39 protein-coding genes, 2 pseudogenes and 1 riboswitch are annotated in these 43,676 nt (G+C 60.7%); of the genes and pseudogenes, 11 read left to right on the forward strand and 30 right to left on the reverse strand.

Features of this window, described 5'->3' with window-relative positions; translation table 11 throughout:
• From FJV77_RS29980 to FJV77_RS30040, 14 genes are all read right to left on the reverse strand, one after another.
• Nucleotides 1–137 (reverse strand): formate--tetrahydrofolate ligase (locus tag FJV77_RS29980; RefSeq protein ID WP_142869986.1); only part of this gene is annotated, 137 nt, incomplete at its 3' end.
• 235 nt (nt 138–372) lie between these two features.
• A complete protein-coding gene (locus tag FJV77_RS29985) occupies nt 373–555 on the reverse strand; it encodes a hypothetical protein (protein ID WP_142869987.1) in 183 nt (60 codons plus the stop codon).
• A 299-nt stretch (nt 556–854) separates the two neighbouring features.
• Complete coding sequence (gene gcvT, locus FJV77_RS29990) at nt 855–1,961, reverse strand: glycine cleavage system aminomethyltransferase GcvT (protein WP_142869988.1); 1,107 nt, start codon at nt 1,959–1,961, stop codon at nt 855–857.
• Between the two features lie 646 nt (nt 1,962–2,607).
• Complete coding sequence (locus FJV77_RS29995; protein WP_142869989.1) at nt 2,608–3,663, reverse strand: GlxA family transcriptional regulator; 1,056 nt, start codon at nt 3,661–3,663, stop codon at nt 2,608–2,610.
• A 636-nt stretch (nt 3,664–4,299) separates the two neighbouring features.
• Nucleotides 4,300–5,601: a DUF4147 domain-containing protein gene (locus FJV77_RS30000; RefSeq protein ID WP_142869990.1), complete on the reverse strand. Its 1,302-nt coding sequence runs from the start codon at nt 5,599–5,601 to the stop codon at nt 4,300–4,302.
• A 2-nt stretch (nt 5,602–5,603) separates the two neighbouring features.
• Nucleotides 5,604–6,572 (reverse strand): D-glycerate dehydrogenase, encoded by a 969-nt coding sequence (locus FJV77_RS30005; protein WP_142870018.1) that lies wholly within the window; start codon nt 6,570–6,572, stop codon nt 5,604–5,606.
• A gap of 67 nt (nt 6,573–6,639) precedes the next feature.
• A complete protein-coding gene (gene sucD, locus FJV77_RS30010) occupies nt 6,640–7,539 on the reverse strand; it encodes a succinate--CoA ligase subunit alpha (RefSeq protein WP_142869991.1) in 900 nt (299 codons plus the stop codon).
• Nucleotides 7,540–7,551: 12 nt separating this feature from the next.
• Entirely contained in the window at nt 7,552–8,736 is a 1,185-nt protein-coding gene (locus FJV77_RS30015) for a malate--CoA ligase subunit beta (protein ID WP_142869992.1), read from the reverse strand.
• A 13-nt stretch (nt 8,737–8,749) separates the two neighbouring features.
• Nucleotides 8,750–9,715 carry a CoA ester lyase gene (locus FJV77_RS30020; RefSeq protein WP_142869993.1) on the reverse strand — a complete coding sequence of 322 codons (966 nt, stop codon included), beginning with the start codon at nt 9,713–9,715 and terminating at the stop codon, nt 8,750–8,752.
• A 25-nt stretch (nt 9,716–9,740) separates the two neighbouring features.
• Complete coding sequence (locus FJV77_RS30025; RefSeq protein ID WP_142869994.1) at nt 9,741–10,931, reverse strand: aminotransferase class V-fold PLP-dependent enzyme; 1,191 nt, start codon at nt 10,929–10,931, stop codon at nt 9,741–9,743.
• A 195-nt stretch (nt 10,932–11,126) separates the two neighbouring features.
• Complete coding sequence (locus tag FJV77_RS32575; RefSeq protein WP_142880213.1) at nt 11,127–11,393, reverse strand: hypothetical protein; 267 nt, start codon at nt 11,391–11,393, stop codon at nt 11,127–11,129.
• 130 nt (nt 11,394–11,523) lie between these two features.
• Complete coding sequence (locus FJV77_RS30030) at nt 11,524–11,907, reverse strand: hypothetical protein (protein WP_142869995.1); 384 nt, start codon at nt 11,905–11,907, stop codon at nt 11,524–11,526.
• 155 nt (nt 11,908–12,062) lie between these two features.
• Nucleotides 12,063–13,367, reverse strand: coding sequence for a serine hydroxymethyltransferase (gene glyA / locus FJV77_RS30035; RefSeq protein WP_142869996.1), 1,305 nt, complete (start codon nt 13,365–13,367; stop codon nt 12,063–12,065).
• A 42-nt stretch (nt 13,368–13,409) separates the two neighbouring features.
• A complete protein-coding gene (locus tag FJV77_RS30040) occupies nt 13,410–16,163 on the reverse strand; it encodes a phosphoenolpyruvate carboxylase (protein WP_246691425.1) in 2,754 nt (917 codons plus the stop codon).
• A 464-nt stretch (nt 16,164–16,627) separates the two neighbouring features.
• On the opposite strand from FJV77_RS30040, the pseudogene FJV77_RS30045 reads away from it, so the two are divergent.
• Nucleotides 16,628–16,839, forward strand: a pseudogene (locus FJV77_RS30045) (phosphomethylpyrimidine synthase ThiC); the annotation flags it as partial.
• Between the two features lie 318 nt (nt 16,840–17,157).
• Here FJV77_RS30045 and FJV77_RS30050 read toward each other — a convergent pair.
• From FJV77_RS30050 to FJV77_RS30060, 3 genes are all read right to left on the reverse strand, one after another.
• On the reverse strand, nt 17,158–18,018 hold the full coding sequence (locus FJV77_RS30050) for a 3-hydroxybutyryl-CoA dehydrogenase (protein ID WP_281408610.1): 861 nt from the start codon (nt 18,016–18,018) through the stop codon (nt 17,158–17,160).
• Between the two features lie 97 nt (nt 18,019–18,115).
• The gene (gltA, locus tag FJV77_RS30055) at nt 18,116–19,387 is read right to left on the reverse strand and encodes a citrate synthase (RefSeq protein WP_246691428.1); all 1,272 of its coding nucleotides are present in this window, start codon (nt 19,385–19,387) and stop codon (nt 18,116–18,118) included.
• Between the two features lie 156 nt (nt 19,388–19,543).
• Nucleotides 19,544–21,136 carry an isocitrate lyase gene (locus FJV77_RS30060; protein WP_142869999.1) on the reverse strand — a complete coding sequence of 531 codons (1,593 nt, stop codon included), beginning with the start codon at nt 21,134–21,136 and terminating at the stop codon, nt 19,544–19,546.
• A gap of 411 nt (nt 21,137–21,547) precedes the next feature.
• Here FJV77_RS30060 and FJV77_RS30065 point away from each other — a divergent pair, with 411 nt between their 5' ends.
• From FJV77_RS30065 to FJV77_RS30100, 8 genes are all read left to right on the forward strand, one after another.
• Nucleotides 21,548–22,948, forward strand: coding sequence for a helix-turn-helix transcriptional regulator (locus tag FJV77_RS30065; RefSeq protein ID WP_142870000.1), 1,401 nt, complete (start codon nt 21,548–21,550; stop codon nt 22,946–22,948).
• Nucleotides 22,949–23,145: 197 nt separating this feature from the next.
• Nucleotides 23,146–23,925 (forward strand): aldehyde dehydrogenase family protein, encoded by a 780-nt coding sequence (locus FJV77_RS33350; protein WP_142870001.1) that lies wholly within the window; start codon nt 23,146–23,148, stop codon nt 23,923–23,925.
• 474 nt (nt 23,926–24,399) lie between these two features.
• Nucleotides 24,400–24,516, forward strand: a riboswitch (TPP riboswitch).
• 106 nt (nt 24,517–24,622) lie between these two features.
• The gene (gene thiC, locus FJV77_RS30075) at nt 24,623–26,458 is read left to right on the forward strand and encodes a phosphomethylpyrimidine synthase ThiC (RefSeq protein WP_142870002.1); all 1,836 of its coding nucleotides are present in this window, start codon (nt 24,623–24,625) and stop codon (nt 26,456–26,458) included.
• Nucleotides 26,455–27,423 carry a glycine oxidase ThiO gene (thiO, locus tag FJV77_RS30080; protein WP_142870003.1) on the forward strand — a complete coding sequence of 323 codons (969 nt, stop codon included), beginning with the start codon at nt 26,455–26,457 and terminating at the stop codon, nt 27,421–27,423. The genes thiC and thiO overlap by 4 nt, the downstream gene beginning before the upstream one ends.
• Entirely contained in the window at nt 27,423–27,620 is a 198-nt protein-coding gene (gene thiS / locus FJV77_RS30085; RefSeq protein ID WP_142870004.1) for a sulfur carrier protein ThiS, read from the forward strand. The genes thiO and thiS overlap by 1 nt, the downstream gene beginning before the upstream one ends.
• Nucleotides 27,621–27,622: 2 nt before the next feature.
• A complete protein-coding gene (locus FJV77_RS30090) occupies nt 27,623–28,396 on the forward strand; it encodes a thiazole synthase (protein ID WP_142870005.1) in 774 nt (257 codons plus the stop codon).
• A complete protein-coding gene (locus FJV77_RS30095) occupies nt 28,393–28,998 on the forward strand; it encodes a thiamine phosphate synthase (protein ID WP_142870006.1) in 606 nt (201 codons plus the stop codon). The genes FJV77_RS30090 and FJV77_RS30095 overlap by 4 nt, the downstream gene beginning before the upstream one ends.
• Nucleotides 28,989–29,750: a hydroxymethylpyrimidine/phosphomethylpyrimidine kinase gene (locus FJV77_RS30100; protein ID WP_142870020.1), complete on the forward strand. Its 762-nt coding sequence runs from the start codon at nt 28,989–28,991 to the stop codon at nt 29,748–29,750. Before FJV77_RS30095 ends, FJV77_RS30100 begins: the two co-directional genes overlap by 10 nt.
• Nucleotides 29,751–29,843: 93 nt before the next feature.
• Here FJV77_RS30100 and FJV77_RS30105 read toward each other — a convergent pair whose 3' ends face one another.
• The 10 genes and pseudogenes from FJV77_RS30105 to FJV77_RS30150 all read right to left on the reverse strand — a co-directional run bounded on the left by FJV77_RS30105 (nt 29,844) and on the right by FJV77_RS30150 (nt 37,069).
• Nucleotides 29,844–31,583 carry a VirD2 family relaxase/mobilization nuclease gene (locus FJV77_RS30105; RefSeq protein WP_142870007.1) on the reverse strand — a complete coding sequence of 580 codons (1,740 nt, stop codon included), beginning with the start codon at nt 31,581–31,583 and terminating at the stop codon, nt 29,844–29,846.
• A 247-nt stretch (nt 31,584–31,830) separates the two neighbouring features.
• Entirely contained in the window at nt 31,831–32,877 is a 1,047-nt protein-coding gene (locus FJV77_RS30110; protein WP_246691426.1) for a lytic transglycosylase domain-containing protein, read from the reverse strand.
• Between the two features lie 48 nt (nt 32,878–32,925).
• Complete coding sequence (locus tag FJV77_RS30115; protein WP_142870008.1) at nt 32,926–33,252, reverse strand: DUF736 domain-containing protein; 327 nt, start codon at nt 33,250–33,252, stop codon at nt 32,926–32,928.
• A gap of 34 nt (nt 33,253–33,286) precedes the next feature.
• Entirely contained in the window at nt 33,287–33,847 is a 561-nt protein-coding gene (locus FJV77_RS30120; protein ID WP_142870009.1) for a S26 family signal peptidase, read from the reverse strand.
• Complete coding sequence (locus FJV77_RS30125; protein ID WP_142870010.1) at nt 33,844–34,308, reverse strand: DUF2840 domain-containing protein; 465 nt, start codon at nt 34,306–34,308, stop codon at nt 33,844–33,846. Before FJV77_RS30125 ends, FJV77_RS30120 begins: the two co-directional genes overlap by 4 nt.
• 244 nt (nt 34,309–34,552) lie before the next feature.
• Nucleotides 34,553–35,418, reverse strand: a pseudogene (locus FJV77_RS30130) (replication initiator protein A).
• A gap of 24 nt (nt 35,419–35,442) precedes the next feature.
• Nucleotides 35,443–35,724 carry a helix-turn-helix domain-containing protein gene (locus tag FJV77_RS30135; RefSeq protein WP_142870011.1) on the reverse strand — a complete coding sequence of 94 codons (282 nt, stop codon included), beginning with the start codon at nt 35,722–35,724 and terminating at the stop codon, nt 35,443–35,445.
• A 132-nt stretch (nt 35,725–35,856) separates the two neighbouring features.
• Nucleotides 35,857–36,282, reverse strand: coding sequence for a DUF2285 domain-containing protein (locus FJV77_RS30140; RefSeq protein ID WP_185970476.1), 426 nt, complete (start codon nt 36,280–36,282; stop codon nt 35,857–35,859).
• 163 nt (nt 36,283–36,445) lie between these two features.
• The gene (locus tag FJV77_RS30145; protein WP_142870013.1) at nt 36,446–36,655 is read right to left on the reverse strand and encodes a DUF6499 domain-containing protein; all 210 of its coding nucleotides are present in this window, start codon (nt 36,653–36,655) and stop codon (nt 36,446–36,448) included.
• Nucleotides 36,656–36,790: 135 nt separating this feature from the next.
• Nucleotides 36,791–37,069 carry a DUF2285 domain-containing protein gene (locus tag FJV77_RS30150; protein WP_142870014.1) on the reverse strand — a complete coding sequence of 93 codons (279 nt, stop codon included), beginning with the start codon at nt 37,067–37,069 and terminating at the stop codon, nt 36,791–36,793.
• A gap of 111 nt (nt 37,070–37,180) precedes the next feature.
• Here FJV77_RS30150 and FJV77_RS30155 point away from each other — a divergent pair, with 111 nt between their 5' ends.
• Nucleotides 37,181–37,396 (forward strand): helix-turn-helix transcriptional regulator, encoded by a 216-nt coding sequence (locus FJV77_RS30155; RefSeq protein WP_142870015.1) that lies wholly within the window; start codon nt 37,181–37,183, stop codon nt 37,394–37,396.
• 225 nt (nt 37,397–37,621) lie between these two features.
• On the opposite strand, the gene FJV77_RS32590 is transcribed toward FJV77_RS30155, so the two are convergent.
• Nucleotides 37,622–38,833: a DUF932 domain-containing protein gene (locus tag FJV77_RS32590; RefSeq protein WP_185970477.1), complete on the reverse strand. Its 1,212-nt coding sequence runs from the start codon at nt 38,831–38,833 to the stop codon at nt 37,622–37,624.
• 419 nt (nt 38,834–39,252) lie between these two features.
• Between FJV77_RS32590 and FJV77_RS30165 the strand changes: the two genes are divergently transcribed.
• A complete protein-coding gene (locus FJV77_RS30165) occupies nt 39,253–39,786 on the forward strand; it encodes a MucR family transcriptional regulator (RefSeq protein ID WP_142870016.1) in 534 nt (177 codons plus the stop codon).
• 98 nt (nt 39,787–39,884) lie between these two features.
• On the opposite strand, the gene FJV77_RS30170 is transcribed toward FJV77_RS30165, so the two are convergent.
• Nucleotides 39,885–40,196, reverse strand: coding sequence for a DUF736 domain-containing protein (locus FJV77_RS30170; RefSeq protein ID WP_140682099.1), 312 nt, complete (start codon nt 40,194–40,196; stop codon nt 39,885–39,887).
• A gap of 800 nt (nt 40,197–40,996) precedes the next feature.
• Nucleotides 40,997–43,108 carry a ParB/RepB/Spo0J family partition protein gene (locus FJV77_RS30175; protein ID WP_142870017.1) on the reverse strand — a complete coding sequence of 704 codons (2,112 nt, stop codon included), beginning with the start codon at nt 43,106–43,108 and terminating at the stop codon, nt 40,997–40,999.
• Nucleotides 43,109–43,676 lie beyond the last annotated feature (568 nt).

Genomic DNA, 43,676 nt, shown 5'->3' on the forward strand with positions numbered 1-43,676 from the left:
TCTGCCGAGATTTTCGCCTTGTCGTGGCCGTAGGGCAAAAGATGCTCGGTCGGGATGCCGATCTTCTGGCCGATCTCTTGGATCTGCTTTTTCTTGGCGCCGCGCGCGATCTCGATGTCGGACTTTAATTCGGCCATGTTTCCCTCCGGAACGGTGTTAGATCCCGGCAGCGCCGGATCGAGATGGGTTCAAAGACGCGGCGACTGCTGACCTGCCGCGCGGAAGACGGAGGCCACCCTATTCGCCATCAAAAGCGTGGTCGTCATGGGACGCAGCCAGGCACAAGCGTCAGCCAACCGGCTTTTGCCAAGCGATTCGGCCTGCTTTTACGAAGCAAATTTGCGGCCGATATCCCTCGGCTCGCGGTTGAGATCAGGCGAGCCCGGCCGAAATGCCCAGCCCCAAACCGGCCACGGTCCCACCTGTCAGTCTGACAAGCGGCGAGCCGCCAATTGCTGCGATGCCCGCGCCAGGTGCCATCCCTGCGGCGTTGAGCAGTGCCGTCGTCAGCACGAAACTCAACGCGGAGCCGGTGACGTTGCCATCGACGGGCATTTCGGCAATAAAGAATGTGAAAGCAGCCGGCAGGAGCCTGCTGAAACCACCTCCGAACAGATGTCCTACTAGGCCCGCGGCACGATGACCAAGACATAGTCCTAGCCGCCAAACGGATGAGAAAGAACGGGGGCAAAGCCTATCTTCGCGGCCGGTCCCGGGATGAACTTGAACCGCTGCGGTTGCAAGCGAGAATGCAGTCATCAGAAGCGATCTAGTCACAGGGCTTCTCCGGTTTGGTCGAAAACTATGCCGGCTGAAAGCTTCCCCGGCTGACGGGGAAGCTTTCAAAGCCTAGATTAGGCAAAGCTCTTGGTGCGGGTGTCGCCGGGATCATAAAGCGGCATCACTGACAACTTCGCATCCGCTCGTTTGGCATTCCTCAGCACGACTGCAACGTCCAGGCTCGGAACGGCGTGAGCGGGATTTACATAAGCCATAGCGCTTCCGCGCTTTCTGGTCGGCGAGAAGGATCCGCTAGTGACTATTCCGATCTCGCGGTCGCCGACAACTATCTTGTCGCCGGTTTCAGCCACGTCGCCGGACGGGATGTCGAGCCACACCATCCGGCGGGTTACCCCTTCGCGGACAATTCGCTGCAAGGCAGCCTTGCCTATGAAATCCTCTTTTCCAAACTTCACTGCAAAGCCGATGCCGGCTTCGAAGGGATTGGTGCGACGATCATGGTCCTTGCCGACCAAAAGATATCCGGCTTCCTGACGGAGGCTCTCCAGAGCGGCCTGACCACATGGAACAATGTCGTAGGCCTTGCCAGCCTTCATCACCAGGTTCCAAATGGTCGGCCCTTCACTCGACGCGAAATGCAGCTCGAAACCGGCTTCACCCGTGTAGCCCATGCGCGCAATGATGCATTCGATGCCAGAAATCTTTGCCGGCCTGAAGCGGTAGTAGCCTATGGTCGACAGATCGATGTCTATCAGAGGCTGCAGCACGCGATTCGCCTTCGGCCCCTGCACCGCAAGCGTTGTATGCTCGTCGGTCACGTTGGTGGTGGTCACGTCGTACGAGTTCGCCTGCTTGGAAATCCAGGCGTAGTCGTCTTCCGAACCGCTGATAATCATGTACTTGCTTTTGTCCAGGCACCAGATCGTGCAGTCGTCGATCATCTGACCGTCTTCGTCACACATAGCGGTGTATTGCACGGAGCCGATCGTCTTCTTGGAATAGTCGTTCGTCGCGAGCATCTGGATCAACCGAAGCGCATCCGGTCCTTCGATCACGAATTCGCCCATATAATCCAGATCACACAGTGAAACGCTCTCGCGAGTAGCCGAGTGTTCCCGGGAATGTCCTACGCTGTACTCCCAAGGTAGGAAGTAGCCGAATGCCTCGATCATTTTGGCCCCATACTCAAGGCCGCTTTCGTAAAACGGAGTCTTCTTCATCGCTAGCTTCTCCTCGCCAGTGCGCAAAAACAAAAAAAGCCCCCGACGGCGCCATCGCGCCAGTCGGGGGCTTCAAATACCCCAATTCCGATGCAGCTAGCCCGCTGCATCCCCTTTCTTATTTTCTTCTTCCGGTTTGTGTCAAGACTTATTGTGACGCGAGGTGCCCCCCGACAGAACAGCCTTGGTGCGCTATAGCCGCAGCAAATAGATTTCCGCACGCCCGGATGCCATACTGCGAAGGTCGCAGGAACTCCAAGGGGTGGCTATGCGCGATTCACCATTTATCGGGTTCGGATCCCGACGTCAGTGACACGCCCTCCTGGCAATCTTAGCAATCGAAAGGCACGCGCGAAAATGAGCTGCGGACACCTCGGCATCCTCGTCTTTCAACACAGCACCTATCTCATGGCAGTTAATCAGGATCTTCCTCAATTTGTATGGTTATCGAGGACATGAGTCGTCAGCAAGGAGATCAGCGCCGGCTCGTCTGTACATGATCGTTTGAGGGCCGTGAGGCGGGTGATCTGCCCTCCATTAAGCCATTCCCGCGTCGTCTCAAATGAGACGCTCGACTGGCAGACGTTGCCGTTCGCGGGCATCGATCCGGCTTAGCCTTGCCCATAAGGCTTCGCTGCGATGGGTGCTACATTTTTCGTAACCGGCTCGGGGGCAACTTGAAATGATCGCGAAAGCACTTCGAGAATTGCGACGAGGAGATGAACCCGCAGGCGACCGCTACCTCCACTACAGGCATCGCCGTCAGTTCGATTAGTTGCCGCGCTTTCAATAACCGAAGCGAGAGATAATACCGCCGCGGCGTCGTTGATAGATGCTGAACGAACAGGCGTTCCATTTGGCGACGCGACAGTGACCCGCGTCGCGCGACTTCTTCGAGCGGCATCGGCTCGTCAACATGCGTTTCCATAATATGGATGATGGGCAACAGCTTTTTGCCCGTATTTGCATAACGCAAGCCCGGCGGCGCTGATTGGAAGCTGGCACCGTCACGTGAGCGGTCAGCTATTACATGCTGGCAGATATTGCGCACCAGCTCAGCACCGGACCTCTCTTCGACGATGACCATAGCGAGATCGAAAGCCGAAAGCCCACCGGCACAAGTAACGATATGTCCGTCGCGGACGAACAGCGCGTCGTCGACAGCGAGGCCGTTGAAGGTTTCTGACAAGGCTGCCTTCGTGTCCCAATGAACAGTGCATCTGACTTCGCTCAGCACTCCCGCGTCGGCAAGAAGCCAAGTCGCTGTGCCAAAAGCGTAAATTGGAACGCGGCTGCGAACGCAACGTCGCAAGAACGCGCGTAGGTTATCAGTGTTGTGATGCTTCACTCCCTCACCCGCGAATATCATCAACGTGCGGCGCCGCTCGAGCAACAAGGATTTTTGGCACTCGTCGAAGCTGCCGGCTACTTCAACCGATATGCCGCTGGCGCTTTCGACAGACCTACCGTCAACGCTCACTACCTGCCAACGGAAAAGGGTCCTGTTAGAAAGCGAGTTGGCAAGCCGCAGCGGGTCAATCAGCGACGACAAGCACAGTTGCGAGAAGCCTGGAAACAGCAACACGATAAAGCTGAGCGGTTCGTGCTCTCCAGGGTGCGACGCGAGCCCACCGACGGTAAGGTTCGCCTCGGGACGGCAGCCTCCAACCTTAAAGGTCGCCGGCTTGTCGGGTGCATTCATGTGGCGATCTCCATATCCGATGTCGAAGCCGTTTCAGAGATGATTGCCCGCAGAAATGTTCGGTGGCCAGGCATTTTGCGCCTCTTCCTGGTTGAGCCGCTGCCGGAACGCCGAGATGCTCCATGAGGACTACAGAGTTTTGTGCGGTTGCTCGGTCGAGATGTTGCTAGACGGTCACCTAAGAGTCGATTATCCCGCATCTGAAATAGGCTGGACGACGACGCCTTCACCGCCGCGTCGAGGTCGGTGTCAGAAGATGATCTTGGCCGATTTGCGCCGCGGCCGGAGCAGACGGCGGCGTCGACGTCTTCGTTGCCGGCCTCGGCCGCCAATACGATAATGACAGGCCTGAGCGTCTCGAAGTGACAGTCCGAAAGAGGAGCAACCCGACTCCCGTTGATCAGGGGATCCTGTTTTCCGCTCGCCGACACGTCGTTCATTTTGTTCCGATGCCGTCAGCCCCCGCGAGAGCTGGCTTTCGTCCAAGGTTTAAGCGCAGAAATCGAAGCGTGAACATCTTGGATTGCTCAACGGTTTGCCCCGTATGTGGTGGCGCAGCCGCCAAAACCTGATCCATCTTGCCTTCTTAGAGTCGGTAGAAAATGGTGCACCATCAAAACCTCGGATAAGCTTAGCCTATCGCATCAGCACGATTTGTATGTCGGCAACATTCGTGCCGGTGGCGCCAGTGATCAGCAGATCGCCCGAACAGGCGAGTGCGTGGTAAGAATCGTTGTTCTCAAGGCTGCAGACCGGATCATGGCCCAGTTGTCGCATCCGGTCCGGTGAACCCGCGTTGACGATGCCGCCTGCAGCGTCGGTTGGACCGTCGAGACCGTCGGTTCCAGCGCTGAGGAACACCCACTGTCTGTCGATAGGTTTAAGTTCGTTCAGCAGGGCAAAGCACAAGGCCAGTTCCTGGTTACGCCCGCCCTTGCCGTTGCCTTTCACCTTGACCGTCGTTTCGCCGCCACATACCACGGCAACAGGCCCATCGCATTCTGCAGCCGCGCGCGCGATGCGATGAAGCTCCGCAGCGGCATCGCGAACATCACCCCCAAGCCAATCGCTTGCGTGGACAACCGAACCGAATTTGGTTTCAGCCTTGCCGACCACCGTTCGCAGACTGATCGCATTGCTTCCAATGACGATGTTTTCGACATTGTCGAAGTCCGTCGTCGTCGTATTGGTCACGGCGTTCATCTGCCCAAGCCGGCACTTGAGTGCGGCCGGCAGGTTCTGCCAGAGTCCGTATTTGTCGAGCACCTCACGCGCCCTCCGCGCGGAACTGCGCGGCCTTGCAGTCGGGCCGCTGGCGATCGTAGCGATATCGTCGCCGGGGACATCGGACAGGATGAGCGACAGCACCCGGGCATTCCCGGCCAGACGCGCCATTTGGCCGCCCTTGAGACGGGAGAAAATCGGCCTGACGGCGTTGATCTCGCTGATATCCGCGCCGGAGCGGATAAGGGCATCATTGAGGACTACCTTGTCGGCGAGTTCGACGCCCGACGCCGGCGCGCATAGCAGAGCCGAGCCGCCGCCGCTCACCAAAACGAGGACCAGATCGCCGTCTTGCGCGCGCGAAACCGCGCGTTCGATCGCGGCCGCACCTGCAATACTGCCTTGGTCGGGGGTCGGGTGCCCACCGGCAATCACCTCGACACCATCGACTGGTTCGACATTCTCGTGGTTGGTCAGCGCGATAGCTGTGAGCAGCCTGCCCCGGACAAAAGGCATGGCGGCCCGTGCCATCGGACAAGCCGCCTTGCCGAACGCGACCAGAACGATCCGCGACGCTTGGTCGATCATCGCCCTGCGTTTGACAAGTGCAGCCGCCACCGCCTGCTCGGGGTTGGCCGCGGCCACGCCCTCGCGAAAAAGCGCCACCGCTTCCTGCCGCAGAGACTCGAGCAGGCTGGCGGATTGGGTGATCATTTTCAGGCCACCTTATCCGGCATAGGACGGCCATCGAAAAAGGCGGTCAGGTTCTCCACCGCCTTCATTCCCATCGCAACGCGTGTCTCTTCGGTCGCCGACCCGAGATGCGGAAGCAGCACCACGTTTTCCAACTGCATCAGCCGTTCGGGAACCAAAGGCTCTTCGGCGAAGACATCCAGTCCCGCGCCTGCAATAACACGGTTTTCGAGTGCGTCGATGAGCGCATCCTGATCGACCACGTCGCCACGCGCGGTATTGATCAGGAACCCGGCGTGCTTCATCGCAGCGATACGCGGGGCGTCAATCAGGTGGCGATTTTCAGCCCCGCCCGGGCAATGTAGCGACACGAAGTCCGATTGCGCCAACACGTCTTCGATGGTTGGCACCTGATTTGCAGCCATCGCGCAGATTTGATCGTCCTCGACCCATGAACGGTTGAAGAAGACGATCTTCATGTCGAAGCCGAAATGGGCGCGTTTGGCCACTGCCTTGCCGATGCGGCCCATGCCGATGATGCCGAGCGTCTTTCCGGAAAGCTTGGTTCCAATCATATGGGTCGGGCACCATCCCGCCCATTCGCCGGCCCGCAATTGCCGCTCGCCCTCGCCCGTGCGTCGGGCGACGGCAAGCAATAGGCTCATGGCAATGTCGGCCGTGCAGTCGGTCAACACGCCCGGCGTGTTGGTCACGGCGATGCCGCGTTGCCGCGAGGCTCCCAAGTCGATGTGGCTGAAGCCAACGCCGAAATTGGCGATCAGCTTGGTGCGCACGTCCCCATCGGGAAAGACCGAGGCGGGAAGCTTGTCGCTGACAGTCGGCAGGATGGCGTCGAAATTCAGGAAAGCGGCCTTGAGTTGCGTTGGTGTCAGCGGGATGTCGCCGGCGTTCAAAGTGGTGTCGAACCGCTCCGCAAGGATTCGCTCGACGACGGCCGGCCAACGCCGGGTCACAATTATGCGCGGCTTCATGAGATTTCCTGCTGATTGAAGGCGGGTCAGCGGCCAGCGCTGACCCTGATTGGGCGGAAGCCGGGGATTACGCCGCTTTCTTGTGTTCGGCGAGCACACCGGCGACCGTCGGTCCGAATGCGGCCGGCGTCGACACGATGACGACGCCGGCGTCGCGCAGGATCTCGACCTTCTCCTGGGCCGACTCGCCAAAGGCAGAGATGATCGCGCCGGCATGGCCCATCCGCTTGCCCTTCGGCGCCGAGAGACCGGCAATGTAGGCAATCAGCGGCTTCTTCATGTTCCACTTGGCCCACTCGGCGGCTTCAGCTTCCTGCGGTCCGCCGATTTCGCCGATCATCACCACTGCATCGGTGTCTTCGTCCCCCTCGAACAGTTCCAGCATGTCCCTGAAGGACGAACCGTTGATCGGATCCCCGCCGATGCCAACACTGGTCGACACGCCGATGCCGAGCGCTTTCATCTGCGAGGCAGCCTCATAGCCAAGCGTGCCAGAACGTCCGACGATGCCGACCCGGCCGGGCAGATATATGTTGCCCGGCATGATGCCCATCAACGCCTGCCCCGGCGTGATGACGCCGGCGCAGTTCGGGCCGACCAGGCGCATGCGGTCTTCGTAGCGGTAGCGCATCATGTAGCGCTTAACGTGCATCATGTCCTGCGAGGGAATGCCGTCGGTAATGCAGACGCAGAACTTGATGCCGGCATCCGCCGCCTCCATGATCGAGTCGGCGGCGAAGGGTGGCGGCACGAAGACGATGCTCGCATCGGCTCCGGTTTCGCGCACCGCGCCCTTCATGGTGTTGAATACCGGGACGTCCAGATGGGTCTGTCCGCCCTTGCCCGGGGTGACGCCTCCGACCACCTTGGTGCCGTAGCGTTTCATATCCTCGGCATGGAAACTGCCGATCTTGCCGGTAAAGCCCTGCACGAGGACGCGGGTGTTCCGATTGAGCAGAATTGCCATATTTTCCTCCCGTCAGCCTGCTTTTTTCATCGTGACCGCTTGCCACGCGGCAACCGCCTTTTCGGCCGCCTCGGCCAGCGTGTCGGCGACGATCACGTCCTCACCGGAATCGGCCAGGATGCGCTTGCCCTCTTCGACATTGGTGCCGGCCAGCCGCACGACGAGCGGAACGTTGACGCCGACCTCGCGGATCGCCTTGATGACGCCTTCGGCCACCCAGTCACAGCGGTTGATGCCGGCGAAGATGTTGACGAGGATGGTCTCGACATTCTTGTCGCCCAAAACCGCGCGGAACGATTTCGCAACCCGCTCGGGCGAGGCGCCGCCGCCGATGTCGAGGAAGTTGGCTGGCTCGCCGCCGGCGATCTTGATCATGTCCATCGTCGCCATGGCCAGCCCAGCGCCATTGATGATGCAGCCGATATTGCCTTCGAGCCCGACATAGGACAGGCCCCGGTCGCTGGCGAAGGTTTCGCGCGGATCTTCCTGCGACTTGTCGCGGAGCTCGGAGATTTCGGGGCGGCGGAACAACGCGTTCTCGTCGAACGACATCTTGGCGTCGAGCGCCATCAGATTGCCGTCACGCGTGACGACCAGCGGATTGATCTCCAGCATCGAGGCATCGTAGTCGCGAAACACGCGGTAGCAGCCAAGCAGCGTTTCGGTCGCCTTACCAATCAGGTTGTTCTCGAGACCAAGGCCGAATGCGATCTCGCGCGCCTGATACCGCTGCATGCCCGCGCCAGGGTCGACAGTCGCGCGAATTATTGAATCGGGCTGCTTTTCGGCGATCTCTTCGATCTCCATGCCGCCAGACGCCGAGGCGACGATCATCACCCGCTCGGCCTTACGGTCGAGGACAAAGGCGAGATAGATTTCCTGGCGAATGTCGACGGTCTCTTCGATATAGAGCCGCGACACCAGCTTGCCGCGCGGCCCGGTCTGGTGCGTCACCAGCTTTCTGCCCAGCATCGCCTCGGCCGCATCGCACACTTCCTGGTCGGACGTACAGATGCGGATACCGCCGGCCTTGCCGCGCGCACCCGAATGGATCTGCGCCTTTACGACCCATTTGCCGCCACCGATCTCGCTGGCACGGTATGTCGCCTGCTCGGGGCTGTAGGCCAGACCGCCGCGGGGAATGTGGACGGAGTGGCGCGAGAGAAGTTCTTTCGCCTGATATTCGTGAATGTCCATGTCGAGTTCCTCTTCAGACGTGTGCGGCAGTGCGCGGCTGAGCCGACCGCTCGATGGCCTCGTGCATAACCAGGACGTTGCGCGCCATGCGCTCCGACGCGGCATCGATCATCTTGCCGTCGAGGGCCGCCGCGCCCTTGCCCTGCGCCTCGGCCTCCTTCAGCACTTCAAGGATGCGCCTGGCGCGCGTGACCTCTTTTTCCGGCGGCGAGAAAACCTCGTTGGCGAGCGCGATCTGCGAGGGATGGATCGCCCATTTGCCTTCGATGCCAAGGGCTGCGGCTCGCCTTGCCGCCGCGGTGTAGCCCTCGGGGTCCGAGAAATCGCCGAACGGCCCGTCAATGGCGCGCAGGCCGTAGGCGCGGCAGGCAACCGTCATCCGCGACAAAGCGAAATGCCACTGGTCGCCGAGATAGTCGGGGTTGAGGCCGCCGATATTGACGGTACGCGCCTTGCAGCTTGCGGCATAGTCGGCGACGCCGAAGTGCATGGCTTCCAGCCGGCCGGGGGTAGCGGCGATGGCCTCGACATTGGCCATGCCGAGCGCTGTCTCGATGAGCGCTTCCAGACCGACGCGGGTCTTATAGCCCTTGGCCATCTCGATCTGGTTGACCATGGCCTCGACCATATAAAGGTCGGCCGGGACGCCGACCTTTGGCACGAGGATCGTATCCAGCCGGTCGCCGGCCTGTTCCATGACATCGACCACGTCGCGATACATGTAGTGAGTGTCGAGGCCGTTGATGCGCACCGAGACGGTCTTGCCCTTGGCGCGCCAGTCGATGTCGTTGAGCGCCTGGATGATGTTCTTGCGGGCGCGTTCCTTGTCGGGCGGGGCGACGGCATCCTCGATGTCGAGGAAGATGAAGTCGGCGGCGCTGCTGGCCGCCTTGTCGATCATTTCAGGGCTCGATCCAGGAACCGCGAGCTCGCTGCGCTGGAGACGCAATTTTCGAAGATGGTTGATGGTGTGGCTCATGATCTTTGTCCTCCCGTTTGACCGATCACGCCGCCTTGGCGAGCGCGGGCTTTTCCGAAAGGCGGAAATGCTCGATCGCCGCGCCGACGCCGGATCCGGGCGCGAGCTTCACGTCGCAGTCACGCAACGCCATTTCGGCAGCCGACAGTGCGCCGCACACCATTACGTCGTTCAGCCAGCCGAGATGGCCGATGCGGAAGACCTTGCCGGCGACCTTGCTGAGGCCGACGCCAAGTGAGGTGTTGTAGGCTTGGTGAGCCCGCCGAACGACTGCAGCGCTGTCGATGCCGTCAGGGACCAGGACAGCGCTGACCGTGTCTGATTGCCACTTCTGCTCCTTCGCGCAGAGGCGGAGTCCCCAAGCATCAACCGCCTTACGCACGCCGCCGGCAAGCCGGTGATGGCGGGCAAAGATATTTTCGAGGCCCTCCTCGGCGATCAGGTCGAGCGAGGCGCGCAGGCCGCGCAGCAACTGGGTTGCCGGCGTGTAAGGGAAGTAGCCGGTGTCGTTTGCCTTGATCATGTCGTCGAAGGAGAAATAACAGCGATGGTGCTTTGCGGTCTTGGCCACCGCAAGCGCCTTCTGGCTAACGGACAGGAAGCCCAGTCCGGCGGGAAGCATGAAGCCTTTCTGCGAGCCGCTGACAGCGCAGTCGACACCCCATTCCTCCTGCCGGAAATCGATCGAGCCGATCGACGAGACGCCATCGACAAACAGCAGTGCGGGGTGACCGGCGGCGTCGAGCGCGGCGCGACAGCCGGCGACATCGCTGGTAACGCCGGTCGCGGTCTCGTTGTGCGTGCAGAATACCGCCTTGATCTGGTGCGTCTTGTCGGCCTGCAGCCGCTCGGCGTATATCTCGACTGGCACGCCGGTTCCCCATTCGCAATCGATGGCGTCAACCTGCATGCCGAAGCGTTCGGCCATGTCGATCCACAGATGCGAGAACTGGCCGAAGCGCGACATCAACACCTTGTCGCCCGGGCTGAGCACGTTGGTCATCGCCGCTTCCCAGCCGCCCGTTCCCGACGAGGGGAAGATGAACACACGGCCCGTCTCGTTCTTGAAGACCTTCTTCATGTCCTCGAACAGCGGCAGAGTGAATGCCGGGAAGCTCGGCGAGCGCATGTCCTCCATTGAGAGGTTCATCGCCTGCCGGACCGATTCCGGAACATTGGTCGGTCCCGGTACGAAAAGGTGACTGTATCCCGCCATGACTTCTTCTCCTCAGTTCGACGCAAGGACCCGGGTCAGACCATTGACTGGTCAGGACCATTGTCTGATTTGCCATGAGGAATACCTTCTCAGAGAGACCGGAAAAACACCTGTCCGGATAGGAAATGTCACCGCTCGGCATCGGAAAAACTCCAGAATGAGGAGGCGGGAAAAGACCGAACGGATAGGCTGGACCTACCCCTCGGAAGGCTTGCGCGCAGGCGTCGCCGATGTCGGCTGTGGCGATTTCAAACCATGACTGTGCTGATTGGAGGCAATTGTGATGCCATCGGCCAAATGCATTAAGGGCGTTGCACCGTATGGATCTCCGGCTACAGCTGATCCCATAGCAACGGCATCGGCTAACATCCCGATCGATGCCAGTGCTGCGTTGCCGTGTCCAATCGGCGCAGCAGCAAGGGGGTGGACTATAAAAAATGCGTCGCGTCCGATGAAATTCATGTCGCGCGCTTTAAGTCTTTGTTTTCATGCATGTCCAATATCGATCAGGACTTTTGTGACATGCATTATGTGTAGCTGGCTATAGATTGTGAGGCGTAGTGGAGGCGGCGCGGTTGTCGGAGGGGTGCTCCTATGTCGCGGCTGCGACCCCGCGGCGTTCGTGGCAGAGCGCAAGCATCAGCCTAGCACCATCGGCAAATGTCGAGCGACCACCTTCAAGCGACACCCTGTCAGCCGGCCGCAGGATGGCGAAAAGCGCGTCGAGCGTTCGCCTTGGGAGGAGGTCGGTACAATCAATCATCCGACAGAAGATGGAGCTGATCATCAAATGCCGCCCATCGACCTGGATCCTGGGTTCGTCCGCGTCGGCGACCCACTCATCACAGAACTCTAAGGCATCTTGAAATGCCAGGTGCAGCCCGATCGGCGCGTGCCCATCGTGAAGCGGAGGCAGAAATTGGGATGCTTCGCAGCGGCCGCCATGCGGAAAACGGCATACATCAATCTTTTCCATGAAAACGATGGCCTCCACCGATCATCACTTTGCTCAGCGCACTCGCAACCGTGACGCCGGCGTGCATGGGACTTTGCCTAGCTCAACGAAAGCGGCAGAGCGGCAGGTGCCGCCTCCAGATATGTCTCGGTCTGATGCTCGGGACACGACCCAAATCACTCGTATATTGGGAATTTGCGCACCAACGCGCCCACCTCATCGCGAACCTCGCGCTCGACAGCAACGTTGCCATCTTCTCCATTGGCCAATAGCCCGTCGATGACCTTCATGGTCAGCTGCCCCACCTGGCGGAATTCCACGGCTCGGAAGCCGCGCGTCGTGCAGGCGGGCGTCCCGAGCCTGACGCCCGATGTGACAGCGGGGCTTTGTGGATCGAAGGGAATGCCGTTCTTGTTGCAGGTAATGTTGGCACGACCAAGGGCTGCCTCCACGGCCTTTCCGGTCAGCTGCTTGCGGCGCAGGTCGACAAGCATCAGATGCGTATCGGTGCCACCCGATACAATGTCGACGCCGCTCGCCTCGATGGTTTCCGCCAGCGTCTTGGCATTGGCGACGACGTTCGCTGCATAGCTTTTGAACGCAGGCGTGAGCGCCTCGCCGAATGCAACCGCCTTGGCAGCGATAACATGCATCAGCGGTCCGCCCTGCAGGCCGGGAAACACCGATGAATTGATCTTCTTGCCAATCTCCTCGTCGTTGGATAGCACCATGCCACCCCGCGGCCCGCGAAGCGTTTTGTGCGTGGTGGTGGTCACGACATGCGCATGCTGCAGCGGATTGGGATGGACGCCGCCGGCGACGAGACCGGCAAAATGCGCCATGTCGACGAACAGCTTGGCGCCAACCTCATCGCAGATGCCGCGAAATACCTGGAAGTCGATGATGCGAGGATAGGCCGAGCCGCCGGCCAGTATGATTTTCGGCCGGTTCTTGAGTGCAAGGTCGCGGACCTCGTCATAGTCGATCCGCTGGTCTTGCGGCCTCACGCCGTAGGAGACGACATTGAACCATTTGCCGGACTGGTTGACCGGAGAGCCATGGGTCAGGTGCCCGCCGGCGGCGAGATTGAGCCCCATGAACGTGTCGCCCGGCTGCATCAGCGCCATGAACACCGACTGGTTCGCCTGGCTGCCGGAATTGGGCTGGACGTTGGCATAGGAACAGTTGAACAGCGCCTTGGCGCGATCGCGTGCCAGGTCTTCGACCTCGTCGACATACTGGCAGCCGCCGTAGTAGCGCCGGCCGGGATAGCCCTCGGCATATTTGTTCGTCAGCACCGAGCCTTGAGCGTCAAGCACGGCCTTCGAGACGATGTTTTCCGAAGCGATCAATTCGATCTCCTCGCGTTGCCTGTGCAACTCGCGATTCATCGCCGCGCTGACAGCCGGATCGGTTTCGGCCGCGCCTGCGTGGAAGAACTGGTCCAGGCTGCCGAGGCCCGGTCTTGCGGGAACGTTCATGAGGACCCTCCTTTTCAGGCGCGACAGCGCCGTCCCTAGTTTCTAGCCGGTCCATCCAAGGCCGGCGGATATGCAGTTGATCGACAGCAGAAGCGCATTGATCGCCCGCTTCGGACTTGGTGCCGCGGGTTCTTGTGTTCGGACCTCGTGCAGCAGCTTGACCTGAAGTCGGTGGATGTCGTCCATCTGCGGACGGATACGGTCGAAATGACGCTTGAACGTCGGGAAGCGGGTAGACAGATCGACTCGCCCGGTGATCTCCCCGATCATCGTGCGCGTCAGCTCATACTCGCCGGCGATCTTCCTATGGATCCGCTCGCCGGTATCGGGTTCGCTGACAAGCCCGGCGTAGAGGCGACCGATCTCCATGTCGGCCTGGTAAAGCGTCTTGTCGACCTCATCGACGACGAGGCGGAAAAAGCGCGAGCGCTCGAACATCTGCTTCAGCAGGTCCACGCCCTGGTCGCCGCGCACTGCAACGAAGGAATTGAGCGCGCTGCCGATCCCATACCATCCGGTCAGCAGATGGCGGTTCTGGCTCCAGGCGAAGACCCATGGGATTGCGCGAAGATCGGCGATGCTGCTGGCGCCGAACCGGCGCGGCGGCCGCGATCCGATTTTCAGCAGTGCAAGTTCCTCGACCGGGCTTGCCTGGTTGAAATAATCGATGAAGCCGGGCTCGTTGATGAGGCTGGCGTAAGACGCCTGCGACATGCCGGTCAGTGCCTCAAGCGCCTCTTCGAACTCCGGAATGTCCTTCAGTTCGGCCTCGTCGGCCGACTTGACGCTGTGGGCAAGCACGCTCGCCGCCAATATCTCGAGTTGATAGAGGCCCGTCCCGCGATTGGCGAATTTCGATGACACCACCTCGCCCTGCTCGGTCACGCGCATGACGCCACCGACCGTTTGCGCCGGCTGTGCTGCGATCGCCCTGCCGGTCGGCGCGCCGCCACGGCTGACCGATCCACCGCGGCCATGGAAAAAGCTGATCTTGATCTTGTTTTTCTGGCCGGTCCGGGTGAGGCGCTTCTGCGCCTTGCTCAGTTCCCAGTTGGAAGCGAGGAACCCGCCATCCTTGTTGGAATCCGAATAGCCGAGCATGATTTCCTGGCGGTTACCAAAATCGCGTATCGAGCGGCGAACGATCGACGTGCCGAGCAACTGGTCCATAATCTCGGGAGCGGCCCGCAAGTCGCCGAGCGTCTCGAAAAGCGGCACTACTTTGAGCCTGATCGTGCCCGATCCGTCGAGCGCGGTTGCCAGACCGCAATACTGGGCGACGAGATAGACGGCCAGGATGTCCTCGGGCGACTGGGTCATCGACAGGATGAAGGCGCCAATCGACATGCTGCCGGTGCCCACCGCGGCATCGCGAATGACGTCGAACACATCGAGGAGCTCGCGGGCCTCCTCGGTAAGCTGGTTACGCTTTATCTCGAGCCGCTCGCCGGCATGAAGGCCTTCGCGGATGCGCGCCGACCATTGCGGGGTTCCCGGGCGGGGTGCCGTCGATTGCGCTGGGGCGGCCGCGGCAAACAGTTCGGCCAGGACCCGGTTGACCACCGTCGAATTCTGTCGGATATCGAGCGATACGGTTCGGAAGCCAAAGCTGTCGAGCTGCCGCAGCAGCGGCTGAACGAACCGCTTGGCGATCAAGCTGCCGCCGATCCGATCGAGCACGTTCGTCAGCGAAAGTAGATCCTTCCTGAAGGCCTCTTCGTTCGGGTAGGCAACGCCGCTCCCCTGACCGCGCAGCGCCTCAAGCCGACGCAGCATGGCGGCGGCGAACTGCCGAAGCGGCTCGTCGGAATTCCTCGCCGCGATCTCTTGCCCCTCGCCGCTCTTTTCAAGCGCGACCGCCAGCGCCGGCCCAAAGACCTCTGGGATGTCGACGACGTTAGAGCTCGCGCTCAGCACCGTGACCAGACGCCGGACCTGTCCCAGGTACCACTCGATCGCGGCATTGCGGCATTCAGAAAGGGCAAATGCGGTAATCTTCGATGTCACATAAGGATTGCCGTCGCGATCACCGCCAATCCATGAACCGTAGCGCATGAACGATGGCGCCTTGAGATCATACTGTGGATAGTGGCGCCGCAATGCGCTCTCGAGCGTCTCGTAAAGTTGCGGCGTAGCCTCGAAGATCACTTCCCGGAAGAAATGTAGCCCCCAGGCGATCTCGCGCTCGACGGACGGCCGTTCTAGCCGCAGCTCACCGGTCATCCACAATATCTCGATCTCGCTCTTGAGATCGCGGATCAGCAACTCGCGCTCGCGCGGCGCCCATCTTTGCTGTTCCAGCTCAGTCAGCTTGCGATAGATTCGGCGGTGGATTTCGAGCACCGTGACGCGTTTGGCCTCGGTGGGATGCGCCGTCATGGTCGGGCCAACGCAAAGACCGTCCAGAACCTCCTGCACCGCTTCAGGCGAATAGCCGCGTGCGGCTATCTGGCCGATGACATTAGAAAACGATCCGACTACATCGTCGGAGCCGCCGGCCTGCTCAAGCTCGCGGCGTGAGCGCATTGCGTTGAGTTCGCTGGCAATGGCCAGCAGCTGAAACCAGATTCCGCTAGCCTGCAAAGCGGCAATGCGCCGCTCTTTGGGAAGCGAGTCGAGATCGACGATCCCGTTGAGCACCTCCGCTATGTCGGGCTCGCGCTCGTTGACGACCGACAGCAACAGACGAAACAGGAGGCTTCTCGCGTCCTCGCGGAAACCAATTAGCCGGCTTTCCTCCAAGGCGTCACCCTGTTCTTCGTAAGAGCGGTGTGTGTGTTCCAGGAGCGTGATCATCTTCGTGCCTTCGCGGCCTGCTGACGTACTTAAGAGCCTGCTGATATTCCTAGTAAGAATACTTATTTTTATACGGGTACATTGCGCATCCAGTGCACGCTGCATGTGACATCTTTAAGCGACATTTTTGGCCTGTGCGGGACGCCCGAACGGGTAAATTCGGAATTCATTCGGGTAGCATAAGCACTAGTCGATTAGAGACCGCGAAGATCGCTTTGGTAGAAGTAATCGATGCCGCCCTTCTTTCGGACGCCGGTTTGCGTGAATCGCGTTGAAAATACGCTAAACAGCACTAAGCGAGAGCAAGCTGCCCAACCGCTTCTGACTGCCTATCAAACTGGTTGGGCGATTGAAACGGCCATGAGTTGGATCGCCTAGTCCGGCTCCTTTGAGCCTTCACGTCCTGCGTCGAGCCCGCATGACGAATCTGTCGAAAAGCTCGCTTCCCCCCGATCGAAGACTGCGAGGCGCCTTTCTATACGCTTGGGCTGCTGACCACTCGCATCGCGCCGGGCTATAACCACATCACATCAAACACCGGTGCAGCGATCATCGGCTGGTTCGGCACCGCCACACAACAGCGCGGTTCCGCGGCCAGACCTTTGCGCTAGGAAGGCACAAGGTGGCACAGTTCTGCTCGATGTGCGGGCCGAAATTCTGTTCCATGCGTATTACCCCAGCGATCGAAATCCTCTAGCGACAGCTGCTGAACGTTGGCTTACGCGATACCTCCGACCATTAATGTTCAATCGGGGAGGGGACGTGAAATGCAATGGGCACATCAAATTGTCATTCCCAGAGCAATAGTTGCGTGCGGGGTTCAGAATCTGCAGGCACCGGCGGTCACCGCTTCCTGGCTATGAACGTAGGGGCTTCTAAGATGATCAGTGTTTCTTAAACGCGATCCACATGATAGCCGCGCAAAGTCAGATTGCAGGGCCAAGTCAACCGGCGTTATGGGATTTTGGCTCCTGGAGCCGTGGCTCAAAACAGTTTAGCGCGTCGGCACCGGATGGTCGCCGCGGTAGTCGTAGAAGCCGCGCCCGGTCTTGCGGCCAAGCCAGCCGGCTTCGACATATTTCACCAGCAGTGGACAGGGGCAGTATTTCGAATCCGACAGGCCCTCATGCAGCACCTGCATGATCGACAGGCACGTATCCAAGCCGATGAAATCGGCCAGCTGCAGCGGTCCCATCGGATGATTGGCGCCAAGCTTCATGGCGGCATCGATGGCGTCGACCGAGCCGACGCCCTCGTAGAGCGTGTAGATCGCCTCGTTGATCATCGGCAGCAGGATGCGATTGACAATGAAGGCCGGAAAATCCTCGGAGACGGTGATCGTCTTGTCGAGCTGCTTCACATAGTTCTTGGCTGCCTCGAAGGTCTGGTCCTCGGTGGCGATGCCGCGCACCAGTTCAACCAGCTTCATCAGCGGCACCGGGTTCATGAAATGTATGCCGATAAAGCGCTCGGGACGGTCGGTCTGCGCGGCCAGGCGGGTGATCGAAATCGACGACGTGTTGGTCGCCAGGATCGCCTCGGGGTTTAACTGCGGGCAGAGCTGGGCATAGATCTTGCGCTTGACCGTCTCGTCCTCGGTCGCCGCTTCGATCACCAGATCGGCACCGGCGAGATCGGCCATGGCGGGAGCCGCCGAAATGCGCGCCATCGCATCGTTGCGCAGCTTTTCATCAAGCTTGCCAGAGCCCACCTGGCGCGCCATGTTGCCGCTAATGGTAGCGATGCCCTTCTCGATGCGCTCGGGCGAAATGTCGTAAACCAGCACCTTGTAGCCCGCCAGCGCCGATACGTGGGCGATACCGGCCCCCATTTGACCCGCACCGATTATGCCGATCTTTTTGTCATTGCTGCCATCCCATCTTGTTCCGAGCGGATCCAGGTGTTCATTCAAGAACCAGTCGTCGTATTTCGCCATGACAAGACCCAAGCCCCTAGGTTGCTACGCGGTCCGGCATAGCAACATACTCGCGCCTTCTGGCGCCGGTATACAGCTGGCGCGGACGGCCGATCTTCTGGTGCGGATCCTCGATCATTTCCTTCCACTGCGCGATCCAGCCGACGGTGCGGGCGACCGCGAACAGCACGGTGAACATGGTGGTGGGAAAGCCCAGCGCCTTCAGCGTGATGCCGGAATAGAAGTCGACGTTCGGATAGAGCTTCTTCTCGATGAAGTAGGAATCGGTCAGCGCGATCTTTTCCAGCTCCATGGCGATGTCGAGCAGCGGATCATCCTTGATGCCAAGTTCGCCCAGCACCTCATGCGCGGTCTTCTGCATGATTTTCGCGCGAGGATCGTAGTTCTTGTAGACGCGGTGGCCAAAGCCCATCAGCCGGAAGGGGTCGTTCTTGTCCTTGGCGCGGGCGATGAATTCCGGGATGTTGTCGACATGGCCGATCTCACCCAGCATGTTGAGCGCCGCCTCGTTGGCGCCGCCATGCGCCGGGCCCCACAGGCAGGCTATGCCTGCAGCAATGCAGGCGAACGGGTTGGCGCCCGACGAACCGGCGAGCCGCACCGTCGAGGTCGAGGCGTTCTGCTCGTGGTCGGCATGCAGGATGAAGATACGCTCCATGGCGCGCGCCAGCACCGGGTTGATCTTGTATTCCTCGCACGGCACCGCAAAGCACATGTGCAGGAAGTTGGCGGCGAAATTCAGCTCGTTCTTCGGGTAAATGAAGGGCTGGCCGATATGGTATTTATAGGCCATGGCCGCGATCGTCGGCATTTTGGCGATCAGCCGCATCGAGGCGACCATGCGCTGATACGGGTCCGAAATGTCGGTGGAGTCGTGATAGAAGGCCGACAGCGCGCCGACCACGCCGCACATCACAGCCATCGGATGCGCGTCGCGGCGGAAGCCGGTGAAGAAGCGCGACATCTGCTCATGCACCATGGTGTGGTGCGTCAGGCGATATTCGAAATTGTCCCGCTGGGCCCTGGCTGGCAACTCGCCGTAGAGCAGAAGGTAGCAGACCTCAAGGAAATCGCCATGTTCGGCAAGCTGCTCGATCGGATAGCCGCAGTGCAGCAGAATGCCGGCATCGCCGTCGATGAAGGTGATCGCTGACTTGCAGCTTGCGGTCGACGTAAAGCCGGGATCGTAGGTGAAGGCGCCTGTTTGATCAAACAGCTTACCTATGTCTATCACGTGGGGACCCATCGTGCCCGGGTGGACATCCAGTATGCACTGGCGCCCCCCCATCTCCAAGACTGTAGTTCCCAAGTCCATTGTTCGCACTCTCAATGGGAGGACGGTGGGATCGCATGACACTGAAGCCAGGCTTATAATGGCGTTGCATGAGAAAGGCTTAGGCTGGCGCTAGCTGAAGCGCCACCTAAACGACTAGCTCTCAAGCAATCACGCGGCGAACTGATTCATGGTGTTGTGAATGCCGCCCGCCGTCAGCGCCGCCTCACCAGCGAAATACTCCTTGTGGTCATCGCCCAAATCGGAGCCGGCCATGTTCTGGTGTTTGACGCAGGCTATTCCTTGACGAATTTCGCGGCGCTGCACGTTTGCCACGTATCCCAACATTGCCTGCTCGCCGAAATACTCTTTGGCGAGATTGTCAGTTGACAAAGCGGCCGTGTGGTAAGTCGGCAAAGTGATGAGATGATGGAAAATCCCCGCGCGAGCCGCCGCATCGCGCTGGAATGTGCGGATCTTCTCGTCAGCCTCGAGGGCCAGATCTGAACTGTCGTAATCTGCGCTCATCAGTTTCGCGCGATCGTAGGCGGCGACTTCCTTCCCCTGCGATAGCCATGCGTCAAAAACCTGCTGACGGAAGTTAAGGGTCCAGTTAAATGAGGGCGAGTTGTTGTACACGAGCTTCGCGTTGGGGATGACCTTGCGAACCCGGTCAACCATGCCTGCAATCTGCTCGACGTGTGGCTTCTCGGTTTCGATCCACAGCAAGTCAGCGCCATTTTGCAGCGCATTGACGCAGTCCAGAACACACCTGTCCTCGCCCGTGCCTTGCCGGAACTGGAAGAGGTTGGAGCGAAGTCGCTTCGGTCGAAGTATTTTGGAACCACGTGTGATGAGAACATCTCCGTTTGAAATCTCGCCATCCGCAACTTCTTCACAATCGAGAAAGGAGTTGTAGAGGTCGCCGATGTCGCCTTCCTCGACACTGAAGGCAATCTGCTTCGTAAGTCCCGCGCCAAGAGAGTCGGTGCGCGCAACGATAATGCCGTCGTCTACCCCCAGTTCAAGGAAAGCGTACCGACAGGCGCGGATTTTGGCGACGAAATCTTCGTGCGGAACCGTGACCTTGCCGTCTTGATGGCCGCACTGCTTCTCGTCCGAGACCTGGTTCTCAATCTGAAGCGCGCACGCCCCAGCTTCGATCATTTTCTTGGCCAGAAGATAGGTGGCTTCCGTGTTACCAAACCCAGCATCGATGTCAGCAATGATGGGCACGATGTGGGTTTGGTAGTTGTCGACTGAGTCCAGCAGCCGGCGCTCGTGTGCTGCATCGCCTCGCTCTCTTGCCTTGTCGATTTCTGTGAAGATCATGCCAAGCTCGCGAGCATCGGCTTGGCGCAGGAATGTATACAGCTCCTCGACCAACGCAGGAACGCTGGTCTTCTCGTGCATCGACTGGTCGGGCAGCGGCCCGAACTCGGAACGAAGCGCCGCGACCATCCAGCCTGACAAATAGAGATAGCAGCGATCGGTTGACCCGAAATGCTTCTTGATTGATATGAGCTTTTGTTGCCCGATGAATCCATGCCAGCAACCAAGAGATTGGGTGTACTTGCTGGAATCTTGATCATAGGCGGTCATGTCTTTTCGCACGATAGCAGCGGTGTACTTGGCGACGTCGAGGCCGGTCCGAAACCTGTTCTGCAGCCGCATGCGTGCGACTGCTTCCTCCGATATGCCTCGCCAATTCGCATTGGGCCGAATTACGCTGACTGCCTCTTCGAGAGTGTTCCGGTATGACATCGTCCGTGCAAGCCTTTCAATGAAAATTTCATCGTCTAGGCTAGCTAGGATTGGGGGCTATGTAGAGGGTGGTTCTTGTCACGCTGTAAGATTTTACAGCGATTCCTAGTAAGTATGTAATGTTTGTAATATCCTGTCGAGCTATCGAGGAGCGCCGTTCGGGATAGGCGTACGGCGGATGCGCGCATCATAATGCGGTTGGGGACTGGAGACGGCTTCATCGTCTTTGCTTGCAACGGGCCAAGCCGGCAGACTCGCTCCGACGCTATTGGCAGCCCCGGCCATCCCAAGTGCCGGGCTGCTTCGCCCAATCCGCTCTCAACTTCGTGATACCAAGGCCTTCAGACGTCCGAATCAGCGCATGGATAACATCGACTTTACAAAGAAGCGTTGTGATGTTGTAACTTCGGGATGCAAAAACCCGGCGTATACCTTGGCCCCCGGTTACGGCGGCTTCGCAAAGACCTAGGCCTGACGCAGGCAAATATCGCCACCGAAATAGGCATATCGCCATCGTACATTGCTCTGATGGAAAGAAATCAGCGACCGGTCACCGCGGAGGTGCTGATTCGTCTGGCAAAGACCTATACGATAGAGCTCTCGACCTTAATGGAGGACAAGGATCCGAGCTTGGTGGATCGGCTAAAAGCCACAATGAAGGATCCCATATTCGCCGATATTGAAATCTCGCCGGTCGAGATCGCTGATCTCTTGAGTAACTTTCCGGGTTTTGCGGATGCGATGCTCCGCCTGTATACGGCTTACAGGAGCGAACAATTTGCTCTCGCGGATCTGCAGCAGCTACCAGGCAGCCAAGGCAACGTGGACGGCCAAACGGATCCAGTTGCTTCTGTTAGGGTATTCTTGGCAGCACACCGAAACTGCTTTCCTCAGCTAGACTCCGCTGCTGAGGAAATGGCCCTGGAAGTCAGCCATGCAGGTGGACTTGTAGCGTTTCTAAAGCATCGACATGGGTTGAGTGTGCGACGCTTGCCGCACGACGTCATGATGGGGTCGGTTCGGCGCCTCGATCGGCACCGGAGAGAAATCCTGCTCGATGACGGACTCGATGTAGCTAGCCAGAATTTTCAGTTAGCCCAACAGCTTGCATACCTAGAGGTCAACGACGAAATTCAGAAGACTGTTGAGGGCGCAAACCTCGTTTGCGAGGACGCCCGTCACCTCGCTCATCGCGCGTTAGCTGGGTACTTTAGTGCCGCGGTTTCTATGCCCTATGCGCAGTTTGCAAAGGCAGCCGAGAGCAAGCGATACGATGTCGAAGCCATCTCCCGGCAATTCAACACAAGCTTCGAGCAGACAGCTCATCGCCTGACTACACTGCAAAAGCCCGGCCAAGAGCGCATACCATTCTTCTTCATCCGCGTCGATAACGCCGGAAACGTCTCGAAGAGGCTAGATAGCGCCAATTTCCCATTTGCGCGGCACGGAGGCGGATGCCCTTTGTGGAGCTTGCATCAGGTATTCACTTCACCAAGAACGGTCGTGACCCAATGGCTGGAGTTGCCTGATGGTCAGCGCTTCTTTTCGATCGCAAGAACGGTGAGTTCGGGCGGAGGAGCTTATGCGTCCACCCGAGTGACGCGTGCTGTGGCTTTGGTCTGCGAAGCACGCCATTCCGAGCGGATGGTTTACTCTGACCAAAATATCGCTCCTGTGTACACTCCAATCGGCATATCCTGTCGCCTTTGTCATCGGGCTACATGCTTGTCTCGCTCAGAACCGCCGATCGGGCGTAGCATATTGGCTGATGCGTTCAGACGTGCCGAAGCTCCTTTTGGCTTCTCTGACTGAAAGCCCAGACCTATTTGGGGTGGGAACAAGAGCAGTGCGAAATCGTACGCTAAGGGCGAACGGAACATGAACTATGTCGGAGCTCGAATGTGCAGCCTCCGATCTCTGTGGATTGGCACCGCCAGGCACCAGTTTTGGTTTCTTCGTCCGTCCGACTCGACAACGCTCCCGGCAGATTGGTCGCGGGGAGTCGGGCGATGTCAAAAAGGAAGCTTCTCAAAGTTCATGATCGACAGAAGGTTTTCGATTTACCAGCCGACGAGGATAGCCTGATCCGGCACTATTCGTTGTCACCGGCGGATCGTCTGGAGATTGAGCTGCGGAGGCGTGAGCATAATCGGCTCGGTTTTGCCGTTCAGCTATGTCTGATGCGATACCCTGGCCGAGTGCTGGGAGCAGAAGAGACTCCTCCCGCCATGCTCAGATATGTTGCTGACCAAATCGGCGCCGACCCAGAAGCATTTGCGCTCTATGCACGCCGTGAAGAAACCCGTCGCGATCACACGGCGCGCCTAATGGTGTATCTGGATACGAGAAGCGCGACGGCGCAAGATCGTCGAGCCGCCGTTGCAATGGGTGGTGCAATTCGCTGCGGTGGCACACGCATTGGCAAGGAGGGCACACTCTTCCAACCGACGGTCCTCACCCAAGTCTCCAGAGAGATGACGATTGCGCAGGACGAGACATTCGGGCCGCTGGCCCCGATCATTCGCTTCGACGATCCGGATCAGGTCGTGCACGAAGCAAATGACACGATCTACGGCCTCGCCGCCTACTTCTATGCCTCGAACCTGAAGCGTGTCTGGCGTGTGGCCGGGGCCCTGGAATATGGCATGGTGGGTATCAACACCGGCCGCATGTCATCGGAAGCGGCACCCTTCGGCGGCATAAAGCAGTCCGGTATTGGGCGGGAGGGTTCGCGCCATGGGCTCGAGGACTATCTTGAGATGAAGTACCTCTGCATGGGCGGCATCTGAAGCAATCGAGACAGACGTTCGCGCTTTCCTCGCTCAAGTTGTGACGAGGTGCACATCTACGCTGGCGGTATGATGACTGAGGCTCGAATGACGGTCAGGCATCAGCCCCACTTGTCCGTGTGTGTCGCCACTGACGCCTCTGCCTGAGAGCTCACTGCGCTTTCGCGTGCAGCTCTCGACATAACCAACCGTCCAAATGGGAAATGACGGACACTTCGCTTCATTCTTGCCAGCCGTCCCTCAAGGGCACTGTTGCGACGGGAAGCCAGCCGCCGGGCAGATAAACGGTGGCCGATACAGTTTCTCCATTGCTTGACGAGGCGAGTACGGCCTTGGCCTTTCCGGCCTGCTCTCCGGCGGCGTGACCTGTCCTCAAGGCATGCGCTCGAGTTTTTCTGCCCGGTTAGATTGGCCACCGATCATCGCCGCCGGCCGACTGCGCTTGACAAAGCGGCGCGGGCCCGTTCAATTCGACGCATTCACCAGGGGAGTCCCGGCAAGGGGCTGAGATACTGCTGGCTTTCGCGGCGCAGTGACCCGTTGAACCTGATCCAGTTCATACTGGCGTAGGGACGGTGCAAGCGCTTTGCGGGAGTTCACGCCCGAGGTCCTGTTTCCGAGCAGGTCGACCAAAGCGTCTTTTCATCCTTCCGGCACAGAACTGGGTCTCCAATGCATGAGCAAAGGAGCCTCAAAGATGAATGCCCTCACCCCCACCGTGTCGACCGGGCCATTGCCCGCCTCAAGCAAGATCCACAAGCCCGGCAGCATCCATCCGCAGATCAGGGTGCCGATGCGCGAAATCTCGGTCCATCCGACAGCTGGCGAGCCGCCTATCACCGTTTACGATGCGTCCGGCCCCTATACCGACCCGGCTGTCGAAACCAGCATCGAACAGGGGCTTGCCCGGCATCGCCACGACTGGATCGTGGCGCGCGGCGACATCGAGGCCTATGACGGCCGCCATGTCAGGCCGGAAGACAACGGATTTGTCTCGGGCGAGCGCCTGACGCCGGAATTTCCCACGCGCCACCGGCCGCTCAAGGCCAAGGCCGGCAAGCCTGTGACCCAGCTTGCCTATGCGCGGGCCGGCATCATCACGCCCGAAATGGAGTTCGTCGCCATTCGCGAGAACCTTGGCCGCGAGATCCTGCGCGGCCAGTTGGAGCGCGACGGCGAAGCCTTCGGCGCGGCGCTCCCTGACTTCGTCACGCCGGAATTCGTGCGCGAGGAAGTGGCGCGCGGACGGGCGATTATTCCCGCCAACATCAATCACCCCGAGAGCGAGCCGATGATCATCGGCCGCAATTTCCTGGTGAAGATCAACGCCAATATCGGCAATTCCGCCGTCACCTCGTCGATGGCCGAGGAAGTGGAAAAGATGGTCTGGGCGATCCGCTGGGGCGCCGACACGGTGATGGATCTGTCGACCGGGCGCAACATCCACAACATCCGCGAATGGATCGTGCGCAATGCCCCGGTGCCGATCGGCACCGTGCCGCTTTACCAGGCGCTCGAAAAGGTCGGCGGCATCGCCGAGGACCTGACCTGGGAGGTCTATCGCGATACGCTGATCGAACAGGCCGAACAGGGCGTCGACTATTTCACCATCCATGCCGGCGTTCGGCTGCACTACATCCCGCTGACCGTTGACCGGGTCACGGGTATCGTCTCTCGCGGCGGCTCGATCATGGCCAAATGGTGCCTGCACCATCACCGGGAAAGCTTCCTCTATGAGCATTTCGAGGAGATTTGCGACATCTGCCGCGCCTACGATGTCTCGTTCTCGCTCGGCGACGGCCTTCGTCCGGGCTCGATCGCCGACGCCAACGACGCGGCGCAATTCGCCGAACTGGAAACACTCGGCGAACTGACGCAGATCGCCTGGGCGAAGGACTGCCAGGTGATGATCGAGGGGCCTGGCCACGTGCCGATGCACAAGATCAAGCAGAACATGGACAAGCAGCTGGCCGTCTGCGGCGAGGCGCCGTTCTACACGCTGGGGCCGCTGACGACGGACATAGCCCCGGGCTACGACCACATCACGTCGGGCATCGGCGCCGCCATGATCGGTTGGTTCGGCACGGCCATGCTCTGCTATGTGACGCCGAAGGAGCACCTCGGCCTGCCCGACCGCAATGACGTCAAGACAGGCGTGATCACCTACAAGATAGCAGCGCACGCGGCCGACCTCGCCAAAGGCCACCCGGCGGCGAAAGTCAGGGATGACGCCCTTTCCCGCGCGCGCTTCGAGTTCCGCTGGGAGGACCAGTTCAACCTGTCGCTCGATCCCGAAACCGCGCGGTCCTTCCACGACCAGACTTTGCCCAAGGAAGCGCACAAGCTCGCGCATTTCTGCTCCATGTGCGGGCCGAAATTCTGCTCTATGCGCATCTCGCATGACATCCGTGCCGAAGCGCAGAAGGAAGGGATGGCGGCGATGGCGGCGAAATACCGCGAAGGTGGGGATCTCTACGTGCCAGCGGACGGCACCGGCGCAGCGCTCTTGCCCAAGGCTCACGAGCCGTCATGAAGGTCCTGGTCAAAGGGGCCGGCGTCGCCGGCCTCACCGCCGCCTTCGAACTCGCCGCTCGCGGCGCGGCGGTGACCGTTGCCGAGACAGGACCTTGCCTTGGCGGCAATGCGTCATGGTTCGCCGGCGGCATGCTGGCGCCATGGTGCGAGCGTGAAAGCGCCGAGCAGCCGGTGCTGGAGCTCGGACGCGATGCCGCCGACTGGTGGGATGCTGCGACGCCCGGCCAGGTGACACGGGCCGGAACGCTGGTCGTGGCCGCGCCGCGCGATGCGACCGAGCTCGAGCGTTTCGCCAGCCGCACGTCCGGTCATCGGCGTGTCGATGCGGACGAAATCGCGTTGCTGGAGCCCGACCTCGCCGGCCGCTTCCGCCGCGGACTGCTCTTCCCTTGCGAGGCGCATCTCGACCCGCGCCGGGCGATGACGGCGCTTCATGAAAAGCTCGTCGCGACGGGGGTCGAATTCCGCTTCGGCACCGACCCCAGGCAGATGTCCGGCTTCGATCACCGCATCGACTGCACTGGAATGGCGGCGGCCGACCGTCGGCTGCGCGGCGTTCGCGGCGAAATGCTGATCCTGCGCACGCCTGATGTCTCGCTGTCGCGACCGGTCCGGCTGCTGCATCCGCGCTTTCCGCTCTACCTGGTGCCACGCGCCGATCAGCGTTTCATGATCGGCGCAACGATGATCGAAAGCCAATCCGGAGAACCCGTCACGGTGCGTTCGATGATGGAGCTCCTGAGCGCTGCCTGCGCGCTCCATCCGGCATTCGGCGAGGCCGGCATCGTTGAGACCGGCGTCGGCATTCGGCCTGCCTTTTCCGACAATCTGCCGCGTGTCGAGGCCCATGGGAGCACGGTAGCGATCAATGGACTTTATCGCCATGGCTTTCTGCTTGCGCCGGCGATGGCACGGCAGGTGGCCGAACTCGTCTTCACTCACGAACCCGTGGAGCTTGCCTGATGAAACTGACCGTCAACGGCGAAGCGCTTGAGACCGCCGTCACAACGCTGGAGGCGCTGCTCGCGGCGCTCGACTATGAAGGCGATTGGCTGGCGACGGCCGTCAACAGCGACCTCGTGCACAAAGCCAGGCGGGCGGAGTTTCAGTTGAGCGACGGCGACCGGATCGAGATCCTCTCACCGATGCAAGGAGGCTAGTCATGCTCGAACTTCACGGAACGGCGCTTCCCTCCCGCCTGCTTCTCGGCACGGCTCAATATCCTTCCCCGGCCATCCTTGCCGATGCGGTCAAGGCGTCGGGCACCTCGGTGGTGACCGTGTCCCTGCGCCGCGAGATGGCGGGCGGCAGGGCTGGCGAACAATTCTGGTCGCTGATCCGTGCGCTCGGCACGAAGATCCTGCCCAACACCGCCGGCTGCCACTCGGTCAAGGAAGCGGTCACGACCGCCAACATGGCGCGGGAAATATTCGGCACCAACTGGATCAAGCTCGAAGTGATCGGCAACCACGACACGCTGCAACCGGAGGTGTTCGGCCTGGTCGAAGCCGCCCGCATCCTGTGCGACGACGGCTTTGCGGTGTTCCCCTACACCACCGACGATCTTGTCGTCGCCGAGCGGCTGCTGGAGGCGGGCTGCCAGGTCCTGATGCCGTGGTGCGCGCCGATCGGTTCCGCCCTCGGACCGGTCAACCTCCCGGCGCTGCGCTCGATGCGGGGACATTTTCCCGGCGTCCCGCTGATCGTCGACGCGGGCCTCGGCCGGCCGTCGCACGCGGCGATCGTCATGGAGCTCGGCTTCGACGCCGTGCTCCTGAACACGGCCGTCGCCAAGGCAGCCGATCCGGTCGGCATGGCGCGCGCCTTCGGCAAGGCGGTCGATGGCGGGCATGAGGCCTTCCTTTCGGGAATGCTCGAACCGCGCGAGGTCGCCGTGCCATCGACGCCGAACATCGGCAGGGCGGTTTTCTCATGAGGCTCGATCCCTTTTACCTGATCGTCGACAGCGCCGCCTGGATCGAACGGCTGGTGCCGCTCGGCGTCAAGCTGGTGCAGTTGCGCATCAAGGCCATGGACGAGACCGGTTTGCGCACCGAGATCCGCAAGGCAAAGGCCGTATGCGCCGCGCAGCGATGCCAGCTCATCGTCAACGACCACTGGCGCCTGGCCATCGAGGAAGGCTGCGATTTCCTCCATCTCGGCCAGGAGGATTTGCAGACCGCCGACCTCGCGCGGATACGGGCAGCCGGCATGAGGCTCGGGCTCAGCACCCATGATCATTCTGAACTGGAAACGGCCATGGCCGCGGAGCCCGACTATATCGCGCTCGGCCCGATCTATCCCACCATCCTGAAAAAGATGAAATGGGCACCGCAAGAGCTTGAACGGATCAGCGCCTGGAAGCAGCGGGTCACGCCGCTCCCGTTGGTCGCCATTGGCGGCCTCAACACCGACCGGCTCGATGGCGTTTTCGAGGCCGGCGCGGATAGCGCCGCCGTGGTCACCGACATCACGTTGAATGCCGATCCCGAGACGCGTACGCGGGAATGGATCGAGAAGACAAAGAAATGGCGCTGAGGCGAGAGCCGCATGTGCTTGTCGTCGGCGGATCGGATTCCAGCGGCGGCGCCGGCATCGCACGCGATATCGAGACGATCTCATCCCTTGGCGTGCGCACCTGCCTTGCGGTGACCGCGATAACGGTGCAGACGCACGACGCCGTCAGCGACATCCAACATCTGCGCCCGGCACTGGTGCGCGATCAGATGCGGGCGGCACTTGAGGCCAACGAAGTGATGGCCATCAAGATCGGCATGCTCGCAACCGCCGGGGTCATTGCAGCGGTTGCCGCTGTGCTTTCCGAGAATCCGCGCATACCAGCTGTGCTCGATCCGGTGCTCGCGTCTTCGTCAGGCAGCCTACTTCTGCAAGCGCGCGCGATCGGCACCCTCCAGCGTGAACTCATGCCGCTTTGCCGGCTAGTCACGCCAAATCTCGTCGAGCTGGCCGTCCTGACCAGCGAGGAAGTGGCTGCGGGCGACGATGACGTGCTGCGTCAAGGAAAGAGATTGCTGGCGGCCGGACCGTCGGCGCTTTTGCTCAAGGGTGGCCATGCGACGGGGCCCTTATCAACGGATATCCTGCTTCGCTCTCATCACGAACCTGTCCGCTTCAACACCCCTCGTCTTGCCGGGTCGATGCGCGGGACGGGCTGCATGCTGGCCAGCTCGATCGCCGCGCATCTGGCCAAGGCAAGGCCGCTTGAAGACAGCGTGCGCGAAGCCAAACGGTTTGTTTTTGAGAAGCTTCAGAAGAATGCTGCCAAATGACCGCAGCTTTCTGAAGCTGGGCAAAAGTCTCGGAAAATCGTCACCAAATTGCATTCCGCTCCTGGGCTTGGTCTAGGCGACGGTCCAGGCAGATCACAGCCCAAGTCCTCGTTTCCTGCCGAAACTCCAATCCACGCCACCGCTGGCTTGCACAACGCCAGCGAGGTGACCGCCGAGGTGCTTCTCAATCGACGGTGACCAAGGCACGAGTCTGAAACCCAACCCGTCATCGATCATCGCAATCCGGCCGGAGGCGAGCGAAAAACGCTGGCGATAGCAGCCAGCTATATGATCTCCTGCCGCGGATTTCTGCAGCGGCAATTTCAGACGGGCCGAAAGCTTCTCCCCAAAGGCATCAAGCTCCCGTTGCCGGAGGGTCACAAGAAGGTTTCGGTCAAACGTGATCCGCTGGTCCTGGCGCCTTGCAAAGCCCGCGTCAACGAGATAGTCGGCTCGCTCATCCATTGCTTTCTTCACTTGCGCACCAAAGCCGCCTTCCCCCAGTTTGGCTGGCTCGGATGCAACGAGTTGGCGATCAAGCCAGGTCGTGCCGCCGGCACGGATTTGCTCCCCGATTGAGAGATCGGATCGGACAGCGAGCGAAACACGGCCGCGCCCCTTCGCATCGTCGTAGGCCCGAAGCTCGACAATGGATCCCGGCGCTGAATCTCCAGTCGCATCGAGATCATGGAACCTGATGTGATGAGTGCGGCCATCGATGCTGTCGACGATGGCGTAAGCCGAGCCGCGGAGTTCATCGTAAAGGCCGCGTTCCAGGAGACGTCCGATGACCGGAGTTGCGCTCTGCTCGCCAGCAAGCACGTATTCGACAGCACCTCTGTCGAGCCGGTTCTCAGCGAGGCTGCGATGCATGCGCCTTATGATGTCGCCCCGCTCGCCAAGCCCCCGCAAGGTTATCTCGGCCTGTTCTGCCATCGTCCACTGACCAGGACGGATTTCGTCGGCAAGTCCCAAGGCCTCCAGCTTGCGCAGCCGACCGACCTTCAGCGTCAGATATTCGTCGGGCTGCTGGTCTGGTGAAGGCGCGACGTCGATAATGCCATATCGGCCGGCATCGCGAACAAGCTGCCGGTCGAGTTGCGTCCAACGTTCTGACTCGATCTGCTGAAGGAGCGACCGCCGGATGTCGAGATCAGTGCGAGGACCAAGCTCCTGAGTGATCAAGTCCTGTGCGCGGCCGCGCATGCCATCTTTGATGTAGTCGCGCGAGATGACGAGGTCTTGACCGTCATCTGCTCGGCCGCGAAGGATGACATGGACATGTGGATTATCGGTGTTCCAATGATCGACCGCCAGCCAATCAAGTTTCGTCCCGAGATCCTTTTCCACTTGGGCCATTAGCTCGCGAGTGAACCCTCTCAGGTCAGCCATTTCGACGGCGTCTTCTGGCGAGGCGATGAAGCGAAAATGATGCCGGTCGTTCTTACAGCGCTCCGCAAAATCCTTCACGTCCACGACTTCGGTTTCCGGTCCGAACACGCGCGCCGTCTCGCCGTCGCGGGTGACGCCCTCGCGACGTAGATAATTCAGATGTCTAGCGAGTGGCCCATTCTGTCCCCTGTGGCGGACCACCAGCGCCTTGACCGTCACTGAGCGAGAGCGGATGGTGATCAGGCGATTGGCACGGATGCTCGCAACATGGCCGCGCCCGAAGCGAGAGCCGCGCCCGGCCGTGATCCTCCCGTCACGCGAGATGCGCCCGCCAGCTTTCTGCGCGGCGGCGAGCGCCTGGGCGATGAAGGGCCTTGACCGTTGGTCCTGGCGTGAGCGGACGCGGCCGGGCCGAATACGGAAATGCTCGTCGCGGCTCACCGGCGATTGGCCCACGAGGTGCTATTTCCACTGAATTGATTGAAGAAAAGCGCCTCTGGCGATGTGTTGGCATCGCACGCGATGTGCGAAAAATTACAAAAAGGCCAATCTAAACAACCAACCGACCGAGCCGCACATCGCGGCCTTTTATCTTGCCATCCCTCCCCGACTTCCCCGATGAACTGCACTCCCGCCGCTAATCGCGCGACAGAACAGGCCGGAGTGCGATTTGCGACAGATCCAGCGATCATCGCGATGCACCGAGAGATCGTGCGATGAAGAGGTTTTTCGCAGACGGCTTCAGTGAGGAGTCAGCATCTTTCGGCGCAGTATACGGCGCCGGTTCAAGCGCCGTCAGATCGTTCACCGCAGTGTCGATCCGCGACGGCATGTCGGCTGAACGGATCTCCGTGAACACAGTCTGGTCGACGCGATCGACGCCTCCGCTGCCGCGCGAAACGGCGTCATTTATCGCAGTAGCGCCGCGCTCAAAAAGCCGCGGCCGATCTGCGCTAGAATCGCTTCCCAATCTGCGCGAGCGGGACGGAATCTCAACCGCTCCGTTGATCAGCGGCATAAGCTTCGCAACGTAGTCGATTGTCTCACGGGGCAGCCGGCGACCGTTGGAAAGATGCTCCTGATAGCGTTGAGGTCCGGCATTGTAGGCGGCGAGAAATCCCTTCGGACCAAACCGGTCGAGCATCTCGCGGAGATAGCCCGCTCCGGCCAGGATGTTGTCACGGGGCGCGAATGGATCGTTGCCGAGATTGTGTTTGATGCGCAGGTCTTCCCACGTGGTGGGCATGATCTGCATCAAGCCCATTGCGCCTTCGGACGAGACGGCGCGGGCATCCCCGCCGCTCTCGACATGCATCACGGCGCGGATCAGGCGCTCGGGAAGATCAAAACGTTTGGCGGCCTCACAGATGTAACCGGACCACTCTCCGCTGGCACCGACCGCTCTTCCGGCGCAGGATTTTAGCGCCGATTGCGGCGGTGCTTCCGCCGGGTAGGCCGCACAATCAAGCATGAGCAACGTGCATACCGATAGCATCGCCATGCACTGGCGAACGGTACCGCGCGCACCACTTTCCCGACACGCCGACAGCCTGCCGCCGTGCTCGCTTCCGTCAAGGGCAAGGCTTCGCCGACCGGACATGCTTCCCAGGTGTGGCAGCGCAAACAAGACATCAATCGATGGAGAAGCAGCCGGCCGCCCTTGACCTTCGCTGCGCGCGCCGGCCGCCTGACGGGCGATCGGGTCGAAGGGTTTGACCAGCGCCCGATCGATCAAAGGGTTTGAACATGCAGGGCTGATGTAGCGCGATCGAGGCATTGGACTTCAGGCTCGCTCTTCGCGCTTCGAGGGTCGGCTCCAGTGCAGGTTCCAGACGTCCTTTTCGGTGGCAGCCTGGAACAGGTTCGCGCGGATCGGCTGCGTGAACGACGGGTCGTCGATGAGCACAGAGAGATACGCGCCCGCCTTCTCACCGGTGCGGTCCCATGCCGCGCCGATTTCGACGCCGTCGCAATAGATGCGGTGTTCGGGCGCGTGTTTAGCGTCTGATTTCTCGACAGGCAGGATGGAAAGCTTGGCGTCGATCGTCAGCGTGCAGATGTTGCCGAAGAAGCCGTCGTCGTTGCGTGTAAAGATGCCGATCTGACTCATGCTGATCTCCTTTCGTGGTGGGGGAAACGAGCCGTCACGGCTCGCCGGTAGCCGGTTCGCCGGAAGCATCCGGTGCCGTAGGAATGCGGTCGACGGTCCAGAGAGAAACCGCCCGACCAACGATGGCGGTGACTGGCAGCGGGCCGAAATAGCGGTTGTCAAAACTGTCGGCGGCATCCCAGTTCATGAGGAATACTTCGCCGTCGACAAGCACACGGCAGCCTTGCCAGGCGGGCAGTGGTCGGCCACGACTGTCGCGCTCGTGCGCATATCCAAAGGTCTTGCCGTGCACGATGATGGCCGCCCCTTGGCGGCAGACGGTTTCACCGCCGAGCGCCAGGACGTGCTTCAAGAGCGGTACGCCGTGCGGCAGATATCGTCGCTCAGCGAGGAAGCTCGCCAGCGGTTCGGGCGGCATGACGACGGCGAGATCGCCGACACCGATCCCGTGAGCTGATTGGACGCGATAGAGCCCGATCGGAACGCTCGCAGACGCGTTCCAGATCACCCAGGGAGCATGTCTGCTCAAGGCCGGGCCGACGGTCAACGCCGCACCAGCGAGCATTGCTGCGACGATCTTGCCGCGCGCGCTCATGGCTCGATCCGCCGGCGCAACAGCCACGCTTCATGCCGCTGCCGTGTGTACGGCCGAGGGTTCTCGCGAGTCGCGAGACGGCTGTGGACGTGCCGCCAATATTCCGGCGAGACGTCGACGGCATCGATGCCGATTGCTTCGATAGCGTCGATGACCAGCAGCACGCGCTCGACGTTCGGCCAGCCAATGGCGGTCAGCAGGATGTCGGCGCCGGGCCGCACATAGGCGACGGTCGAGCAGCGCTTGCGGGCGCCGACAGCGCGCAGAATGTCGATGCGCGAGGCGATGGTGCCGAAATCGTTGGCCGTCCAGCGGACGAACGCGAAGATGCTGCCAGGCGCGAAAGCGACGACGCGCCGGCTTCTGTCGATAATCCTGTTCTCGACGGTTTTGCCGAAGCGGATGTAGTTCTCGATCCGCTTCTTCAGCCAGAGCAGTTCAACATAGGTGAGCTCGCTCATGCCGTCCTCCCTTGTGGGAGGATCCCGCCAGATGCGAACCGGTAGCCTCGTGGCCAAGGTCGTTCATAGGCGTTCGGAACTGCACGTCCCGTTAGAAAGAATCCGGAGGATTCTAAGTTAGATAAGTTAGCGGCGCGAATTCGGCTTCCGGTTCCGTGGGTTGAGGAGCGTTCGGGTTCCCTAAATGACGAGGATCGGGTTCCCGAAATTCCATGCCGTCGGGTTCCTGAAATGACGAGTTGATTCACAGGCTGTCCTCCGACGTCCTTGTCTTCCTGAAGCGGTTGAACGGATCCCGGTGACAGGCCTTGAAGGTGAGCAGCGGCTCGCCGGTTTGGGTTGCGCCAAGTGCAAGGCAATAACCTGGGAGGGATTGCCGGCGAACGATGCCGCGAACTTCGAAGGCGAAGCGCTTGTAGGCTGAGAGGCTGCCGGATTTGATGTGGAGATGGCGGAGGTAAACGACCAGCCGTGCGCCTGTCGGCCGCCATGTTTTCGCACGAGGCGATAGAGCCAACGCTCGATGCCGCCGGTCAGGTCGAAATAGGCGCGGTCGATGGTAAGCACGAAGGCGTCGATCATGATGCCGGCGTAGAACCAATCGGGTAGGACGAGTTCGATGCCGAGCGGTCGTCCGCGATGGTCGGCCCGCTCCTTCCATTCGTTTATCCATGAGAAGCGGTGCATGCGCCGCTCGGTCGGCTGACGGATCGAGGTGGCGACCGTGGTCGACTGAAGCCGGTCGAGTGCAGCCTTGAGCAGCAGATATTCCCGGGCTGACGTGCCGCGGCCGACGAAGGTCAGGATCTCATGTGGCGTTGCCGCCATCATGCGCGAGGTTCGCAACCCATTGTCACGGGCATCCACAATCTGCGAGGCGGCCCAGATCAGAATGTCCGCATCCCAGATCGTCGCCATACCGTGTTCGATAGTCGCCTCGACGCGGATGGCGACTTGGCCCATGCGGAAATCGATCGGCGTGATGCGGCGCGATTTGGCGAGCGAGAAGAACGGCCAGGCCATCAGATCCTGCGCATCGCGCAACGCCATCTTGCCGGGGCGCGCATGAAACAGCGCAATCGGTTCCAGGTCGGACTGTGGGGGCCGCATAGCAGTTCCTCGAACCTGGATGTCTCAGCGCGACTTGCCGGCATAGGCCGGCGCGCGGGCCGCGTGCGGCTTGGCGGGTGGAACATAGGTGGCGTTTGTATCGCTGGTGGATGTGCGCGCGCCAAGCTCGATCCAGGCGTGCAGGTCATCGATGTCGTAGAGAACGCGGCCACCGACCTTGCGATATTTGGGACCGGTGCCGTAGGTCCGGTGTTTTTCCAGTGTCCGGGCGCAGAGGCCGACGACTGGCGCGGCCTCCTTCGTCCGAAGGTATTTATGGGGCGCGTCCGCGGGACCCTTCGACATCGCTCGATCTCCATTCGGTTCTGCTGTCGTCCTGGCCTGCCGGGACGCGCAAAACGGACGATGGCTGAATTGAGAAAAAGGGAGGGAGGGCAAAGATCAGGGAAGCGTTTTTGCTACCCCTTGCCGAAAATCTCAGCAGTCGGATTTTCGGTTGCGACTTTGGGGATAGAGGAGAAGGTCGCGATACCCGCCCATGACCAGGCGGTCGGCGCGTCGCAGGATCGCTCGCACCTTGTGGCGAAGATGATGGTCGCGCCAGTCGCGCGCAGCTATGGGATTGCGGGACAGAAGCTCTTCGGCGATCCGCCGGTTGGCCGCCTTCGCTCGCCTCGCATCATGGGCGCGCAGATTGAGGATGTGCCTCAGCTTCGTCTGTTGCGGCAGGGAGCCATAGGGGACACCGGGCGGTCGGTCGTTCAGCGCACGCCAGAACCGGCGGGCTGCGTCGAGACGGGTTTCGAAGTTCTCGTCGAGCCGTAGCACAATGGCATCGATGCTTTGGGCGCCGTCCGGCGTATCGACGAGGATGTGGTGCTTCTCGGAAGTGCTCGGCCACACGACATGACGTTGCTCCGCCTCGGTCCAGGTGTGGGCAGTGCTGAGTTCAGTAAGTCGAACGGCGGGTCGCGAAGAGCCCGCGAAAGCCGCTAACTTTGTCGCGCGAAGAACCCGGGGCGAGGCCTGTTCTGTCCAGACGATGTGTTTGGGTGATAGACGCTCGTTAGCAGAGATTGTGAAATCGCGCGCCCCAGCGAGCGGCGAAGTCGGGGGGGCCCGCGAGTTCTCCTACCGTCACTAGGCGGGACGCCAGCCGGTCGCATTCGGCAACGAAATCATCGTTCCGGATCAGATACTCGGCGGCGAATTCGTCGGCTTCATAGCCGCGCATATGCTCGTATGCCGCCGGATCGGTCCAATCGCTTCGCGACATGGCAACGGTCCTCATCTGAGGCCCGCGTTGGGTCGCGAGCTTCGCAATCAGCTTCCGAGGCGACGGTCCGTTTGGGTAGTCAGAGAGTTGGCAAACCGCTTTGCTGATTCAGCACAGCTCCCAGTTTGAGAGGCCTTAGTTTGGCGCACCGCCCGCCAGGAGATATCGATAGCCGCTGGTGGTCATCCATCGGGCTCGCGCCAGATGCGTTTCCCATGCGCGGAATGCCCGTTCCGGCTCTTTCGCGGGATCGATGTGCAAAACGATCTTGGCCACTTCGCGCCAGTCGGCATCCTCGGCTGCGGCATCGAGAAGGCGGATGTACGTGAGGAGACGCTCCTCGTCGTAGCCCGTCAGGATGGAGGCGTCTGGCGCTACGTCGGCGACATCGGGATCGAGCAGAGGTTTAAGCACAGTATGAACTGTCCAGCTTCAACAGAACCATTCTTCAGATCGGACACCTCCTATAGCGAATAGGAACGATCATTCCTAGAACGATAGTTCCTCTTCTGGTCCATAGTCGTCATGGATCTCAAGGAGATCATGGCGATCAATCTGCGTCGTTTGCGCCATGATCAGGATGTGACGCAGGAGGAACTGGCAGCCCGCTCTGGGCTGAGTATGCGTTACGTCGGATCGATCGAGCGTGCTCGAGTCTCGGCGAGTGTCAGTGTTCTCGGCAGAATCGCGGCTGCGCTTAAGGTGGATCCATGCGAGCTCATCAGACCATCAAAACGGTAAGTCGATGCTAGGTAGCTCTGACCGAATCGTTGCGGACTGGCGGGACGATAGATAAGTCCAAAAATGCATTCGACAGCAAATATGGCCACAGTCGCCTCGCGAGCCGGGCGGAGCACGGCGAGCGGCGGCGCACCGTGGCGCGGCCGTGACAGTCGATCCGTGCTCGCAGATCGACGGCAAACTGTGTTTGCGCGGCCGGACGTCCGGCCGCGCAGTGTCGGACGGTCAGGTCGCTTTTTCGAGCAATGCCTTCGCTTTTCCTTCAAGCTCAAGCCGGCTGTCCTGATGGGATTTGGTACGAGCGTGCGCGGTCATCCCTTGCACGAAATCAAAGATGCTTTCCGGTGGCCTGCCTTCCTCCTGCAAAACTGCTTCGATGATCTTGCCGGTTTCCCCCTTGGAGAAACCGCGCTTGCGCAGAAACGTTTCGCGGTCGTCATCGCTGCGCGCGACGATCTTTTCGCGGGCAGCCTTGATGCCGGCGATGAACGGAGCCGGACTGGAATTGGCAAAGCTCGTCAAGGCGGGTGCTGCCTCGTGGGCAAAACGCTGCGCAGCAAATTTCGAATGCCGGATGCTGATTTCTTCGAAACCTTCGACGCCCCAAAGGTTGCGGTTCATGCAAACCGCGCGAAGATAGAAGGATGCGATGCCAAGGGTTTTGCTGCCGACTTCCGAATTCCAGCAATAGAAGCCCCGGAAATACAAATCCGGCTCTCCGTTCGGCAACTGTCCGGCCTCGATGGGGTGGGTGTCGTCCACCAGAAACAGGAATACGTCGCGGTCACTGGCGTATAGCGTTGTGGTGTCCTTGGTGATGTCGACGCAGGGATTGTGTCTCATGGTCGCCCAATCCAGCACGCCCGGCACCTTCCACATGGTGTCGCCGGTGCCGTTGCCCGCAATCTTCATGACCGCCGCGACAAGCTCATGGTCCCAGATGCGGCCATAGTCCGGGCCAGTGACCGCGCGAAGCTCGATGCGTCCGTCTTCCGTTTCCAAGGTTTTCACAAGCTCGGCGCGATGGGAAAGCAGGCCGTGCTGCAGGTTGATGCCTGCCAGCGGCGACGGAAGCTGGCGCATGTATGTGGAGGGTGCACCGACAAGGCTGCACAGCTGGCCGAAGCTCCAATGTGTGGGCGCTGTCGGCTGGTCCTGTCCGGGCACAATGAGCGCAAGCCTTTCCGCATTGTCGCGGCTGGCCTCAACCCTTACTGCCCGGCTCTCCACAGTGCGGGCGGTGGCGCGATCCGCGCGGGCGCGCACGGCAGCGTAGAGCTCGGTAAGCGACAGATAGCGCTCATCGTCGGGGCGCGAAAACCATTCCGACGACACGCGACCGACACGCTCGCCGCGCGAGATGTCCACGCGAAAGCCGCTGGAAACAGGCTGCTGCTGGCCGTTGCCGGTGCCATTAGTGTTCGTGATCATGTTCATTTTGCTCACTCCTTTTTTGTCAAAGCCGAAGGCATGTCCCCCGGCATGCCTTCCGGGGGCGCGTGAGCGCGCGGGAGTGATGGGGGCCAATGCGGTCGCGCGGAGCCGGGCTGCGCGGTCGAGCGAAGCGGGCTTGATTTTGAGAGTTGTGGTGATCAGTCAGCCGCTTTGCGAGCCGGCGGCCCTGCTCTGCAACAGACGGCAATGGCGGGGAAGCGAGGGAAAGTCCCCTCGCTTCCCTGGAGGCTATGGGCAAGTTCGTCCGCCGCCCCTGCGAACAAAGGCAGCGAAGCGCACCGCCTTGAAATTTCACAATGCGACGAGCAGTGTTGGAGGACTAACGAATTATTTTCTTGTTTGGCGAAAAAGACCTGTTCGCCAACACGCCTGCCTATCCGATGACCAAGAGGAAAAGATCCATGACCATTTCAAACGAGCAGCAGGACAAAGCTGATTTCGTCTCCATCGCTGCTGATATCGTCGCCGCTTACGTCGCGAACAACCCGGTGCCGGTCGCGGAACTGCCCAAGCTCATCGGCGACATTCATGCCGCGCTGCAGGGGATCAGCCCGCCTGCGGCTGAGCCTGTGGTGAAACTGGAGCCAGCGGTGTCGATCAGGAAGTCAGTGACACCGGACTACATCATCTGCCTGGAAGACGGGAAAAAATTCAAATCGCTGAAGCGACATCTCAGCACGCATTACAATATCAGCCCTGAGGAATACCGGGCGAAGTGGAGCCTGCCTTCTGATTATCCGATGGTGGCGCCGAACTATGCTGCCGCTCGCTCGGTGCTGGCTAAGGCGATCGGGCTTGGCCGCAAGGCTGCAGAGCCTGCACCGGCGGTGAAGCCCAAACCGAAACGGACAGCTCGTGTGGCCGCCGCGGCGACCGCGCCGGTGGTCGCGACATCTCCGGTTAAGAAACTGCGCAAAGTTGCTGCCAAGGCCTAGCCTGCCGCATCGAACTGACTATGTTTTGGGCGGTGGCGGATCTGAACATGGCGAAGCCCCGTCCGCCGGACGGGGCTTCGTTCTGCTTGGTGCCGATTTCACTCGGCGGCGCGGCGGGACCAGATGAGGGAGAATTCGCCCTGCGTTTCGGTCTCGACCAGGCTCGCGTAGATCGGAGCGGGGAAGCTCGGGTCGTCGAGCTTGACGGAGTGGTAGTCGCGGCCCTCTCGCGAGGTCTTCTTCCATGCCGCACCGAACTCGGTGGCGCCGGCGAAGATGCGGTAGTCCGGACCCTTTTCGTTGTCGCCTTCGGCCGGGACGAAATCGACTGCCTTGACGTTGAGGTTGAGGGTCTTGACCGAGCCCTTGAAGCCCTTTGCGGTGCTGGTGAACATGCCGATGGTGGCCATTGTGGTGGTTCCTTCCGTTTGATCGGGCCGCGCCCATCGCGACCTCGATGGAGGTCTTGAGACCGGAGACGATCGGTCTGCACCCACCGGGGTCCCCGTTGCGCCTGCGCAATGGGGTGGTCCTTCGGGCTGGAACGAAGTGGAAGGCGGCCAGCGATGGCTTTTTTGTTTCGCGATGCAAAAGCCGGCCTTCTCGGCCGGCGGCGGAAAAAAGTCAGTGCTGGGCGTTGCAGGAAGACGATCGAGGCGAAGCCGGTCTTCGGTCAGACCCAAGCCATTCGAGGACGCAGTGGTGTGGCCTGCTAGCAGACAGGAGGAACCACCACAGTGGCTACGTGGTAGTGCTTCGCCCTCAGATCGCAAGAGAGTCACGGCCGGTCTGAAAGTACTCACATCTGCCGGCAGGCAGTGATTGCTGTCCGCTGAGACAAATGGAAATCGCAAGCACACCGCGCTCACTGCCGGGCGCCCCGCCTGTCGCACCATGGAAAGAACCTGCAGCCAAGAGGGCAGACCTTCACATCCAGCAAGACGGCGATCCGAGCTTCCCCGTCCCGATCTATGCGAGCCTTAGTCGAGCGCCGCAACGGGCGCATACGTTCCAAGCTGACCAGATGGGCTGCCGTGCGATTCGCGACGATCTTGAGAGAAGCTCGCGGTGGACGAGGCATCGCCAAGAGAGGAGCCACCACCGTCTGCCGGTCCATGTCGTGCGGTCGAGGTCCCGGCCACGCTGGACAGCGTGGCCGGAAAATTTCAACGGTGTCCGGACCCGCCTTGACGGCTCCGGGTTCTGCCGTTCATTCGGCAGCGACGTCGAAGCCCTCACCTGCCTCGCTCGCGTCGTCGCCCTCGGAACAGGCCGCATGTGCATCGTCCAAGGAGACTTGGTCGGCTGCGGAAGCCTCGTCCGCGATGGTGTCCCCTGCTTCGATATCTAGCGGGTCAGCAACCGTCGCGGGCTCCACGGTCCGCAGCAGCGCGGGCAGCCAGCCGGTCCCGGCCAGCAATTGCTCGCCAGCTTCGGCCATCGGCTGCTTCTTCAACGCCGCAAGCCTTTCCGCCGCTTCGCTGCTGACGGCTTCGCTGACTGCCGCGAGGATGTTCGCCTTGGTGATCCGTCCGAGATAGGTGCGCACGGTAGGTGTCCAATGTGCCGTCATGTCGAGCCCAAGCGCTGCCGCCAGCCGGTCCACCGTCTCATGGGCGCGGGGCTTGCGCTCCCAAGGCTGTTTCACCGCATTGACCGTCAGTGACGCGCAATGCGCAAACAGCGCCATGACGCTGGCAGGATTAAGCCCGACGATGAAGCCCCACAGGTCCGCCACGTCAGCCGGCATGTCAGCCGCCCATCCCGCATGCCGATCCGCGAGCGCCTTGGCCGCTGCCGTGTCTTCGATGCCATCGGCGTGGCCGCCGAGATACGTGCTCGTCGGTCGAATTTCCAGGCAATGGGCTTCCATGCCTTGATAGAAGGCCTGCGCGGCGAGTGTATGCGTGACAGCGATAAGGACAATGTCCGGCTGCTCGCCGAGCGCAAGGCGAAGGCCTAGCGTCCGGTGGGCAGTCAGGTCGCGGACGAGAAGATCGGAAAGCGGCTTGCCGTCCTCCTCAGCGTCTTCATCGTTTCCACGATCGGGGTCCGAACTGGCATCCGCCTCGATGATCTCGCCATCGCCATTGATGGTGTGGCCTTCGTCGCTTCCTTCCGGTACTGGAAATTCGTCGTCGGCGCGAATGAAGCCGCGTTCGATACGCGCGGTCCCGTCATGGGAGAGCATAACGAACAGGCCGCCGCGCTCGACGACCTCCGGGTCGTAGGCGTGACGCATTGCATCGATGCGTTCGATCTCAGCTTCAAGCTCGCCGAAACGCTGATCGACATCGTCGGGCAATTCCTCGGCACTCCTCCATTGTTCTGTCAGTTGGTTGAACGTCTCGAATGCCGTTTGATAGGCGGCTTCATCTTCTTCCGACAAAACCACGGGCTGCGGGTAGTGACGACGCAGACCGTGTGCATGCGGATAGTCGATATGGACATCAGCCCATTTCCAGCCCTCGGCTTGGCTGATGGTTTCGGCGATGCCTTGCAGCTTCTCGATGACCATGCGGTCGAGCAAAGCCGGATCGTCATAGAAGCCGCCGCGATCATCGGTGAACAGATCGCGGATGATCATGCCGCCGGCGTCGATATAATCCGCCGCACCGATGAAGACGGCGCGTCGGTCGCTAGCCGCGACATGGGCTCGCGTCAGTTCGCGGCGGATGAGGTAGGGCTCGCGATTGTAGCTGAGGTTTTCGAAAACCTGCTCCTGCCGGGCGTGATCATCAGCGATGGCAAAAGCCATCAACTGGTCGAGCGTCAGACCGCCGTCGCGATAAACCTGCATCAGCTTGGAGCTGACAGCGCCGAGCCGCAGGCGCTGGCGCACGACATGAGCGGTGATCCCAAAGCGGGCGGCAATTTCCTCAGCGCCCCAGCCACGTTCCTCGCTGAGACGTCGGAATGCCTCGAACTGATCAGCAGGCGACATGTTCTCGCGCGTGACATTCTCGTCCAGGCTGATCTCATGCGGATCGTTCTTGATGTCGATGACGCAGCGGATCGGTTCGGTCTTCTTGATCTCCTTGCGCTTCACGCGCAAAAGCTGCGCCAGCCTGCGGCCTTCACCGATGGTGACGAGATAGAAGCCGGTTTCCGCCTCCTCGCCGTCAAGCTCAGGCTCGACCACAAGGTTTTGCAGCATGCCCTTGGCGGCGATGCTTGCCGCATAGGCTTCGATGATGGCCTCGCTATGCGGCGTCTTGCGCGCATTGCGAGGCGACTTCTTCAGCTTGTTCAGCGGAATGAAAACCCCCGTGCCGCTTTCGCCGGCTATCGTGGTTTCCGCATTCTTTGCATTGATGGTCATGGTTCTGGTCCTTTCCCGTTACATGCCGAAGGCATGCCCCTCGGCATGCCTTCCGGGGGCGCGTGAGCGCGCGGCAGAGAAGGGGGCGAATGCCGGCGAGCGGAGCTGGGCTGCGCGTCGAGCGGGGCGGATCGGATCAGTTCGGCGGATGATCAGTCAGCGCCGCCTTGCGAGCGGGCGGCCCCGCTCTGCGCAGGCGGCACTCGCGGGGGAGAGATGGCCAAGACCATCTCTCCCTGGTGAGGCTGTCGCCCTTTGTTGCCAATGGTCTCTGCCGTATGGGATTTCGTTTGTGCAGAGAAGGCGGATGCCCGGCTTCCCCTAAGGAAAAACGCAGCCGTAGGAGCGTCAGCATAGCGGCGCCGCAGGCGCGACGCGGGACCGACTGCAATGACGAAACCGGTTAAGAGGGTAGCCGAAGGAGCGTCAGCATAGCGCCGCCAGAGGCGGGACGCGGGGCCGACTACCCCCGGCGAGGAGTACCGTACGGAGGTAGTGTACTGAGAGTTCTGCAAATTCGCTGAGAGAGGGCGGTCATGGCAGGCTGGTGATTGTTCACGTCACCTGA

Origin of the sequence: Mesorhizobium sp. WSM4306, assembly GCF_007003975.1 — a bacterium.
Lineage (GTDB): Bacteria > Pseudomonadota > Alphaproteobacteria > Rhizobiales > Rhizobiaceae > Mesorhizobium.

Coding starts and splice junctions, on each gene's coding strand:
- FJV77_RS29985 (WP_142869987.1), bottom strand. CDS start 555: ATGCCCGTCGATGGCAACGTCACCGGCTCCGCGTTGAGTTTCGTGCTG.
- gcvT (WP_142869988.1), bottom strand. CDS start 1,961: ATGAAGAAGACTCCGTTTTACGAAAGCGGCCTTGAGTATGGGGCCAAA.
- FJV77_RS29995 (WP_142869989.1), bottom strand. CDS start 3,663: ATGAATGCACCCGACAAGCCGGCGACCTTTAAGGTTGGAGGCTGCCGT.
- FJV77_RS30000 (WP_142869990.1), bottom strand. CDS start 5,601: ATGATCACCCAATCCGCCAGCCTGCTCGAGTCTCTGCGGCAGGAAGCG.
- FJV77_RS30005 (WP_142870018.1), bottom strand. CDS start 6,572: ATGAAGCCGCGCATAATTGTGACCCGGCGTTGGCCGGCCGTCGTCGAG.
- sucD (WP_142869991.1), bottom strand. CDS start 7,539: ATGGCAATTCTGCTCAATCGGAACACCCGCGTCCTCGTGCAGGGCTTT.
- FJV77_RS30015 (WP_142869992.1), bottom strand. CDS start 8,736: ATGGACATTCACGAATATCAGGCGAAAGAACTTCTCTCGCGCCACTCC.
- FJV77_RS30020 (WP_142869993.1), bottom strand. CDS start 9,715: ATGAGCCACACCATCAACCATCTTCGAAAATTGCGTCTCCAGCGCAGC.
- FJV77_RS30025 (WP_142869994.1), bottom strand. CDS start 10,931: ATGGCGGGATACAGTCACCTTTTCGTACCGGGACCGACCAATGTTCCG.
- FJV77_RS32575 (WP_142880213.1), bottom strand. CDS start 11,393: ATGAATTTCATCGGACGCGACGCATTTTTTATAGTCCACCCCCTTGCT.
- FJV77_RS30030 (WP_142869995.1), bottom strand. CDS start 11,907: ATGGAAAAGATTGATGTATGCCGTTTTCCGCATGGCGGCCGCTGCGAA.
- glyA (WP_142869996.1), bottom strand. CDS start 13,367: ATGAACGTTCCCGCAAGACCGGGCCTCGGCAGCCTGGACCAGTTCTTC.
- FJV77_RS30040 (WP_246691425.1), bottom strand. CDS start 16,163: ATGATCACGCTCCTGGAACACACACACCGCTCTTACGAAGAACAGGGT.
- gltA (WP_246691428.1), bottom strand. CDS start 19,387: ATGGGGGGGCGCCAGTGCATACTGGATGTCCACCCGGGCACGATGGGT.
- FJV77_RS30060 (WP_142869999.1), bottom strand. CDS start 21,136: ATGTCATACCGGAACACTCTCGAAGAGGCAGTCAGCGTAATTCGGCCC.
- FJV77_RS30065 (WP_142870000.1), top strand. CDS start 21,548: ATGCAAAAACCCGGCGTATACCTTGGCCCCCGGTTACGGCGGCTTCGC.
- FJV77_RS33350 (WP_142870001.1), top strand. CDS start 23,146: ATGTCAAAAAGGAAGCTTCTCAAAGTTCATGATCGACAGAAGGTTTTC.
- thiC (WP_142870002.1), top strand. CDS start 24,623: ATGAATGCCCTCACCCCCACCGTGTCGACCGGGCCATTGCCCGCCTCA.
- thiO (WP_142870003.1), top strand. CDS start 26,455: ATGAAGGTCCTGGTCAAAGGGGCCGGCGTCGCCGGCCTCACCGCCGCC.
- thiS (WP_142870004.1), top strand. CDS start 27,423: ATGAAACTGACCGTCAACGGCGAAGCGCTTGAGACCGCCGTCACAACG.
- FJV77_RS30090 (WP_142870005.1), top strand. CDS start 27,623: ATGCTCGAACTTCACGGAACGGCGCTTCCCTCCCGCCTGCTTCTCGGC.
- FJV77_RS30095 (WP_142870006.1), top strand. CDS start 28,393: ATGAGGCTCGATCCCTTTTACCTGATCGTCGACAGCGCCGCCTGGATC.
- FJV77_RS30100 (WP_142870020.1), top strand. CDS start 28,989: ATGGCGCTGAGGCGAGAGCCGCATGTGCTTGTCGTCGGCGGATCGGAT.
- FJV77_RS30115 (WP_142870008.1), bottom strand. CDS start 33,252: ATGAGTCAGATCGGCATCTTTACACGCAACGACGACGGCTTCTTCGGC.
- FJV77_RS30120 (WP_142870009.1), bottom strand. CDS start 33,847: ATGAGCGCGCGCGGCAAGATCGTCGCAGCAATGCTCGCTGGTGCGGCG.
- FJV77_RS30125 (WP_142870010.1), bottom strand. CDS start 34,308: ATGAGCGAGCTCACCTATGTTGAACTGCTCTGGCTGAAGAAGCGGATC.
- FJV77_RS30135 (WP_142870011.1), bottom strand. CDS start 35,724: ATGTCGAAGGGTCCCGCGGACGCGCCCCATAAATACCTTCGGACGAAG.
- FJV77_RS30145 (WP_142870013.1), bottom strand. CDS start 36,655: ATGTCGCGAAGCGATTGGACCGATCCGGCGGCATACGAGCATATGCGC.
- FJV77_RS30155 (WP_142870015.1), top strand. CDS start 37,181: ATGGATCTCAAGGAGATCATGGCGATCAATCTGCGTCGTTTGCGCCAT.
- FJV77_RS32590 (WP_185970477.1), bottom strand. CDS start 38,833: ATGAACATGATCACGAACACTAATGGCACCGGCAACGGCCAGCAGCAG.
- FJV77_RS30165 (WP_142870016.1), top strand. CDS start 39,253: ATGACCATTTCAAACGAGCAGCAGGACAAAGCTGATTTCGTCTCCATC.
- FJV77_RS30170 (WP_140682099.1), bottom strand. CDS start 40,196: ATGGCCACCATCGGCATGTTCACCAGCACCGCAAAGGGCTTCAAGGGC.
- FJV77_RS30175 (WP_142870017.1), bottom strand. CDS start 43,108: ATGACCATCAATGCAAAGAATGCGGAAACCACGATAGCCGGCGAAAGC.